Genomic DNA, 54,620 nt, shown 5'->3' on the forward strand with positions numbered 1-54,620 from the left:
AGCAGTCGCCGCAGCCGGGTCAAGACCGCCGGGGTCTGCCCCCCCACATACCAGGGGTGCACACCCAGGGCATAGGAAATACCGTCGTGCTCTGCCGCCAGCGCCATCACCCGGCCCCAGTTTTCCTCTCCCACGGCGGGAATGATATACTCGCTCACCCCCAGCTGGCGGCACTCGGCCAGCAGCGCCGCCCGATCGGGATCGAAGACCGGAAAATCGAGATGGCAATGGGTGTCGATCAGTTGCATGTCGCTCTCACCTGTTTGTCGTAATTAATGGGTCCATATCATGATGAAACGCACAAGCCACGGCTTTACCCTGATAGAACTGGTGCTGGTCATCATAGTGCTGGGGATCCTGGCCGTCACCGCCCTGCCCCGTTTCATCAATCTCAAGGATGACGCTCTCAAGAGTACGGTCGCCACCACCGCCACCAGCTTTGCCAGCGCGGTGCAGCTGGCCCATGCCGGCTGGGCGGTCAAGGCGCAGGATCAGGCGCTCTACAATCTCGGCAGCATGGGGCAGCGCAATCTCGACATCAACCGCTATGGCTGGCCCGCCGGCACCGACGAAGATCAGGGCCGCAAGGGGATAGATGAGCCCTATGTCGCAGGTCAGGGTGACTACATCTCGGTGAGCAACCAGTCAGACTGCCGCCTACTGTTTCAGGGACTGCTGGACAGCAGCTATACCGTCGCCTCGGTCGATCAGGATCCCGAGATCCAACTCAACGCCGATTACCTGTCCAGCGAACTGCCTGCCAACCAGGTAGATGCGGATGGGGAGCCGCACAGCAACTGCCGCTATACCCTGCGCGACTCCATCGGCCGCTTCCCGGCCTATCCGGCTGGCCTCTCCTTCGACTACAACAGCATCACTGGTGCCGTGACCCGCAATTTCCAGTGAGCGGTTCCGACTCCTCCTGCTGCTCCGTCTGCGGCGCGTCATCCTGCTCGCTGCGTACCGGCATGCAGCAGCGCCGGTTCTCCGGTGTGAGTCCCCACTCCTCGCACCAGCCATCGTAGCGAGCCAGCCAGCGTAACAAGATGCCTTTCATGGTCTGTTCCTCGTCTCTGTCGCACCCTTGCCGTTTCTGCCTATCTGCTCCGAATCCGCTAATGTCACGACTCGATACCGGAATGACAGGTATAAAAAAACGACTCCATTTGGAGTCGTTTTTATCAGAGCCATCTGGCTAATTCAATTCACGCCTGGGTGGGCAGGCTCAGTCGAGCAACGGCCTCTACGTACATGCCGCAAGGGGAACATGTCCACCGGCGATCAGGCCTTGGCCGGCAAACTCAAGCGGGCAACCGCTTCCACGTGCATGGAGTGCGGGAACATGTCGACCGGCTGCACCTCGTCCAGCACGAAGCCCTGCTTGACCAGCCAGGCGAGATCGCGGGCCAGGGTCTGCGGGTTGCAGGAGACATAGACCAGCCGGCGCGGCGCCATGGCCACCAGGGTCTGCAGCACGGCCTTGTCACAGCCCTTGCGCGGCGGATCCATCACCACCACATCGGCGGTCACGCCCTGAGCGTGCAGCTCGGGCATCAGCTGCTCGGCCTTGCCGACGTGGAATTCGGTGTGCTCGATGCCGTTGAGGGCGGCGTTGCGACGGGCATCGCTGATGGCGCTCTCCACCGACTCGATCCCCACCACCTTGGCAGCCTTGCCGGCCAGGAACAGGGAGATGGTGCCGATACCGCAATAGATGTCGAACACCGTCTCGTTGCCGGTCAGTTCGGCATACTCGAGGGCGCTGGAGTAGAGCACGTCGGTCTGGCTCGGGTTGTTCTGGAAGAAGGAGAGCGGCGAGATCTCGAACTCGAGCTCGTGGATCTTGTCGCGGATAACCCCTTCGCCCAGCAGCACCCGGTTGGTGGCGCCCAGGATGCGGTTGGTGCGTTCCTCGTTGATGTTCTGCACCAGGGTGGTAACCGGCAGATCGCTCAGGGCGGTCAGCAGCTCGGCTTCGAACGGCAGCTCCTCGCCCAGGGTCACCAGCACCACCATCAGCTCGCCGCTCTTGAAGCCCTTGCGGGTCATCAGGTTGCGCACGCAGCCGGTGTGGTTCACTTCGTCATAGGCGGCGATGTCGTGCTCGCGCATCCAGCTGCGCACCCGGGCGTTCAGCTCGACGTGCAGGGAGTCCTGCACCGCGCAATCATCGGCGGTGATCAGGTCATGGGAGTGTTTGCGATAAAAGCCGATCTCGGCGCCGGCGTCGCAACCGCGCACCGCATATTGGGCCTTGTTGCGATAGGCAAACGGGCTGTCCATGCCGAGGATTGTCCTGACGGTGGTATCACCCAGCCCGGCCTGTTCCAGCGCACTCTCCACCAGCGCCTGTTTGAGCTTGAGCTGGGCCGGATAGGCCAGCGGGCGCACCTGGCAGCCACCGCATTCGGTGTTGGGGCAGAAGTCGGCGACCCGATCGGCGGAGGGCTGGAGCAGCTCGGTCACCTTGCCGTGCAGATAGTTGGGCTTGACCTCGGTCAGCTCCACCAGCGCCTGCTCACCGGGCAGCAAACCTTCGACAAACAGGGGGCGGTCGAACAGGCGTCCTTTGCCATCTCCTTTGTCGGTCAGTTCCAGGATCTCGATCTGGTGTTGATGTCCCACTAACGGCATGAGCGGCTCCAAAAGTACATATAAAGAGGGGTGATGGAACCGGCCCGGCCAGCCCCATCAAGAAAAGGTGGCAGAGTTTAGCGGAGATCCGGCCAAATTGCAGGCATAAAACAGCAACAAGACCGAGGACATTGCCCCGCCTGACGTTATCTGGCGAAAAGCCGGAGTCCCCCGGCGCGATTCAGGGGTTGTCCTTAATAAGAGAGCATGGTGACCACGGACTGGCTATCACCCCGACGGCCCAGCCATCAAACCGGCCCCCCAACCCTGACAGCCCCACATAAAAAAGCCGCCGGCATGGCCGGCGGCAATATAGCTGACTAACAGATGGCGGATTACAGGCTGTAGGCCTTCTCGCCGTGGGTGGTGACATCCAGCCCCTCCCGCTCCGCGTCTTCTTTCACTCGCAGGCCGATCAGCAGATCCACCAGCTTGTAGGCCACCACCGAGATGATGCCGGACCAAAGGATGGTCACACCCACCCCGATGGCCTGAATCTTGACCTGCGCCAGGATGGAGTATCCCTCCGCTACTTGGTTGGTGACGTAGTCCCACACCCCGGTACCGCCCAGATCCGGGCTGGCGAAGACGCCGGTCAGCAGCGCCCCCAGGATGCCGCACACCCCGTGCACACCGAACACGTCCAGGCTGTCATCGGCGCCCAGCAGCCGCTTGAGACCGTGAACCCCCCACAGCCCGGCAACACCGCTGATGAGGCCCATTACCAAGCCACCACCCACTCCGACGAAGCCGGCCGCCGGAGTGATCACCACCAGCCCGGAGACGGCGCCGGAAGCCGCGCCCAGCAGGGAGGGACGACCCTTCATCACCCACTCGGCCAGGGTCCAGGAGAGGGCCGCCGCCGCCGGAGCCACCCAGGTATTGATGAAGGCCAGAGCCGCCGTGCCGTTGGCTTCCAGCGCAGAGCCGGCGTTGAAACCGAACCAGCCGAACCAGAGCAGGGAGGCCCCGATCATGGTCATGGTGAGGCTGTGCGGGGTCATGGGATCACGGCCATAGCCCAGGCGTTTGCCCACCAGATAGGCCCCGACCAGACCGGCCACCGCCGCGTTGATGTGCACCACTGTGCCGCCCGCAAAATCCAGCGCACCGTGCTGGAACAGATAACCGGCGGTCGCGGTGGCGGCTGCCGCGGCATCGGCCGTGGTATAGGCATCCGGCCCCGCCCAGTACCACACCATGTGGGCCAGCGGAATATAGGCGAAGGTGAACCAGATCACCGAGAACAGCAGCACGGCGGCAAACTTGATGCGCTCGGCGAAGGCCCCCACGATCAGGCCGCAGGTGATGGCGGCGAAGGCGCCCTGGAACACCACATAGATGAACTCGCTGATGCCGACCCCCTTGCTGAAAGTGGCGGCGATGGAATCAGGGGTGACTCCCTTGAGCAGCGCCTTGCTGAAGGAGCCATAAACGCTGTTGCCCTCGGTAAAGGCCAGTGAATAGCCGTAGAGGATCCACAACACGCAGATGAGCGAGAACAGGGTGAACACCTGCATCAGCACGCTCAGCATGTTCTTGCTGCGCACCAGGCCGCCATAAAACAGGGCCAGGCCCGGAATGGACATCAGGATCACCAGGGCTGCCGACAGCAGCATCCAGGTATTGTCCCCCTTGTTGATGGTTACTACTGCCGGTGCCGCAGCCTGCACGACCTCGGCCGAGGCGGCCACCACCTCTTCAGCCCAACTGGGGGCGGCCAGCAAGGCGGCAAGCGCCAACAGGCCAGTCATCACGAGTCTCTTGAGCATACAGCCATCTCCTTCCCTGTCGTCCCGGCTCCCGGCCGGGTCCATTTCCTGATATGAACATCGAAACCGACGATTCACGTACATCCACATTCGCTACACACTGGTGACCGCCCCGCCCATCATTCCTCGGATGAGCGGCATCATGGCGACATAAGTGCTTCAAAGCACAAAGCAGGCCAACTTAATAAATTCTTTTAAATCAATTAATTATGCTTACCACAGCAAAGTGGCGCACCAGATTGGCGCACGGGACGCGCTAACTTGAGCAAGTGCGCACTTCCGCTGTGCACACACATATTGCCGCACCGAAATAGCGCAGAGGGACGCCATGCGGGACATAGACGAGCAGCCGGCTTGTCGATATCAGCCAGAAAACAGAATAGCGATGAGAAAGGAGAAAGCGGAAAAACAAAAGGCCATCATTGCTGATGGCCTTTTGTCTTGGAATTTGATGGTGCCCGGGGTCGGACTCGAACCGACACGGTTATTCACCGGCGGATTTTGAAACCATCGTAAGCCACATTGAATCAATGGCTTGCAGTGTTTTCGCGGGTTTGCTTGGGAATGGATGTGGCTTACTAGGCATCGCTGGTGAGCGCTGCCGCCATTTTGCCGCCATTTTTCAGCGCAGTGATCGGGTTGAGTTTGACCGCATCTTCGAGGTGGTCCGGAGCAAAGTGGGCATAGCGCATGGTCATCTTGATATCGGTGTGGCCAAGGATTCGCTGCAGTACCAGGATGTTGCCACCCGCCATCATAAAGTGGCTGGCGAAGGTGTGGCGCAGAACGTGGGTGCTCTGGCCTGCAGGCAATTCAATCTCGGCCCGTCTTATCGCTTTCTCGAACTCGGCATAACAGTCGCCGAACAAACGGCCGGTGCGCTTGGGCAGCAATGCCAACAACCAGCCAGCCACCGGTACAGTGCGGTTCTTCTTGCCTTTGGTGCGGGTGAAGGTCAGCCGCCCGATACCCACCTGTGAACGAGTCAGCTTTTCAATCTCAGACCAGCGAGCACCGGTAGAGAGGCACAGCATCACGATCAACCACAAGTCTTTCAGGCCCGCGCAGGCCGCCAGCAACTGCTCTATTTCATCCTGATTAAGAAACGCCAGTTCGGACTCTTGCACCTTGTACTGGCGCAGCACCTCCAGTGGGTTACCATGTGCCCACTCACCCAGGCGGCCGAGTTCATTGAACACCGCCTGCAGGTAAAGCAGTTCGCGGTTGATTGTGGTCGGGGATACTTGCTTGCGCTGACCGGGTACATAAAGCTCGCCTGCCAGTCGCCGCTCGCGGTAGGCCGCAAACTGCTGGGCCGTGAACTCGGTCGCCACAGGGTTACCCAGCGCCTCAGCCAGCCAGATCAACTTATCGCGTCGCCGGTCACCGTCGGTCAGGGTTTGGCCATGGCGACCATACCAGAGCGCCACTAGATCACTTAGCCGCCGTTCATCCACATTCCCCGCCTCTGGCTGTTGCCAGGGCTGGGCCAGCATGTGTTTTTCCCACGCCAAGGCTTCACCCTTGGTAGCGAAGCGCTTGCGCTTACGGGGACCATCACGGCCTTGGGGGTAGACCTCGGCAAGCCAGAGCTTTGGCTTGCCATCGTCAAGTTTACGGACGGTCATTAATGTGATGAGCCTGTTATTAGATGATTTTAGAGCAACAAGTTTCTGCTCTTGGATACTGGTCTGAAACTAAAGCTTACACTACCTGATAACATTCTTTCACAACGCTGCTGCCTCAAGTTTTGAACCATCATCAAAAATATAAATTTCAGGAGTCCATTCAAACTTCATCTTTTTATGGTCTACGCTGCGTAATTTAGTATCTGCATCCATAAATTGGTTGTAATCAATGCTGCCGCGATATATGGATTTACATTTGGCGGGGATAGGTTGATCATTGGATAACCTAACAGTCTTGATAATTTCACCAAACATATCCTTGAATATGACAATCCCTTTTACCCCTGATATTTCCTTATCGGTCTTGTTTCTAAAACCTATCGAAATATCAAAGCTATCAGAATAACGTTTTGCACCAACGTCCGAAGGGGTGAACTTGAAGGTGAGCAATACTGCATCCACAGCATTGTTCATCTTGGATAGGGCATCCTCTTGTGCTCGTTGGGCTTGCACTTGCTTGGCTGCTTTCTCCTGTTTCTCACGGGCCTTTGCTTCAATCATTGAGCGTTGCACCTCAATGGCTGCACCAATTGTCTGCCCCTCAGGAACGCCTTTTCCGCCAAAAGCCTCAGACATAACAGTGCTGACCATATAGCCTTGTAAAAGCTTGCGATCATCTTCACTTAGTTTTTTGACCGCACTGGTGAAGTCACTATCTGTCTTCCATTCTGATATATTGTCTGGGAACTGCATTGCTTTTGGATCTTTGTCACAGCCGAATAAAGCTGTAGATAACACCAACGCGATGATTATTACTCTTTTCATCTATTCACCATCAAATAAAGGCCATGAAGGACTGAGCACACATTCACCCACCCCTCTTGAAGATACGGCGGTGTTCTACTACCACACCAATGATTGTTATGGCGGTATGGTCTGTGCTGAGGATGGAGTGGTCGTCATTGAGCGGAACCAGTTCAAAACGGGGGCTGCCGTCATCGTATTCGCCACGAGAGCGAAATTTTTTGAAGGTGGCCTCTTCGCTGCCGTTCTTGGCAATGACGAAATCGCCAGCTTTGGGGGCTTCGTCAGGGTCAACAATCAGCAGATCCCCCTCTTTGAAGTCAGGCTCCATTGAGTTGCCCCGCACCCAAAGACCAAACGCGCAACTACCGACACTGACACCCACTGCTACATATTCCAGGCTGCCATCAAACGCCGTGGCCTGTTCGCACATTTCGCGCCAATGGCCAGCTTGCACATAGCTTAGGATCGGTACCCTGACCCCCTGAGGAATCAAGGCTGGCTCAACGTTTGATTCAAATGCGAGAGATGACTCACTCGCGTTGCCTTTACCTGTCAGCAGCCAATCAACAGACACGCCCAAGGCCGCCGCCAAATCGTTGAGGTAGCGGCCACTAGGAGAGCTCTCTCCACGTTCCCATTGACTTACAGCGACTCGTGAGACTCCAACTTTTGCCCCCAGGACATCCTGGCTATAGCCGAGTCTCTTCCTCGTCTGCTTGATACGTTCGCTTACGTTCATCATGTAAGCAATCTTACCACTCGCCTCCGAAAGCGTTCTTTTCTTTTTTAGAAAGCATTGCTTGCATTTAGCATCAACCAAGCTTACATTTCCTGTCGAAAGCAAAGTTTACATTCCTTGTGGAGGATTTTTGGGGTGAAAAAACAGGACGCAATAGACCACTTCGGAGGAGTAGTGCAGTTGGCTTACGCGCTGGGCTGCTCGCCACAGGCTATCTCTCAATGGGGCGAAGCCATCCCGCAAGGCCGCGCCTACCAGATCGAGGTGCTGACCGGCGGCAAGCTGAAGGCCGCTCTCATCCAACCTCGCACCGAACAATAAGGGGAGCAGCCATGCCACCTCGTCATATCAACCCTGCAGTTTCACCTGCCCCAGCGGCTGCCATCAGCGCGATCAATCTCGTGATCTCACCTGATACCCCACCGCTGATGCCCATCGCCAAGTTTGCCGAGTGGATTGGTATCTCAGTCGATACCGCGCGCTCATGGGTCAAGGATGGTGACCTCGATATAAAGAAAAAACGCAAAAAAAATGATCTGGTGATGGTCAAGGTGCATGTGTTTATCGCCAAGCAGATGGATGGCTGCGTCACGCTGACCAACTGATACCAGCTTATTCAATCAAAAGGAGTGGGTCATGTTTGTTGAATACCTCGACATACATACGCACTGGCACAGTGCCTGCCAGCAGTTTGCAAAAAACCACGATGGGAAGGTCGCCAATCTGGGTCGAACCATCGGAATGAAGAATCCGCAAAGCCTAAACAACAAGCTCAACCCCGAGCAGGAACACGAGCTCACGGTGGCGGAATTGATCGCGCTGTTCCATGCCACAGAGGGTGACGAAACCCTGTTTGATGGTGCCCTGCTCTGCTGTGGCCTAACCGCCGTGGCGATCCCCAAGGGGGAGCGAGCCCCCTCCCTACCCCATCAGGCACTGAGCTTGACGTCCCAAGTTGCCAGCATCGGCCAGCGAGCGCTGGAGCTGACCAGCCGAGGCCGGATCACCCGCTCGGAACGCAACACCCTGGTGAGCGTGGCCACGTCAGCGATGGGGTCCATCGCCATCTTAATCCACGACATCGAGGCCCGCTTTCAGGCCGTACCGACCGTCGCCTGCGCATCAGACATCCTGATGCAAACCATGACCATGTAAGGGGGGACTCCATGCAAAAGCACATCGACTCAGAACAACGCAACCTCGCTGGCCTGACACCAGCTGAACAAGTCGCCATGAACACAGCGGGCTGCCTGCTGCTGCGCGAGATTTTCGGCAAGACGCGTTCCAGTCTGGATACCGACTGGCTGGCAATCAGCGCTGCCAAAAAGGCCGCGATTTGCACCATTGCTCGTCAATCGCGTGGCCAGCTGATGACCGCCACCCTGTCTGCCCTGCCCCATGCGCAGCGCGAGGCGATCCGGTTAGCCGTTCTTGAACTGGATTATCAAGGTGAATTTCGCTGCGGCTGTGACAGCAAGGTATGGCACCCGGCACCGGTCACCCAGCCTATCGGAGATATCGAGAGAGAGAAGAAGGAACGGGCCGCCAAGCTGCGCATGAAACGTGCGGTGTTGGCCGCCAGCGAGATGGTCAAACAAGGCCCTCACGCCATCGGGCAATAAAAAAGCCCGCTTAACGGAGCAGCAACTCCAAGCGGGCCTTCAGTAATCAATCCATAGGAAGAATCGACATGACAACTTTAGCGATCCCCTGCGCTCTGCGCAACCTTCGAATCCAACAACGCAAGCTGACGGGCCGTTGTGGCTCCCGTCTTACCCAGCACCCTGACGGAATTGCGCTCGCTGAGCGGTCCACTGCGCTGGCGTGGGCCTCCCTGTTCAGTTGCATCCATCCCTGCACAGCTCAACAAGGAGCCTGACCATGTCCGAACAAATGACCACTATCAATCTGCTTAACCACCATGCCGCCAAGCGCCTGCGTCAGTTGCGGGAGCAATTGAACTTGAGCCGCCCCAAGTTTGCCGACCTGCTGGGCATTCCGCCCACCACGCTCAAGAACTACGAACTGGGGTACCGGGAGATCGGCGGCGGCCTGCTCCTGCTGATCGCCAACCATCCGACGCTGAACCAGTACAGCCAGTGGCTGCTGACCGGCACCCATGCCAACCAGCAGCAGGAGGCATAACCATGGCCGCCGTTATCACTCGTCACACCGAACCGAGCATCAAGGCCGCCAGCGCCTACCTGGTGCAGCAGGGTTACACCAACTGCGGTACCACCTGGCTGCGCGGCCAGAACGGGTACGCCCGCATGGAGCGTCTGACCTCTGGCTTTATCCGCATCATCGAGGGGGTTGCATGAGCATCGACGCCATTCATATCGCCAGGCGCGCCGAACAGGCCGTACTGCCGCTGCTGACCGAGCTGCTGGCCAGCACTGAGCAGACAAACCGCATCGCTCTGGGCGAGCTCTATTCAGGGGATGAGTACATCCAGGTGCAGCTGGTCGTGACCAGCCGCCCCGCTGATCTGCTCGATGACGACTCAGTGATGGGGGACGAGGAATGAGCCAAGACCTGATGTTCCTTCGCTTGTTTAACGAGTTCGCGGCCGCAAACCCACAGGCTGCGGATGAATGGCTGTTCGCTGAGGGGCGAAGCGGTTTTACGTGGGATCTCGAAGAAGAGCGGCTGGTATTCCAGCCGCAAGACGATGCCGCTCCTGAGCCGGTTGATGACCTGCTGCCGTTTATGGATAACCCGTTCTTTATTGGCGTTGATATGGCCTCTGGCCCTGATGAAACCGTGTTTAGTAAGCCTGTGGCCAAGGAGCCGACCAGTCCTAATCGCCTGAGCGTTATCCGCATTAGCTTCTTTGTGCTGTGCCAAGACTGCCTGCGCCTCTCCATCTACTCCAGGGATAAGCACTGCGAGCAAGAGTTCTGCCAATGCGGCGGCCAGTGGTGCGGCTGTGAAAACTGCAACGAACAAGCGCTCCTGCTGCTTCGCGGCGAGCGAGATCAAAACAAGCTTGGTCTGCAAGTGCCCATCTCAAGCTGGTCGCCTGTGAACGGCTGCACGGTGGTAGGGGGTGCAGCATGAGCGACCTGTTTGAACTTGAGCCGCCACTCGATGAGCTGGCAGAAACCGAGTCAGGGCCTGCTCACCTGCGGGCGCCTGAACCTGTTAGCCAGCTGGCTAAGCACTTTGCTTTTTCTGTGGATGCGGTAAAGCGCGCAGACGAATTCAGCCAGGAGGAAAAGCTGTTGATGGGAGGGATCCGTACTCTGTATTGGCTGGCACTGGGTCAAGGCGATACAGCGCTGGCCAGAGATATTGGCGATTGGTGGTTTGAGAACGCGCAAAAGTACGGATTGAGGGAGGTAATAGCATGAGCTACCGCCTGATCTCCGAGCTGCAAACCCGCGTCGATAGATGGCGCGAAACCATGCTCGATGACGCCGCCCGCCTGCGCTACTACCAGCGCAACCTGCTGGAGATGCGCCGCTTATCACCGCGCCCGCATAACAGCATCACCCTGACCCTGCGCCAGTGCGCCGCAGCCAGGAAGATGATGAATCATGCCAGCCGTACGCTGGCGTCCTGCAGAAGCAACATCAAAGAACTGTCGGGTAACCATCTCCAATGACCAACCAGAACAACAAAGGGCCAGCCGCCGAGGCTGGCCAACTTGGTTTTGCCATCTCTCGCCTGCCAACGCCAAAGCGCAACCAGCTACCGCTGTCTAAAAAGGCCCTGCGGTCGCGCATCGATGCGCTCGCCAACTCGATGCCGGGCACCAAGCTGGAGGCCGCCTTTGTCGGCACCCCTGGTGAATACGATCTGGTCTGGGCGGTGCAGCTGCTCGATGGCCTACCCCCGCAGTTTACCCAGGTGCTGTTCAAGCAGTACGTGCGCCGCCGCAAAGATGGCACAGCCCGCAACTGCCGCAGCGCCAACATCTGGTTACGGGAGCGCGTGAAATGGGTTCGCTCTCTGGTGATGGCGCTGCCGGTCGATGCCCAGCAGTTGCGCGATGATGATGGCCGCAAGCGGGTCGCTCACCAGTTCGCCAACCAGACCGCGGCTATCTGGAAAAACATCGAGCAGAGCGGCCACTCCGGTGAACTGGATCTGATGGAGACATGGGAAGCCATCAAGCAGCCTGCCGACCAGTGGGCATTCATCGGCAAGATGCCGGACTTCAAAACCATCGAGGCGCGGGATAACTGGATCTTGAGCGTGATGGTGCGTTTGCTCTCAGCCAAGTGGTGGGAGAAGCGGGTGAACCGCTGCTGGGATCGGCTGCAAGAGCACATCGCCATTCTGCTGGGCAAGGTGCGCAAGGGCGTCTCTGCCTACGTCTCGAACGCCACCATGAAAGTGGTGCGCGAACGCAAGCGGGCCATGATGCGCTGGCTGGCCGAGTCGGAGGTGATGAACGGCCAGCACGATCTGGTGATCTCGATGAAGGATTGCTGGGAGGCCAGCGTCTCCAACCCGGTCAACCGCCGCAACGAGATGATGACCCGCATGCGCGGCTTCGAAGACTATGCCGAGCAGCAGGGCCATGTGGGGGTGTTCTTCACCTGGACAGCCCCGAGCCGCTACCACGCATGGAAGACCGGCCGCAACGGCAAGACTATCGAGAACAAGCATTACCAGGGCGCGACCCCGCGCGAAACCTGCGCCTATCTGGCCAAACTGTGGAGCCTGACCCGCGCCTCACTCAAACGCAATGATTTACCTGTATACGGCTTTCGCGTCTGCGAGCCGCACCATGACGGTACCCCGCACTGGCACATGCTGCTGTTTATGCGCCAAAGCGATCGCAACAAGGTGATCAGCACCTTGCAGCACTACGCACTGACCGACGACAAGAGCGAGCTGGTGCGGGTACCCATGGCCGCCCCCACCTTTACCGATATCACGCCACGGTTCGACTGGAAGATGATCGACCCGGCCAAGGGTGATGCAACCGGCTATCTCGCCAAATACATCGCAAAAAATATCGACGGCGCCTATGTCGGTGACGACGAAGAAGCAAACACCCCTGCCGACCAAGGCGCGCTGCATGCCTGCGCGTGGGCCAGTTGGTGGGGGATCCGCACCTTCCAGCAGATCGGTGGCGCCCCGGTCGGGGTCTGGCGCGAGCTGCGCCGCATCAGCAACGCCAAGAAGCATGGCGATCTGGTGGGGCCACCCAAGCCGGTGTTGCAAGACCCGCGCTTTGAGGCCGCCCGCTATGCCGCCGATAACGCCATCTTTCGTTGCTACCTCGAAGCCATGGGCGGCGCACTGGCTACCCGTTCCGAGCACCCCATCAAGCTGGCCCACCTCATCGAGGAGCAGGCCAACAGCTACGGCGAAGACATCAAGCGCCTGATGGGATTGCACACCGCTCGCTTGGGTATCAAGACCCGCCTGCAAGGGTGGGAAGTGGTACCAGCAGGCACCTATGAGGCCACCAAGGCCGCCAGAGTTTCGGCTGGGGGTGTTGGGGTTAAGACGGGCGACAGCCCGGCACCTTGGAGCTCTGACAATAACTGTACGCAGCCGGATCCAACGGCCTACGCGGATCAGTTGATGGCAGAGCAATGGGGTTTATCACCCTTCTCTATCGGGCGTTTGCGGGCTGGAGCCAGCGTCACAGCTGACGGTTTCACCCTCTGGCTTGAGAACGGCCAGGTGCAATCGAGCCGAGCGGTACCAAGCGAGCCAGACTGGGTGCCAGAGGGCCAGTCGCCAGCCGAGCCGAACCAGCCGGATGAGTACGCGGTACCGGAAGGCGATCAGGACTGGCCGATGCTGGTTGAGCTGTGCGGCAAGGTCTACCAGGCGCAGGGCCATGCAGGGGCATACCGCTGGATCGAGATGCTGCCGCAACCCTATCAGTCAGAGATGTGGCGGGTACTGGAAGGACTGGACGTGCCGGAGTGGATGCAAGAACAGAACGACTACAGCGAGGAGTGGGTATGAACATGACAGTTCAAGTAAGGGACACGGCAGAAATAACCAACGAGCCCATCGGTTCTTGCTGGTTATGGCACAGGTGGTTGCGGGTGACTGTAGTAGCTGGAGCAGAGTATTTGACCTGCTCACATTGCAACGCTCGGAAGGCTCTGATGAGAAGGCCAGGGCGTGTTGAGGTTCAGCTTGCATGGGTGCTCGGTAATACCAACCAGCTGTTCATAGGTATGGATCTGGCGGTATCGGCAAAACCACCTCGCAAGCCATAACAGGAGATTGAAGATGCACAGCAAACAGACCGTCAGCCGGGAAGAGTATCGCAGCCTGGATAATCGGGTGACCTGCATCCTGCAGCAGCGCTGGCCAGCCAAAGAAATCAGCCAGTGGGTGGGGATGCTCAAAGGCAAACAGCAGTCCGTGGCCTGCGCCATTCTGCGCCGCCGGCACCCTCGCCCAACATCGCTGGCCCTGCCGGTCATCGCCCCCGAGGTGCCGAACCCGTTTCAGACCAGAGCCAACCGCCCCACAGTGCCGGTGATGACCGCAGATGGCCGATCTGTTGGCCGCCGCCATATCGTGGACGGGCTCACCCCCGTGGCCATCGACCAGAACGGCACCATACGGTGCGCCGTCACAGGCCGCACCCTCTTTATCGCACCGGGCAGCACCACCGATCGCACCAACCCGGGCGCCGCCGCACAGCTCAATCCAACATACCGGCCTGCACTGCACCAGGTAGTGGCTGACCACCGTCAAATCGAAGCAGGAGTGTAACCATGGACATGAAAGTATTTCAGGCATTTGAGACCGTGCAAGAACGGGCACGGTACCTACTGCAACAAGAGATCACCACCAAGGTCGACATCGTGGATCTGACACCAGTAGCACGGGCATGTATTGGAGATATTAACCTGCCGATCGTAGGTGCAAAGGGCGAGACTGATGAACAGGTGATCGCCAAAGCCAAAGCATGGTTGCAGGAAGCTGCTGGGGGCGAGGCATGAGAGACCCGCGAAAAAATCCGGTACCGGGTGACGTCATCACCCGATTAGGCACCACCAGGGAAGTAAAGGCCACCAAGCAGAACGACCGCGGCACCGTCACCCATGTGGTGTACGGCCATCCAACAGTTGACCTGTCAGAGACCGAGACCACAATCGCCAGCTGGCGGGCATGGGCCAAGCTGGATGCCATGGTAGTCAGGGAGGGCGCAGCATGCACCACGAACTGAAAATCATGACGGCCTACTTCCCTCGGGTATTGGATAGCTCAAAGCCGTTCGAAACCCGCTACAACGACCGAAACTTTCAAGAGGGTGACACCGTCACCCTCAACGAGTGGGACGGCGAACGTTACACCAGCCGCAGCACTAAACGCCGGATCACCTTTGTCACCGACTACGCACAGAAGCCAGGATTTGTGGTGTTCGGGATGAAGCCGGCTCATGAGACTGACGAAGACTCTCTCGAGCGACCATACACTGTCTACTTTATGGCTGGATGGCGAGAGACTAAGACAGGGGGGCAGGAATTTTCATGGATGACAAAGGCATACCCAGACAGCGTGAGTGCGCCAGAGGTTATGGATGACATGAGGGATAGTTTGATACCTAGCAGATCAGATTATCCAGTTGTCGTGACGGCCTTCAATGAAGTGAAACGCTATCCTGCCATGCAGGAGGATCCGACCTGATGAAGGATGCAAAGCAACGCAAGCAGGAACAGAGGGCCAGGCGGACAGCGCTGGGCATAAAGCGGGTGGAGGTGGCGCTCTCAGAACGGGAGCGCCAGCAGTTGGACCACCTTTGTATTGCCAGGGCGGGGAGCAGCGAGCCATATAGTGCAGACGAATTCATCAGCACTCTGATCAGGCGGGACTGGGAAAGATGGCTGGAACAGGAGGCCGAGCTGAAACAGCAGACCGGCCCGAACTGCGACTGTGAACTGCCGGAAGGGTGTGGCGGTGCCTTCAAGGGTCAGGCCGAGTGCTGGCACACCCAGGGCGACAGGACGCTCGCCTTGTAGTGGCAGAGATAGGGAATCGTGTCCGGTCACAACACTCCAAAGGGGCGATACTATCGCTCCCTTTTGTTGTCTTATACCGTCCAATGGTTTCCAAAATTGAAATAGCGTGCTATTGTTTCCAAAAATGAAACTGAGATCCAGCCGTGCACGTACTATCTCGCAAGCCATTTAATGACGCTGCCAAGCTCTATCCCAACGACAGTGAAGCCTTGGTGCATGTGTACACAACGTTGCGCACTGGTGATTTCTCAGCACCTGATGAACTGAGGAAGGTGTTTCCCAACCTTGATAACTTCAAGTATCGAGACAAGTGGTGGGTGATCGATATCGGTGGCAATAACCTGCGCCTGATCGCCTTCATTGAGTTCAGGGATAACCGCATGTATGTGAAACACATTGTCAGCCATGCCGAATACGACAAGCTGACCGAGAAGTACCGGAGAAACAAGGAGTAACCATCATGTTAAATCTTGCGCTGGTTCAGATTAGAGAGGCATTGGCCCAAGTGCCATACATCACCCAGATCAATAATCAGGACGATTATGAGCAAGCTCTTGAGCTGATGGACGAGCTGGTCGACGACTATGGCGCCAACAAGCAATTGGTTGAGTTGCTGGCGACCAGCATCGAGCACTGGGAAGACAAGGCCGACGAGTTCGCCGAGTTCAACAAGGCGGTGGCAGGCGTAGAGCCGGGCATAGCCGTGTTGAAAACGCTGATGAACCAACACCATCTGGGGGTAGCTGACCTGCCGGAGCTGGGATCAAAATCCAACGTGAGCAAACTGCTCAACGCAGCCGAGGGTAAAAAGCTGACCCGCCAACACATTGAGGCGCTGAGCAAGCGCTTTGCTCTCTCCCCTGCGCTTTTCTTTTGATGAGTCCAAGGCAATAAAATGGGGTGCTATTGCACCCCCAGTCCTTTCAGTACCATCTGCCGCCCCTCCGGCGTCAGTGAGCCCATGATGCTGAGCACTAGTTGGTTTGTCGTCTTTGCAGACGGGCTCAGTGTATGAGCAAACGACAGGCAGGCCACCCAGGAATGGCCGCACTCGGCGTCCGTGCACTGGCAATAGAGATCAGAGACATCATCGCTCAGTCGATTGGTCTTGGTTATGCGGCCACGCTGGCCACACACTTTGCAATAAACCCGCATCACGTCCCCCATTCTCATATAAATCAACGCACTATTTTGCCACATCAAACACTGTTTGTTTATACAGCAGTGCCGACAGTTTCCCGAAAATCGACCCAAAGGGATCGAGGGAGTCCAGCCCCATTGATGGAGTCCCGCAGCAGTTCACACAGCGGCAACACCTCATTGCGGGCATAGGTGGCGTCGTACTTCTCGGGATCCCCCAGGCCTCCACCGCCATTGGTCGGGATGATGCCGGCCAGCGCCGCCGGAAAGCGGTGGCTAGTCAGTACATCCTGGGCGGTGATCCCCTTGATGGCGGCGAACTCGTCCTTGGTCGCAATGTCCCCCACCGGGATCAGCTTGATGCCATCGGGCTTGCCTTCCGGGATATTGACGAACATGGAACGGAAGTTACCTACCCCCTTACTGTTGGCAATCATCTCCTTCATCTCTTTTTCAGTGTCATCGTCCATGTTCGGGTCGGTGGCATAGAAGATGAACCCCATGTGGGCGCCATTGAGGAAGTATTTGCGGCGGAACAGGGTGGCGTCTTGGTTGAGCAGGGCAGACTGCAAGCCCCCCAGGTAATCAGGCATGCCATAGACCTGCTGCTCCGGGTCGTACTGGGCAAGCCAGATCACATCCTCCGGCCGGTAAATCAGGTTCGGCTTGCCCAGTTGCAGGTAGACAAAGCAGCCATCCTCGCGCCGGCGCAGATAGACGCTCGAGAGCGGGTGCAGCCCGACCACCTGGCCGAAGGCGTTGCGCAGCTTGAGCAGGCCAGCATCCCCGAACTGCAGGTAGTTGTGAGCAAAGGCGGTGACGGTGCTGCGCTGATTGGTAAAGCGGCCCGCCACCATATTGCGCCGCGCCATCAGAATGGCCCCGTGGTGGGCATTGGCCCGCGCGACCTTTGCCAGCCCCTTACGGTCGATGGGCGGCTGGTAATATTCCCCGTAGGGGTTGTAGAACACCCCGGTGTAATCGGTCATCCATGCCGTGGGGTCGATGGCCTCCGGCATGCTGAACGCTACCGTTCCGGGCTTGGTTGGAGTGGCCACCTCGGCCGGTTGCTGCTGTTGTTTGGTCATGCGAGGGAACTCTCCTGGGTGTCTTTGAATTGGCACATGAAGAGGAAATTGAACTCCTCCTGCGAGTACTCGTCTTTGAGCTCATCAATGTCCATGAGGTTGCAACCGAGTCGAACGGCATCCTCAATGGTGATGACATAGCGCCACTGCCGATCGGGACAAAGCTGGCCGCCATCGCGCAACGATGATCCGCCAGGGAAAGTGATCGCATCTCGGCCTGGGTATAGGTTCTTCCAGTGATCCCCGCTCCAGAAGTTGCGCGCCATACCGCGGCGCTCAGAGAGCGCTGAACAGTAGGTCTTGCGCCAACGCTTGTGCATAGCCATAGCGCCGGCCAAGTGCAGCGCCTTTCCAAAATCTGGCATCCAGAAATACTGATCGACGTAGACATGGCCAGCTTTTCCAGCAAAGGTCAGGTCATCAAGAGAAAGAAAATGGATCTGGGCACCGTTCGACAGGACGATGGGACTACCGGCCAGGGTGACCCCGAAAAACCTCTTTGCTATCAAGCAAACATAGGTGCGGTAGACATCAGCCATCTCTGGGGTTTCTGCCAAGAAAATCTGATTGTCGCCAGTCAATACCGCATCTTCAAAAGCCTCCCCGGCGAAGTAATAGGACATGCCGATCTGATGAGCTTGCAAGATGTTGCGGGTGCGCGCGAGTGACGGGTCTAGCTTGGCCTCACGGCAGCGCAGCTGGTAGCCAAACAGGGTGCAGATCCATTCGTGAAAGTGTTCCTCGGTCAACTGACTGATATCGTTCTTCATGCTGCCTTCTTAACTTCGCTGGTTGTCCAGGTGGATTTACGTTTGCGGTTGCTATCGAGCGGCTCATTGGCCACGGCGTGTGCGATGGCAAAAAACACGTCCGCGTGTCCGGTCACATTGTCTCGGGCAGCCCTGAACGTCATCTGGCCGCCGCCGGTGGTGCTGCGCTTGATGGCAAGGAACGCCAGCGGGATATCCCTATCAGAGCTGTCCCACTCGATGCGGTTGGCATCCACTACGTCGATCATCTTGAGTACCAGCCGCGACTTGCTCTCGATGCTGTAGTTGATGGAGTGGCACACCCCTTTGAACACCGGCTTGAGCAGGTCATACACCCCGATGCCGATGCCGGACACATCGACCCCCAGATACGTGACCCGAAACTTCTTGGCGATCCGCGTGATCTCCTGCGCCTGGTACTGGAAGTTAAGCCCGCGCCAGTAGTGCTTTTCCAGCACCCGGAACCGCTCGCCGGCAACGGAGGGCGGGGCAACCACCACCAGGGTGGCGTTGTCGCGGGTGCGGCTCGGGTCGTAGCCCATCCACACCTCTCGCCGCCCGAACGGGTCAGGCCGCCCGGGCTTGTAGTCCTCCCACCGGGTCGGGTCCACCCCGGCCCGCTCCATATCCTGGAACTTGAACACCGACAGTGCATCGTCGATAAAGCGGCACAGGTAGAGGCGATCGAACACCTCCTCCGGGTATTCGTCTTTGAGCTCCTCGATGTCGATGAGGTTGCAGCCCAGGCGTATGGCATCCTCGATGGTGATGACATAGCGCCACTGCCGGTCTTGGCAGACCCGGCCGCCATCGCGCATCTCATCTTCACCAGGGAAGTCGATGGCCACCCGGCTCGGGCGCTGACCCTTCCAGCGATCCCCGGTCCAGAACCGGTATGCCTCATGCACCTTGCTGGACGGGGTCGAAAAGTAGGTCTTGCGCCAGCGCGATTGGGTTGCCATGGCGCTGGCCACGTCCGACAGCTTCTCGAAGTTGGGGATCCAGAAATACTCGTCGATGTAGACGTTGCCTGAGCGGGACTGGGCGCTGTTGGAGTTGGTAGAGCAGAAGTGCAGCTCGGCCCCGTTCGACAAGACGATGGGGTTACCGGTCAGGGTGACGCCGAGGAAGGTCTGGGCAATCTTGCAGATATAGGAGCGGAACACCTCCGCCTGGGCCCGGGTGGCTGACAGGAAGATCTGGTTGCCGCCGGTCAGAATGGCATCTTCCAGCGCCTCGCCGGCGAAGTAGTAAGTCATGCCGATCTGGCGGGATTTGAGGATATTGCGAGTGCGCGGCAAGGCCGGATCGTTCTTGGCCTCCCGGCAGCGCAGCTGGTAGCCAAACAGGGTACCCAGCCACTCGGCAAAGTCTGCCTCAGTCAGGTGGCCGACCTCGTTCTTGGCCTTCTTACCGCCCTTGCCCTTGCTGCCGCCACTATCCTGGCCACCTCGGCCTCGGCGCGGCCGTTCGGCGGCTGGTTCATCGCCACTCTCGCGGTGAGTGGTGAGCGCCTGCTGCCGCTCGGCCCACTTGAGGGCCTTCTCTTTCAGGCTGACATGGTGGCCGACCAGCCGGTCGATCTCGTCCATCTCGGCGCTGGTTTTCTTCTCACGCCCCAACAGGGAGTGCAGGCGCCGGGCAATGGCATCCTCTACCGCTTCATCAGTGAGCAGCTCCCGCCAGCCGAGCTTTTCGGCCCAGTAGTAGACAATGCGGCAGGAGTTCAGCCCCAGTTCGTCCTTGATCTCCTGGGGGGTCCATCGCTTAAGGTAGAGTCCCCGCGCGGCATTGCGGATCTCTTCGGGATACGCCACGGCACCTCCATCAATATGAATGATGGCGCCATCATAGCCAGCCCACTATCCCCACTTATCCCACTGATGTTCTGAGCAATTCGGATATCCCGCTGGATCCGAATCCCCCCGAACACAACCGGATGAATACCCCTTCCCGACCCGATAGCCTGAGCCCGAATCAATTGGGAGCAGGCATGAACGAATCAACCTTGAGAACTGGCTTTGTCTGTATCGCCACCGAAGGCAAAGCGGTGGACGGCCGAGACATCACCCGCGACTGGCTGGTCGACATGGCCGAGACCTACGACCCGACCTATTACACCGCCGTCATCTGGCCGGAGCATGATCGCTGGTCCAGCTATGGCACCGTGCAGGCGCTCAAGACCGAAGAGGTCGACGGCAAGCTCAAACTGTTCGCCGTCCTCTGCCCAAATCGGGATCTCGTTTACTGGAACCAAAGCGGCCAGTACCAGTTCTGCTCCATCGAACCGTTCGAGCAATTCGCCGATCTGGGCCGTACCTACTTGATCGGCCTGGGCGTCACCGACCAGCCCGCCAGCACCGGCACCACCCACCTCAAGTTCAGCAAGAGCAACAAGGGCCAAGCCATCGGCACCAGCGAACCGCTGGATCTCTCCATGCTCAAGCTGCCCAAACAAGAAAAGCCGGATGGCTTTATGACCAAGCTTTTCAGCTTGATGGCCAGCCATGGTGAACCTGAATCCAAACCTACCCCCAGCCATCCCGAGGATGAGGACATGACCAAAGAACAGTTCGAACTGCTGAACGGGACTCTGACCAGTCTTGGTGCCCAGTTCGCAAGCTTCAGCGCCAAGCTGGACGCCAAGCCTGATCCGGCTCCTGAAGTGAAAACCGAAGACGACAAGACCAACGGCACTGACGACCAGTTCAACAAGCTGAACGAGACCATCACCGGTCTGGCAGCCACCGTCGGCGAGCTGAAAGGCCAGATCGACAAGTTCTCCGCTGAAGTGGATGGCCAGCGCCCGAGTCCACTGGGCGGTGACGACACCACCTATCAAATTTGCTAAGGAGCATTCAGTGAGCCAAACCCTGACCGTTCAGGCCGAACAGCGCCTGAACAAGTACTGCGATGCTCTGGCCAAGGCCTACGGCATAGACATTACCAAGCTGCCCAAACAATTCAGTGTCACTGGTCCAGTAGAAACGACCTTGCGCTCTGCTCTGCTCGCCTCCGTCGAGTTCCTGGGCATGATTACCTGTCTGGACGTAGACCAGATTACTGGGCAAGTGGTGCAAGTGGGCGTGGGCCAGCTCTACACCGGCCGCAAGAAAGGCGGTCGCTTCAAGGGTGAAGTGGGTGTAGATGGAAATAACTACGTTCTGAAAGAAACCGACTCCTGCGCCTCCCTGTCATGGGCCACGCTCTGCACCTGGGCGAACGCAGGCAGCGAGGGCGAGTTCATCCGTTTGGTTGGCGAGTTCGTCAACACGGCATTCGCCCTCGATATGATGCGAGTCGGCTGGAACGGCGTAGAAGCCGCCGAAACCACCGATCCGACCGAGAACCCGCTGGGTGAAGACGTCAACAAGGGTTGGCATCAGATTGCCCGTGAGTGGAAAGGCGGTAGCCAGATCATCAAGGCTGCTCCCGGCAAGAAAATCCACTTCGACCCGGACGGCAAGGGCGATTACAAAACCCTGGACGAGATGGCCTCCGACCTCATCAACACCACCATCGATCCCCTGTTCCGCCAAGACCCACGTTTGGTGGTGCTGGTCGGTACCGACTTAGTCTCTGCTTCCCAAGCCAAGCTCTACAGCGAAGCCACCAAGCCGAGCGAGCAGATCGCTGCTCAGCAGTTGGAAAAAACCATCGCCGGTCGCAAGTCCTACATCCCCCCCTTCTTCCCGGGCAAGCGGATGGTCGTCACCACCCTGGACAACCTGCACTGCTACACCCAGCGCGGTACGCGCAAGCGCAAGGCCGATGATAACCAGGACAGCAAGAGCTTCGATAACCAGTACTGGCGCATGGAAGGCTACGCCCTGGGCGAACACAAGGCCTATGGCGGTTTTGAAGAGGCTGACATCGAGATCGGCGCCGCACCGGCAGCGCCAGAGGCCTAAGTCATGAGCTCACCCGGCCAACGTCACAAACAGCGCGTCCAAGCCATGCAAGGGGCAGCGCAAGCCGCCAGCTCCGGCATGGCCACCGGCGCGGTGGCGGACAGCCTGCACCTGCAGATGATTGCCCTAGAGCAGGACATCGTTCGGCTGCGCAAGCTGGCGCGCATCGGTGACCGGGTGAACATGAAACGCGATGAGCTGATGCCCAAGTACCGCCCCTATGTGGAGCGCTATCTGGCCGCCGTCAGTGAGTCCGGCCAGCCCTACCAGAACGAGCTGTTTCAGCGCCTCATCATCTGGGCCTTTGATGTGGGCGACTTCGACGCAGGCATTGCCTGGGCGGAGCTCGCCATTGCCCAGGGCCAGCGCACCCCGAACAACATCAAGCGCGACTGGGCCCACTTTGTGGCCGACACCGTGCTGGAGTGGGCCGAGAAGCAAGCGGCCGAAGGGCATGCCGTCGAGCCCTGGTTCTCCCGGGTGTTCGACAAGGTGCGCAATGACTGGCGCCTCAACGAGCGGTTGACCGCCAAGTGGTTCAAGGCGGCGGGTTGCCTGCTGCTGCGCGACCACGACGGCCAGCCCCGCCCCAGCGCCGTGGGTGACAGCGCCACCCTGGAGCAAGCCGATCACTGGCTGGCCCAGGCCGACAAGCTGCACGGCAAGGTGGGCGTCGGCACCTTGCGCCAAAAGATTGCCATGCGCCTGCGGGCGCTCAATCCGGAGCAATAAGACTCTCCGCGCCACCGCACCCCGGCGGGGAGGATAGGCCAGCCGCAAGGCCAAAGCCGAATCCTGTGATCCGTGGCTACAGGGGTGCACCTTTTATCGCCGCGCCATCGGCGACCCGAGCAACCGGGGCAGTGGTGTTCACATTGGCAAGCATCAACAGAGGGCCAGACATGTTTGCAGGCAAGGACATCGACTACAGCGCCGCCACTATCCGCAATGACGGGTTCTGGCCGGATGTGGCCGTCGCTGACTTCGAGCGCCGCCGCGCCCTGCCTGCCGACCTGGATACCCAGACCACCGGCGCCGCCCTGCTGGCCGCCGTCTCTGAAATCAACCTGCAGCTCGAAAGCCACCAGGCCGCGCTGCAGGGCAAGGGCTACACCACCGCCGCCGAGGTACCCGGGCCAAGTCTGGAAGGCGGCAGCAATGCGCTGACCGAGCAGTACCTGGCCGCGGTGTTTGCCCGTGCCAAGGCGGCGCTGCTGCCCGAATTCGCCAGCGTCACCGAGCGGGCCACCGCCAACAACCAGGTAGAGCGATCGCCAGACCAGCGCGCCCACCTGCTGGCCGAGAGTCAGCAGTTGGTGCGCAGTATCAAGGGCAAGCACAGGGCGGGGGTCTCGCTGATATGAATAGTGACATGAACGAACAGCAGGCCCAGGGCTATTTCCTGCAGGCGCTCCACGCCGAGCTGCTGCGGGTGTTGCCGGCCAAGTGCCACAAGACGCTGGATAGCTGGATGGAGAACGGCACCATCCGGCTGGAGCCCAAGAACATGGGCCCCACCGGGGTGGATGTGGCCTGGCTCACCTATCAGGCGGTGTTCACCATCGAGCAGCTGCCGTTTCGTGAGCTTGATCCGGCCATAGTGTTGGCCGCTGTCGCCGCCTGGGTGCAGGAGCATGACGAATTCCGCGAGCGGTTCGAGCTGAGCGATCCCGAGTACGCCGTCACCCCGAACGATGAAAGGACGGCTGACCTTGAGATCCAGCTCCCCTTCACCGAGCCGCTGCGCCTGGTTGAACACGAGCAGGGCCCCATCAACTGGGATGGCAAACGCTGGAACGTGGCCCCCTATGACATCTGGGTGGCCGACCATATCAACCTCAATGTCGGCGACACCGGCCATCACCAGATCGGTGACCCGTCATGATCACCATCACCCTGGACACCCACCGCAGCAAAGACCAGCTCAACCTGCTGGCCCTGCCACCCAAGCAGCGCAAGCGCCTGGTGTGGCGAGCAGCCAACGAGATGAAAAAGCTGGCCGCCCGTAACGTGCGCCAGCAACAAGACCCCAACGGCCAGCCGTGGGCACCGCGCAAGCGGGGCAAACGCAAGATGTTGCGTGGCCTGCCCAAGCTGTTGCAGATCCGCGAGCCTCGTCAGGACGTGGCAGAGCTGGGGTTCACCAAGGGCACCATGAGCGCCCACGCCGGGGTCATCGCCAACACCCACCAGAAGGGGCACACCTACAAGGTAACGGCAGCCAGCCGGCGCCGTATTGCCCCCAGCGACGGCGGCAAGAACAAGCAGGCCAGCAAGGCACAAGCCCGCAAGTTGCGGGAACTGGGGTTCAAGCGCCCGGGCAAGCGCAAGCGGGCATACCGCTCGGCCTCACTGGGCTGGATAACGGGCAACCTCAACTACGCCCAGGCGGGGTTGCTGATCAAGAAACTCAAGGATGAACCGGTGAAAGAGAGCTGGGAGATCCAGCTACCCGCCCGCCCATTCCTGGGCGCCAACACCCAGCAGCGCGCGCAGGCCTTTGCCCGCGCGCTGCAGAGCATCAACTACGGCTGGGACGTCAACAAGCAAGGCATGAAGGGGAAATAACGGCATGTGGCCTTATGTACAGATCAACAACTTGAACCAGATGCAGGGGCCTGTGACGGAAGTCGAGCGCCACCTGCTGTTCATCGGCAGTGCGCCGACCAACACCAGCAAGCTGCTCTCGCTCAACACCCAGTCTGACTTTGACACGCTGCTGGGCGAGGCTGACAGCGAGCTGAAAACCAACCTGCAGACCGCCATGGCCAACGCCGGCCAGAACTGGACGGCCGCCGCCTTCGTGCTGCCGACCGACATGGACTGGAAGGATGCCGTTCGCACTGCCCAGAAAACCCAGTCATTCGAGGCCGTCGTGGTGCTGGGGCAGGAGTGGGACAAGGCGAAAATCAACGCCGCCCACGCCCTCAACCAGGAGCTGATCGCCAAGTGGGGACGCTGGCAAGCCATGCTGCTGGCGGTACCGGGTATCGTCTCCACCGCCGAGGGTGGTCAGGACTGGAGCGAATACGAGGCAGAACTGGCTGCCCTGCAGGATGGCATCGCGGCGGAATCGGTCTCCCTGATCCCGCAGCTGTGGCCCAACCTCATCGGGGCTTACGCCGGCCGCCTGTGCAACCGGGCAGTGAGCATCGCAGACAGCCCTTGCCGGGTGAAAACTGGCGCCGTGGTCGGCCTTGGGGCTACCCCCAAGGACAAGGACGGCACCGAACTGCCGCTGGCCACCCTGCAGACCCTGGAGCAGAGCCGCTATTCGGTGCCGATGTGGTACCCGGACTTTGACGGCACCTATTGGGCCGATGGCCGCACCCTGGACGTCGAGGGCGGCGACTACCAGGTGATCGAAAACCTGCGTGTTGCTTACAAGGTCGCCCGCCGGATACGCCTGCGCGCCATCGCCCGCATAGGCGATCGCTCGTTCAACTCCACCCCGGGCAGCACCGAGGCCGCCGTCATGTTCTTCGGCAAGGACCTGCGCCAGATGGCCAGCGCCATCACCATCAACGGCCAGCCGTTCCCGGGTGACATCGCCTCCCCCAAGGATGGCGACATCCGCATCCAGTGGACCGCCAAGAACCTGGTCTCCATCTATGTGGTGGTGCGCACCGTGGACTGCCCCAAAGGGATCACCGTCAACATCATGCTCGATTTGAGCCTCAACAACGGGGAGGGCTAACCCATGACCCGCCGTATTTCAGGCCAGTCCTTCGATACCACCCTGATGGGCACCATGGTGCACATCGAGAAGGCCAGCCTCTCCATCACCGACAACAGCGCCGTGGCGCAAACCCGTGGCATCCCTGATGGCTATATCGATGGGGATGTGGCCGCAGAGCTGGAGTTCGAGCTCGATGCCAAGAACTTCAAGATGCTGTGTGAGAGCGCCAAGCGTCAGGGCAGCTGGCGCGGCATGAAGCCAGACGATGTGCTGTTCTACGCCGACACCGGCGACGAGACCATGAAGGTGGAAGCCTTTGGCGTGAAGCTGGTGATCTCTGACCTGCTCGATATCGATCCCAAGGGCGGCAGCAAGGGGGTGCACAAAATCAAGGGGTTCGTCACCTCCCCGGACTTCGTGCACATCAACGGCATGCCGTACCTGTCGGATGACGACACCCGTCACCTCAAGGGCTAACCGATGGATCTGATCGACCGCGCCACCCAACACGCCGAGCGGATGCTGGCGGCCCAGCTGGATAGCCAGCTTGGCCGCAGCCACTACCAGGGCGAGAGCTTGCACCTTTGTGAAGCGTGCGATGACCCGATCCCGGAGGAACGCCGCCAGCGAGTACCCGGGGTGCGCAAATGCGTGCCCTGCCAGAGCCGCGCAGAGCGTCGCGGCCAATAAGCATCGAGAACGGGATATGAACCCTATGCCAAACAAAGACCCCACCCTCTGGGCCGCCCTGCTGGCCTGGCTGATGGACAACTGGCCCGCTGTCTATGGGGCACTGCTGGCGCTGGCCATCGCCTTCCTGCGCATCACCTATGCCGGTGGGCGGGGTCGCCGCCGGCTGATCGAATCCCTGTTGTGCGGCCTCATCACCCTGGCGGCCGCCACCGGGACCCACTTGCTCGGGATCCCCCAGGAGGCTACCCCGTTACTGGGTGGCATGGTGGGACTGCTTGGGATCGACATCATTCGCGACCGTGCGGCCCTGATGCTGCGCAAGAAGGGGGACAACAATGCCGCGCAGTAACTGCCATCCGCAAGTGGCCGCATTTCTCGACCTGCTCGCCTTTTCCGAGGGCACCAAGGGCCGGGGCGATGACGGATACGACAAGCTGGTCAATCCGGCGGGGTTCTTCACCGACTACCGCACCCACCCGAACGTGCTGGTGCAGGTTAACAAGACCCTGAGCAGCACCGCTGCCGGTCGCTATCAGCATCTGTCAAAGCACTGGCCCCACTACCGTGACCAGCTTGGGCTGCCGGACTTTGGCCCTGAGTCACAAGATGCCTGGGCAATCCAGTTGATCCGCGAGCGCAAAGCGCTGGCCGATGTGATCGATGGTCGCATCCCCCAGGCGATCGCCAAGTGCGCCAACATCTGGGCCAGCCTGCCGGGCGCCGGCTACGGCCAGCGCGAACACAAGCTGGCTGACCTGCTGGCCAAGTTCACCGAGTTCGGAGGAGTGCTGGTATGAACATCCTCAAGGAGCTGTTCTCCAACCTGTTGTTTGTCCTGGTACTGGTCATGGGCGCCGCCCTGTTCCTGGGCAGTCGCATGCTGGATAGCCGTGGCAAAGCGCTGGCCTCGGCCAACGAGACCATCGGCACCCTGCAGACAGCCAACGGCCAGCAAGCGACCGAGCTCAAGAAACAGCAGCTGATAGCGACGGGCTTGCGCCTGTTGCTTAACGACCAGAACGCGGCATTGACCGAGCTCGACAACCAGAACAGGAAAACCGCCGATGAACTGCAACAAGCCTTGGCCACGCCGCCGGCGGGCCGCCCGGATTGCGCTCGCGAGCCTTTGCCTGGCGGCGCTCTGCGCCTGCTCCAGCCAGCCCACCACAGTGGTGCAAACCCAAGTGGTGAAGCGCCTACCACCGCCGGGGCTGGTGCCCCACTGCCCGGAGCCTGAATTCACGGGGAGCACCTACGGCGACGCCGTGCGGTTTATCCCCACCCTGCAGACGGCGCTGCGCCGCTGCCAAACCCAACTCAACACCCTGAACCATTGGATTGAACAAGAGGAAACCACCCCATGAGCAAAAAAATCACCCTGACCATCGCCGGTACCGACATCAGCTTTGAACCGACCATGACCGCCTACAACGGCTTCATCAACGACATGATGCCCAACGACAAGGTCGCGCCGGCTCACAACTACCTGAAAAGGATCGTCTGTACCGAGAGCAAAGAGGCACTCGATGAGCTGCTCCAGCGTCCCAGCGCCGCGCTGCAGCTGGCGGGCGCGATCAACAAAGAGTTCGCCCCTGATCTGGAAATCACCGTAAAAAACTGACCGCGCGTGCCGAGGCCATCGAGCGCAACCAACTGGAGCAGGTGCTGGCGCTGCGACGCTACTACCTGCCCCATGAGGATGACGACATCGAGAGCCTGGCCCGCGCTACCTGGTTAGACAAGTACCACCGAGATTCCAACGCCATCGCCGTGGCCGAGGGCATCGCCAAAGCACTGAACGGATAAGAGACCCCTATGGCCTGGATGGAAAAATTGATGATGCAGGTGGCGTTGGTTGACCAGGTCACCAAGCCCCTTGCCGGCATCAATGCCCAGATGGACAAGGTCAGCAAGGCTGGCCGCCAGGGCTGGGGCAGCATGGCCATGGGGGCCACCACCGTCGCCGGCGGCGTCATGGCGATCCAGGGGGCACTTGGCCCCGCCATCGAAATGGATCGGGCGCTGGCGGAAGTGGCCTCCCTCGATGTGCAAAAGGATGTGCTCGGGGCTCTGGGCCGCGAGGCACTCAAACTCTCCATCCAGTATGGTGAGTCGGCCACCGAGATCGTGCGCTCCTCCTACGATATCCAATCCGCGATCGCCGGGCTGGAAGGCAACGAACTGCCGGCCTTTACCCGCGCATCCACCACCCTGGCCAAGGCCACCAAGGCCGACACCGCCACCATCACCAACTACATGGGCACCATGTACGGCATCTTCGAGCAGCAGGCCAAGCAGATGGGCAAGGCCAACTGGGTCGAGGATGTGGCCGGCAAGACGGCGCTGGCGGTGCAACTGTTCAAGACCACCGGCCAGGGCATGGCCGACGCCTTTGGGGCGATCGGGGCCAACGCCACCGCCGCGGGCGTCTCGATGGATGAGCAGTTCGCTGTGATCGGCCAACTGCAGGCCACCATGAGTGGCGGCGAGGCCGGTACCAAGTTCAAGTCGTTCCTGGCTGGTGTCGGTGGCGCTCAGAAGGCGCTCGGCATGCAGTTCACCGACTCGGCAGGCAACATGCTGCCGGTGCTGACCATCCTGGACAAGCTCAAGATGCGTTACGGCGAGACCATGAGCGTGGCCGAGGGGGACGAGCTCAAGAAGGCGTTCGGCTCGGATGAGGCGGTCGCCATGATCAAGCTGCTGATGACCAACACCAAGGGGCTGGCCACCAACATCAACGCGCTGGCCAACACCCACGGCATGGGCAAAGCCGAGCAGATGGCCGCCTCCATGACCGACCAGTGGGAACGGGTGACACAGGGATGGTTCGCCATTCGTGCCGCCGCCTTCGGGGTGGTACTGCCTGCCATCAATGCGGTGGTCGGCGTCTTTGCCGATGGCGCCAATGATGTGCTGCGCTGGACGCACCTCTTCCCGAACCTGACCAAGGTGATCAGTTATGCTGCCCTGGCTTTTATCGGTCTGGGTATGGTCACCGGCGCTTGGTTGCTGCTCGTCGGAATGGCTCAGTTGGCCGTCGTGGGTCTGGGTATCGTATTCGGGGCTCTAGCGTGGCCCATTCTGGCAGTAGCCGCTGCCATTGCAGCTCTGGTGATGTGGTGGGAGCCCATCAAAGCTTTTTTCAGTGGCCTCATCTCTGCCATGGCCCCAGCTATATCAACCGTATTCGCACCTTGGGCCGCTATTTTGCCGGTGATCTGGGATGGCGTATCTAGTCTGATCGGCATCATCGCCCAGTGGCTTGGAACAACCAATCAAGCCTCTGGCGCCTTCACTAACATGATTGCACTCGGGGAGGCTGCAGGAACCATTCTTGGAACAGTCTTCAAACTGTTGCTGTCGCCTATCTGGGCCGTGGGTAAAGCCATCCAATGGGTACTGGAAAAACTCAACGTATTACCAGGGGTTGACCTAGATATCAGCTCTTCAGTGCCGGATCTCACCATGCCGACCATGCAACCGCTGACGATACCGGTCATGCCCGGGGTGATGAGTGTGCCAGCTCAAGAGCGACAACAGGAGACAGTCAACGCGCCCCTCGCCCGCTACCGCCAGCAAGACCAGAGCAAGGTGCCATCCGGTGGCATTGGCCAGCAGCTGATCCAGGCCAACGCGGCCGCGACCTCTGCCAACCAGAAGCCGGCCAAGTCCCTGCACGTCGGCGAGGTGCACATCACCAACCAGAACCCGATGACCCCGGAGCAGATGGCCGAGAACGTCTGGCTGGAGACCAAATGATGAATGAACCCCTGACCCACGAACCCAAGTACATCGACATCCTGGTCGTCAACGGCGCCTGGCAACTCGATGCCGGTGGCCAACCCCGCTACACCCAGGACCGCCACAGCATCGGTCAGGACATCAAGCACCGCATCATGGAGTCGGGGCTGGCCCGCAAGCTCATCGGCGAGCGCAGCCCGACCCTACGCAGCGACGTGATGACCGAGATTGAACTGCTGGTAGAAGACGACGAGCGGCTGGTGCCCGGTACCATCCTCATCAGTGAAGAGGCCCCCGACCGGGTGCTGGTCACCGCTCGCACCTATGAATTCGGCGAACTGGAGATAACCCTGTGAACCTGCGCCCGACCGTGGACTTTATGGCCCTGCTGGCCGAGACCGGCGTCCCGACCACCGAGCAGGCCATGGAGGCCGAGCTCAAAAAGGAGGTGGTGGCCGCCGGCTCCCTCATCACCAACGACAGCGATGTGAGCCCCTTCTGGCGGCTGGTGCGCGGGGTGGTCATCACCCCGGCGCTCTGGCTTATCCGCACCCTGCTGGCGGGCCATGTGCTGCCCAACACCTTCGCGGCCACCGCCACCGATGCCTATCTCGACCTCAAGGCCTGGGACGTGGATCTGACCCGCAAGGCTGCCCAGAAAACCCGGGGCCTGGTCAACTTCGTCAAGGCCAATCCGAGCGAGGCCGCCACCATCCCGGCCGATATCTGGATCGCCACCGAGCGCATCAACGGCACCATCTACCGCCTCAAACCCCTGCAGGCGGTAGTGAGCCCCGCCGGCGAAGCCGTGGCCCGGGTTGTCTGCGAGGCGGAGTTCGCCGGCGCAGCCTGGAATCTGGCCCCAGGCTATTACAACCTGCTCAGTGAACCGGTGACCGGCATCCTGTCCGCCCGCAACGATGACAAGGAGTGGATCACCACCCAGGGCAGCGATGTCGAGGGCAATGACGCGCTCGGCCTGCGCATCCAGAACCAGTTCTCGGCGGTGGGTCGCTACCACATCGACGCGATTTACCGCTCCATGCTGGCCAGCGTCGCCGGCATTCGGGCCGATCACATCTTCTTTGAGCACGAGGCCCCCCGGGGTCCTGGCACCGCCAATGCCTACATCCTGCTGGAGGTGGGTGCTACCCCGGCCAGCCTCATCGACCAGCTCAACGACTACGTGGGCCGCCAAGGCAACCATGGCCACGGCGATGACCTGTTCGTGATGGCCATGCCAGAGACCCAGCACAGCCTGACGCTGGCGATCTGGCCCCAGCCCAACCTCACCGACGAGCAGAAAGCCGCGCTCAAAACGGGCGCCGAGAATCTGGTCAAGGCAGCGTTTCGCCAGTCGGCGGACTTTCCGAGCGTTACCCGTACCTGGCCGCGCTCGCGCTTCTCACTCTCCCAGCTCGGCCGCGAGCTGCACAGCCAGTTCCCGCAGCTGCAGAGCCTCAAGTTTGCGCAGGATGACATCGTGTCGGGGCTGGCGATCCCGCGTCTGAGCGCGCTGGAGGTGACCCTGCATGAGTAACCCGACCCCGCTTGAACACAACCTGCAGGCGCCGGTGCTACCCGATGCCAGCGCCCCCTGGTGGGAAGACGGCTACACCATCAGCCCGGCCCACGCCGAGCCCGGGTTTCTAGCCAAGGGGATTAACGCCTTCTGGCAACGGGTCAAGGGCTGGCTGTTGCTGCCGCTGGCCCAGCAAGACCCGCTGACCTGCTCGGAGTCCCTGCTGGCTCTGCTCGCCTGGGAGCGGGACATCACCCGCTTCAACGGCGAGCCACTGCCGCTCTTTCGCAAGCGGGTCAAGTTCGCCTTTGTGAACGCCCGGGACGCCGGTGAGGTGGCCGGCTTTAAGCGCATCTTCGAGCGCCTGGGCATCGGCTGGTGCGACATCCACGAACGGCAAGCCGGCGCGCCCTGGGACGTCATCACCATCGAGGTGACCGACGGCGCCATCGCAGCCAACCAGCAACTGATGGAAACCTTGATCCAACACTATGGCCGCACCTGCCGCCGCTATCGCTTTCAGGTGGTTTACCCGGTCACCGGCACCCTGCGGTTCGGTCGTATCGACATGAGCCAGCAGGTGTTCGGCGCGACACTTAAGAGGAACGCATGAGCCAAATCATTACCAACGCTTTCTCCCGCTACTGGCAGGAGTGCCTCGCCACCCAGGCACCGGTGGTGCTCGATGAGTTCGTGCTGGCCAACGTGCCGGATCTCGATCCCGATGCCGCCATCAACCCGGACAGCGGCTTGCCGCCGGTGGGCCAGATTGTGTACCGCCACGGGGTGGACCAGCGCGGGCGCATCAACAACGATGCGGTGGCTTACACCATCGTCATGGACACCACGGTCGGCGATTTCAGCTTCAACGCCATGTATCTCATCAACAAGGCCACCGGCGTGGTGGGGATGATTGTGCACAAGGGGCTGGAAACCAAGCTCAAGACCAATGAGGCCACCGGCCAGACCGGCAACAGCCTGGTGAAATCCATGCTGATGGAGTACGACCGGGCCTCGGAGGCCACCGCCACCCACGTGGACGCCAGCACCTGGCAGATTGACTATGCCGCCCGCCTACGCGGGATGGATGACGACCTGCGCCTGCAGGCGCTGCAGTTCTTCGGGCCTGCCACCTTCTACGGCAACGGCTTTAATCTGGTCAACGAGTCTGGGGTCTACAAGGTGCAGCCCGGGGTGGCCTACGTGGGCGGCCTGCGGGCGGAGCTGAACGAGGTCAAGAAGGTGACCCCGGGCGCCAAGCCGGTGGGGCTCTGGCTCGATATCTACCGAGCGGGCTCCCTGCTCGATGCCTGGGTGAATCACTTCACCCTGACCCTGAGCGTGCCGGACATGGTGGACTACCTGGACAGCAACGGGCACATGCACCATGTGGCCAAGGTGGCCATCGTCAATACGGACGGCAGCGTCACCGACGTGCGCCGCAAGCGCACCATCGAGCTGACCGGGGACGTGACCGGCAAAGGCATCCTGGAAGACGCCCAGGGCGTCACCATCGCGGTGGAGATCAAAGACGGCAGCCACCGCCACCAGTGGGGCGATCTCGACAAAGTGCCGGCTACCGCCAGCCGCTGGCCCAGCTATAGCGAGGTGACGGACAAACCGGATCTGGCTGCCGCCAACCACAGCCACCCGGGCACGCTGACCAACCCGATCCAGTTGGCCAAAGAGGATCTGAACACCCTTATCACCCCCGGCGTGTATCGTCAGGATTCGGACGCCAATGTAACGGCCGCGCTCAACTATCCAGAGCTGAAATCCGGCTCCCTTACCGTGACCGCTGGCGCCGGGGTGCAGCACCGTTACCACGTCTACAACACCAGCCGGATTTACACCCGCGCCCAGTACAACACCGGGGCTTTCACCCCCTGGGCCAGAGACTACAACACCCAGAACAAACCGAGTGCGGACGATGTGGGCCTTGGCAAGCTCGCCAACATTGCCCCTAGTTATGACCCATCGGCCAACACCTATGCCCTGCGCGACGGCTCCGGCGATCTCCTAGTCCGCACCTTGCGCACCAACCTGGTCGATGAGCAGCGCATGGTCGGCGCCGTGGCCTTTCGGGTCAACGACGGCAACGACAGCTATCTGCGCTACTGCGCCAGCCAGGCTGCGTTTCGTCAATGGCTTAACCAGCCAACCACCGGTTGGGAAGTGGGCTTGCGCTTAGCGGTCACGGATCCCAACAACCCGATGACCGAATACCACATTCCCGGAAAATACGCGGTCATGTCCTACCTCGGGGCCGATAGTGCTTATCGGATCGCCAACTCCAACGGTGTGGGTGGCGCCGTCTTCACCCGTTTTGCCATTGATTCAGTTGGAAACGGCTTTTTCTCGGGAGCGGTGAATGACAGCTCTGGCCGCTGTTATAGCCCGGGCAACCCACCCCACTACACCCACAACCATAACGCGGCGCAGGGCAATGCTGACGTGGTGGCGGGGTCATATCACGCCATTGGTGCATATGTATTTGCAGCCCTGATCCCGGCCGGCGGCAAAACCAGCCACGGCCAGCGCGCGGCCGGCGCTTACCTGCGCCCGTGCTCGGCGGCTGAGTGGGGCTATGCCGGATACAGCCTGCCGGGCACCTGGCAATGTATGGGCGACATCATGGGAGCCAACGACGATGAACGCTATGACGACCGGGCCACCTTGTGGATCCGGGTCGCCTGATAGAGGAGAACATGATGGAACGTATTGAAGTAATCAGCGCCGTGCACCCTCGCCATTATGCGGCGGATCCCGACAGCATCACCCTGGATGTGCGCTTTACCAACCTGCCTGAGCCGGTCCAGTTCACCGCCCGCAAGGATGACCCAATGGAGCATGGCCGCGAACTCTACAGCCGGGCAGTGTTCGGCGAGTTTGGCGATATCGAGGTGCTCCCCCTACCACCGCCGACCGAGGCCGAGCAGCAGGCCCGCCTCAATGCGCTGCTCAAGCAGGCCGCTAATGCCATGGCCCCGCTGCTCGACGCCGAGGCGCTGGGCATCATCAGCGAGGCCGAACGCGAACAGCTCACCGCCTGGCAGCGCTACCGGGTCGCCCTCTACCGCCTACCCCAAAGCGACGGATGGCCAGCGGAGGTCACCTGGCCGGAGGCGCCGCGATGAGCTGGACACAGGGGCCGCTGCGCTGGCCCGCCAATGCCGGCAGCATACACACCCGCGCCCAGGGCGTGCTGGCCCAGCTCCCGGCCACCCAAACCAGCGCCACGGGCCGCCTGCAAGCGCTCGCGGCCCGCGCCCAGTACCGCCGCCACCCACTAAGCGAGGCGGCCACCGCACTGGCAGAGCTGCGCAGCGAGCTCGACCGCCTGCTGGTCACCGGCCGTTGTCTGACCGTCACCCCCTACCAGCACGGGGTCGGCCAACAGCAGGGCCAGCAGTTTAGCCTGGCCGCCCCCAATGCGGTGGCCACCCTGGCCTCCAAGCTACAGGACGGGGCTGATCCCCTCCTGCCCAGCGGGCAACTACATGCCCTCGCCTGGCTGGTCACCGGTAACAGCGCCGAGGATCTGGCTAAGCAGCTGGCCGTCCTCTGCGCCCTGCTGCCACTGCCCGAGTGGTGCGCCACCCTGCGCCGCCTCACCGCCAACAACGACACAATGAGCCAGCCCACGGCGGCCAAGGTACCGCGCTGGCGCGCCGATGAGCCGCTGAGCTGGGCACCGCTGCGCCCTGCCCGCATGGCGCTGGGGGCAGAGCTGGCCCAGCTGGAGAGCCTGGCCCGGGACAGCCAGACCCCGATTGCCAAGCTGCAGGGGCTGGCGACACGCCGCACCGCTCGCCTGGCACAACTCGCCGAGACCCTGGCCCAGCTGGGCACGCTGTCCGGCACGCTCTGGCACTGGCAAGGGCGGGGGGATGCGGCCAGCTTGGCCACCCAGCTCGGGCAGAGCTCCCCACCCGACCACAGCCAGAGCATGACGGTCGCGGCCCTGCTGCTCTCCCCTTCCCCGCTTACCTTCTGGCAGGAGTTAACCCCATGAGCCAAGCCATGCTGACCCTCGATGGCGAGCCCATCATCATGAAATCGATGCGGGTCTCCGCATCGATGCAGTTTCAGGACAAGGACCAGAGCGGCCAGACCAGCTCGACCAGCAGCGCCGAACAGGGCGACAAGGCCAAAGAGCTCGACGTCTCCGGCCTCATCCCGTTCAAGGATGAGCGCATGCTGAGCCGGCTGTTTGAGCTGGCCGATGCCAAGGGCAATGGCGGCAAGCGCCACGTCTACCGGGTCGGCTCGCTGCTCGCCAAGTCGGTGAAGGTGCGCCAGGCCAAGTTTGCCGGGCGCATCAGCGCCAGCGAACAGGAGGGGCTGCTGGCCTGGCAGGTGCAGTTCACCTTGAAGGAGTTCAACTCGGTACCGGAGAAGCGCGAACAACGCTTGCCGAAGAAAGCCCCCACCGTGGGCCAGAGTACCGCCAACACCAGCGCCGCCAAGCCAGGCGCCAAAGGGACTGGCGACGACGAGCAAGACCTCAGCAGCTTCGAGCGCTATGTACTCAAACCAATGGATGACATGCTGGCATGAAACTCTCCACTTCACTGACCCTCGCCGGCCAGCCGGTGCACCTGGTCGACCATGACCTGGTGCTGGACATCAACGCCGGCGGCCGCGCCGCCCTGACCATTGAAGGAACGGCCAGCAAGGGGCAGACCTTCACCCTGGACACCGGCTACAACGGTGACCTGCGCCGCTGGTTCACCGGTTACGTGTACGACGTGCAGCCTGCCGCCAATGGCGCCAGCAAGCTGCTGTGCCGCGAGCTGGCCGGTGCCCTGGGCTCCCGGCTACCGGTCAGCCAACAACACGCCACCCTGCGCGGCCTGCTGGCCTGGCTGACCGACCAGACCGGGCTGACCTTCCTGCTGCCCCAGGGCAGCGATTACACCGACCGGCCGATCCCCAACTTCACCAGCGCCGGCACCGGTTATCAGCTGCTCGACAACGCTGGCCGCGCCTTTGAGGTGCCCGACTTTGTCTGGTACCAACAACCCAATGGCGCCATCTTTGTGGGCAGCCACGCCCACAGCCGCTGGCATGACAAGGAGGTCACGATCGATCCCGCCTGGTCAGGCCGCCAGGCAGGCGACACCCTGACCCTGTCGCCGGTGCCGTCCATCCGGCCCGGTACCATCATCAACGGCAAGCGGGTGATGCGGGTGCGACTCAAGGGTGACGAGATGACCCTGACCACGGCCACCCAGGGCAAGGTCACCAAGTCGCCAGAGCGGCGCAAGATAGAGGGGGAGTTCCCGGAGCTGGCCGACAAGATGCACCTGCCCAAGTTCGGGCGAGTCGAGGCCATCAGCGACCAGGCCAGCGCCGGCCAGCTCAATGACCCGTTCCGTCCCCGCTATGCGGTGGACGTGCAACTGCTGGGCGAAGATGGCCAGCCGGACAAGGCGGCGCCCCTTTATCGGGCCGTGCCGCTGCCGGTGCAGTTCGGCGGGCAAGAGCAAGGCCTGCTGCAGTTCCCCCTTGAGGGGACGCTGGTTGAACTGGGGTTCGCCTTTGGGCGGGCCGACCGGCCCTTTATCCGCACCGTGCTCGGCAGCGGCTGGCCCCTGCCGGACATCGCCCCGGGCGAGCAACTGCAGCAACAACGGGCCGAGGTGGCCAGCCGCACCGATACAGTGGGCAACCTGAGCCGCCACACCGACCGGCGCCTGCATGACCAAGCCCTGCAGATGCACCACCAGAGTGACGACTACCTGGGGGAACATGGCCAGCATCGGCAGCAGGTAGCCCAGCACAGCATCGAGGAGGTGGGCGGGTTCAAACTCATCGAGGCGCTGGGCGCCATCGAGCTGCTGGCCGGGGATGGCATCACCCTGGGAAGCCTGGGCAACATGAGCCAGACCACGGCGGGGGATCTGGTCGAGGTGGTGGGACAACTGCGCCGGGCAGTTGCCGGCGAACTGCAACACCTGGAGGCGCCCCGTTCGTGGATGGGGACCGAGGGCGTGAACATCTTCCGACTGCTGCTGCAGCTGATGAACGTGGTAGAGCAGCTGGCCGCAGCCACTGCCAGCCACACCCACGGCAACGGGCCAGCCCCCGGTAACAGCGGGACCATGACCGAACATGGCCAACAAGCCAAGCAGCTGGCCAGCCAGCTATCCCCCATCATCGAGTAAGCCACCAAGCAAAGAAGGCCCCACACCGTGGGGCCTTCTTCTATCTGCCTGACAGCGCCTGAGCATGGCCAGGGAATGGCGCCGCATGAAGAGGCAGCCATCGGGCAGCGCTGCATCATACGTGAAGCCTGCGCACGCTCACAGCCTCCCAGCACACCGTGGCGACGCCCACCGCCGCGTCTGCGTCACGGAAACCGCGCTCTTCCGCTCCCGCCTGCGCGCCGCATCAATAAAATTTTTTGCAAAAGTGGATTACCGCAAAACCATAGGCCCAGACCGCGCCAGATAAAGGATCTCGGGCGAGGTGAGGATCTGAAAGGATCGAAAGAAATTACAGGGTTTTACAGTTTGAAAGGGGTCTGACTAGCGGCGTCGAAAACGTAAGCCGTTGAATATATTGGGAGGAGCGTACTTTCCGTGGGAATTTGAACTATCGGGAAGGATCCAGTTTGCCGCGAGGGAATAGCTAGAAGGCGTTTTGTTTCAGCTAGTTAGGTGTGATGAGGGCCGATCTGATAACTGAAATTTTGAAAAGGCACCGCGGCCTTGGTGCGCTGGCGGGCCTACCCCACGGAAAATAGGTTTTCTGTGAAGTGTGTCCGGTCACACCGTGAGCCAACAGCCAGTATTAAGCAGAGACCGAACCGATCACCGAAATCTCTGCCGCCATTTTGCCGCCACTTGATCACAGAAAAACAAAAGGCCATCCGTTGGGATGGCCTTAAGTCATTGAATTCTAATGGTGCCCGGGGTCGGACTCGAACCGACACGATTATTCATCGGCGGATTTTGAATCCGCTGCGTCTACCGATTTCGCCACCCGGGCAACTGCGAGGGATTATACGAATGGCGCTTGGGCATGCAAGGTGTTTTTCTTGCTCTCACAGTTGTTTGCTCATTTATTCAACGCCTTGCCGATGCTGGGTCAGTTACATAGAATGCCCGCATCATATTAATGGAATAAAAACGATGGCCAAGCGTAAATCCGTCCAACCGACACCGACCTCTCCCGCGACTGCGCGCTACCCTTCCGCCGGCCTGCTGCGCCGGCTCGGCGCCCTGCTCTATGACTATCTGGTGGTCATCTCCTTGCTGATCATCGCCGGCTTCATCGGGATGGGGGTGGCACACTTGCTGCTGGCAACCGGCATGGCGACCGTGCCCGAAGGCAAGGACGCCGCCTGGCTGCTGACCAGCCCCATCTACAGCGCCTGGCTCGCCTTCATCATCTGCGGTTTCTACACCTGGTTCTGGACCCGCGCCGGCCAGACCATCGGCATGCGGGCCTGGCGTCTGCGCATCCAGAATGCCGACGGCAGCAACATTCGCATCACCCAGGCCCTGATCCGGCTGGCCACGGCGGCCTTCGGCCTCGGCAACCTGCTCTGCCTGTTCAACCACAAGTCACCCCGCGCGTTTCAGGACATCTGGTCCGAATGCGAAGTGGTGGTACTCGGCAAACAGGAGAACCTGGAACAGCTCAATCGCTGATTCTGTAGCAGCAACAAAAAAGGGCACCCCGAGGGTGCCCTTTTTGCTGGCCGACGCGCTTATTGCTTGCGACTCAGGATATAGAAGGAGATACCGCCAAACAGCAGGCTCGGTGCGATGGCCGCCAGGATCGGCGGTACCGCATACACCAGGCTGATGGGGCCGAACACCCGATCGCTGACGTAGACGGCAAAGCCGGTCATGATCCCCATCAACATCCGCGCCCCCATGCTGACCGAGCGCAGCGGGCCGAAGATGAAGGAGGAGGCCAGCAGGATCATGGCCACCACCGAGAGCGGTGACAGCAGCTTGCGCCACATCTCCAGCTTGTAGCGACCGGCATCCTGCTTGTTGGCATCCAGATAGCCGATGTAATCCAGCAGTCCCGCCACCGGCAGGTTTTCGGGATCGATGCTCACCACCCCCAACTGTTTGGGTGTGAGCTCTGAGCTCCACTCCATCTGGGGCTGAGTCTCGCTCATGATCTGCCTGGGGTCATCGAAGCGGGTCACCTGTACCTGCTTGAGCAGCCAGTGATGCTGCTCGAACACCCCTTCCTGCGCCTGCAGGATATCGATCAGCTTGCGCTCCGGGGTGAAACGGTAAAGGGTGATGCCGGTCAGGGCGCCATCGTTGCGCACCCCGTTGATATTGACGAAGTTGTTGCCATCGCGGGCCCACACCCCGTAAGCCGACACGGTCAGCCGCCCCTCAGACAGGGCGCCCGCCTTGATGTCGTCCGCCATCCGCTTGGCGATGGGGGCCACGTACTCTCCCATCAGCCCCACCAGGATCATCAGCGGGATGGCGGTCTTGAGCGCCGCCATCACTATGCTGATCTTGGAGCGGCCCGCCGCCTGCATCACCACCAGCTCGGAGCTGGTCGCCAGCTGGCCCAGACCGATGAGACCACCCAGCAGGGCCGCCAGCGGGAAGAAGAGCACCGCCTCTTTCGGCATGGAGAGCAGCACATAGTAGAGGGCGCTGAGCATGTCGTAGTTGCCTTCCCCTACCGACTTCAGCTGCTCCACGTACTTGATGAGCGCCGCCAACCCGACCAGGGTCAGTTCGCACAGCAGGACCGACATGAAAATAACCCGGCCGATATATCTATCGAGAATGCCAAACATCAGCAGAGACCCCCCTGTTGCAGCAGCATGCTGATTTTTTCCTCAAATACAGACGCATGGAACGGGGGCGACATCAAAATGACCCGGTCGCCATGTCTATCGAGAATGCCAAACATCAGTAAAGACTCCCAGATGGCAACATCATGCCGATTTTCTCTTGAAATAGAGGGTCTTGACCCCGTTCCACCAGCTGGTGCCCTGCAGGTTGAGCGGCAACCCGATCAGCAGCAGATAGACCAGCGGCACCAGGAACATGCCGGGCCAGTGCGGCAGCCGACCGCTGTCGATGGCAGAACGGGCGGCACTGAGCAGCAGGAAGTAGGAGAGGTAGAGCAGGATGGCCGGCAACAGCTTGGCATAGCGGCCCTGACGGGGGTTGACCCGCGCCAGCGGTACCACCAGGAAGGTCAGCACCAGAATGGAGAGTGGCAGCGACAGACGCCACTGCAGCTCGGCCATCAGCTGGTTGTCCTGGGTACCCAGCAGCTCCATGGTCGGCTTGGCCGCCGCCTTGCGGTTGGAGCGCTCCATCTCCTGCTGGCGGATCACCAGGCTGTACTCGTCGAACTCGGAGATCTGGAACTGGCGGGTATTGAAGTGCCCCTCGTAGCGGGAGCCATCCTTCAGGGTCAGCCACTGCAGACCATTGCTGTCGACCGTGACCACCCCTTCGGTCGCCACCACCACCGACGGCGGCTTGCCATCCTGGGAGCGCTGCAACACAAAGATTTTCTGCAGTTTGGAGCCCTTGTCGTTGAGGTCCTGGATGTAAGCCACCAGGCGCCCCTTGTCGAGCTCCATGAAACGGCCGGCCTGCAGGAAGGAGATCCCCGGATCGGCCTTGAACTCGTCGATCACCTGGTACTCGCGCTCCTTGGCCTGCGGGGCCACCCAGCCGGTGTTGAAGGCGGCGACGGCCGCCGTCAGCAAGGCCAGCACCATGGCGCTGCGCATCACGAAACGGTGGCTGAAGCCCACCGCATGCATCACCGTCATCTCGCTTTCGGCGTAGAGGCGCCCGTGAGCGAACAAGATGGCCAAAAACAGGCTGATAGGCAGCATCAACAAAGCCATGTTGGGCAGGTTGAGCAGCAGCAGGGTGGAGACCAGGCGCGTCGGCACCTCACCATCGGCGGCATCGCCGATGATCTGGATGAATTGCTGGCTGACGAAGATGAGCAGCAGCACGAATAATACCGCCAGCTGGGTTTTCAGGGTTTCCCTGAACAAATATCGGAAAACGATCACAGTCATTCCCAAGTAAACTTGTGTTTTTAGTCGAATGCCTGAAAAATAGGGCCGTATATTGGATTTTTACCAGTTTGAACTGCGGAGCCAGTGCCTGTTCGCTCCGCCTCTGATACCCCAACAAGCACCGCATTATTCAATAAAAGGTGCCTTTTGTCTTTAGGATGTAGGAGATTCCATGGAGTTCAGTGTAAAGAGTGGCAGTCCTGAGAAGCAACGCAGTGCCTGCGTCGTGGTCGGCGTATTCGAGCCGCGTCGCCTCTCTCCGGTTGCCGAACAACTGGACAAGATCAGCGATGGCTACATCAGTTCGCTGCTGCGCCGTGGCGACCTGGAAGGGAAACCAGGCCAGATGCTGTTGCTGCATCAAGTACCGGGCGTGCTCAGCGAGCGCGTGCTGCTGGTCGGTTGCGGCAAGGAGCGGGAACTCGACGAACGCCAGTACAAGCAGATCATCAACAAGACCATCACCACCCTCAACGAAACCGGCTCCATGGAAGCGGTCTGCTTCCTGACCGAGCTGCACGTCAAGGGACGGGATACCTATTGGAAGGTGCGCCAGGCGGTAGAAACCACCAAGGCTGGCCTCTACAGTTTCGATCAGTTCAAGACCAACAAGGCCGAGCCGCGCCGTCCGCTGCGCAAGCTGGTATTCAACGTGCCGACGCGTCGGGAACTGACCATTGGTGAAAAAGCCATCGCCCACGGTCTGGCCGTGGCGAAAGGGGTGCGCGTTTGTCGCGACGTGGCCAACATGCCGCCCAATGTCTGCAATCCGGCCTATCTCGCCTCCCAGGCCCGTCGTCTGGCCGATGCCTTCGACAACATCACCACCAAGGTGATCGGCGAGCAAGAGATGGCCGAGCTCGGCATGAACTCCTATCTGGCGGTGGCTCGCGGCTCCGACAACGAAGCCATGATGGCCATCATCGAGTACAAGGGTCATCCGGATGCCAAGCCCATCGTGCTGGTCGGCAAGGGACTGACATTCGACTCCGGCGGCATCTCCATCAAGCCGGCCGAGGGCATGGACGAGATGAAGTACGACATGGGTGGCGCCGCCTCCGTGCTCGGTACCATGCACGCCCTGGCCCAGCTGCAGCTGCCCATCAACGTCATCGGCGTGCTGGCGGGCTGCGAGAACATGCCGGGTGGCAACGCCTATCGCCCGGGCGACATCCTCACCTCCATGTCCGGCCAGACCATCGAAGTGCTGAACACCGATGCGGAAGGCCGCCTGGTGCTGTGCGATGCGCTGACCTACGTGGATCGCTTTGATCCGGAAACCGTGATCGACGTGGCCACCCTGACCGGTGCCTGCATCATCGCGCTGGGTCACCACACCACGGGCCTCTTGGCCAACCACAACCCGCTGGCCCACGAGCTGCTCAACGCCTCCGAACAGGCGGGTGATCGCGCCTGGCGTCTGCCGCTGTTCGACGAGTATCAGGAACAGCTGGAGAGTCCGTTTGCCGACATGGCCAACATAGGCGGCCGCCCGGCCGGTACCATCACCGCCGCCGCCTTCCTGTCACGCTTCACCAAGAAGTACAACTGGGCCCACCTGGATATCGCCGGGACCGCCTGGAAGAGTGGCAAGGAGAAAGGCTCCACCGGGCGTCCGGTGCCCCTGCTGACCCAGTTCCTGCTGAACCGGTCAGGGGTGGTCATCGAAGAGAAGGAGTAACCCTTTTATCCCGTTCGATGCGAGCATCAAACGGGATGGCGTTACCCTGAATCACAAGGAAGAGGCCCGCCTCTTCCTTGTTTCATTGAGGGTGGGCAGGAATATCCCCTGCCCGTCCTTACCGGCGGTCAATAGTCCGTCACCGCAAACGGGATCAACCTGATGAGCCAAGTGACCTTTTACCTGATGAGCGAGCAGGATGACGCGCAGGCTTCGGCCGTCGAACGCCTCGCCTGCCAGCTCGTAGCCGATAGCTGGGGGGCGGGCCATCTATACCTGCTGTGCGACGACGAAGCGCAGGCCCTGCGCCTCGACGAGCTGCTGTGGCAGCTGCCGCCGGAGCGCTTCGTGCCGCACCAGTTGCAGGGCGAGAGCGGTCAGGCACCGGTGGAGATCGGTCATCAGCCGCCGAAGCGGCGCTATGCCCGCCTCATCAATCTGGCCAAACAGACACCTTTGTTTGCAGGACACTTCGCTCAAGTGGTAGATTTTGTCCCCACTGACGAAACGCAAAAGCAGCAAGCCCGCGAGCGCTACAAGCACTATCGCCAGGCAGGCCACGCCCTCGAGATGAGGGATCAGCCCGTCCTTGCCGCACCGGATCCGGCGCAGCCCTGACTGTGCCACCCTCGATCCACGACGAATCAACACCAGAATCCATCCATCCAGAATACGGCGAGACCATGGAAAAGACTTTTAATCACAACGCCATCGAACAGGCGCTCTATCAGCACTGGGAAGCCCAGGGTTACTTCAAGCCCCACGGCGACACCAGCAAAGACTCCTTCTGCATCATGATCCCGCCGCCGAACGTCACCGGCAGCCTGCACATGGGTCACGCCTTCCAGCAAACCCTGATGGACACCCTGATCCGCTACAACCGCATGCAGGGCAAGAACACCCTGTGGCAGGCGGGTACCGACCACGCCGGTATCGCCACCCAGATGGTGGTTGAGCGCAAGATCGCCGCAGAAGAGGGCAAGACCCGCCACGATTACGGCCGGGAAGCCTTCATCGACAAGATCTGGCAGTGGAAGGAAGAGTCCGGCGGCACCATCACCCGCCAGATGCGCCGTCTGGGTGACTCCGTAGATTGGGAGCGTGAGCGCTTCACCATGGATGAAGGCCTCTCCGCCGCCGTGCAGGAAGTGTTCGTCCGTCTCTACGAAGATGGCCTGATGTACCGCGGCAAGCGTCTGGTGAACTGGGATCCCAAGCTCAACACCGCCATCTCCGATCTGGAAGTGGAAAATCGCGAGATCAAGGGTCACATGTGGCACCTGCGCTACCCGCTGGCCAACGGCGCCAAGACTGCCGAAGGCCAGGATCACCTGATCGTCGCCACCACCCGTCCGGAAACCATGCTGGGTGATACCGCCGTCGCGGTAAACCCGGAAGACCCGCGCTACAAGGCGCTGATCGGTCAGCACATTCTGCTGCCGCTGGTGAACCGACTGATCCCCATCGTCGCCGACGAACACGCCGACATGGAGAAGGGCACCGGCTGCGTGAAGATCACCCCGGCCCACGACTTCAACGACAACGAAGTGGGCAAGCGCCACAACCTGCCGATGATCAACATCTTCACCCTGGACGCCCACGTGCGTGCCGAGGCCGAAGTGGTCGACAGCAACGGTAACCCCAGCACCGCCTATGACGCCGCCCTGCCGACCGAGTTCGCCGGGATGGAGCGCTTCGCCGCCCGCAAGGCCATCGTCGCCAAGCTGGACGAGCTGGGCCTCTTGGCCGAGATCAAGGATCACGTGCTGCAGCAGCCTTACGGCGATCGCGGTGGCGTGCCCATCGAGCCGATGCTGACCGACCAGTGGTACGTGCGCGTGGCGCCGATGGCCAAGACCGCCATCGAGGCGGTGGAAGATGGCCGCATCCAGTTCGTGCCGAAACAGTACGAAAACATGTACTTCTCCTGGATGCGCGACATTCAGGACTGGTGCGTCTCCCGTCAGCTGTGGTGGGGTCACCGCATCCCGGCCTGGTATGACGATGCCGGCAACGTCTACGTGGGCCGCAACGAAGATGAAGTGCGCGCCAAGCACAGCATCCCGTCCGTGACCGTGCTGCGTCAGGACGAAGACGTGCTCGACACCTGGTTCAGCTCCGCCCTGTGGACCTTCTCCACCCTGGGCTGGCCGAACAATACCGAGGCGCTCAAGACCTTCCACCCGACCGACGTGCTGATGAGCGGCTTCGACATCATCTTCTTCTGGATTGCCCGGATGATCATGATGACCATGCACTTCATCAAGGACGAAAACGGCCAGCCGCAAGTCCCGTTCAAGACCGTCTACATCACCGGCCTGATCCGTGACGAAGAAGGCCAGAAGATGTCCAAGTCCAAGGGCAACGTGCTGGACCCGCTCGACATGATCGACGGCATCTCGCTGGAAGATCTGCTGGAGAAGCGCACCGGCAACATGATGCAGCCGCAGATGGCCGAGAAGATCGGCAAGCGTACCGCCAAGCAGTTCCCGGAAGGGATCGAAGCCCACGGTACCGACGCCCTGCGCTTCACCCTGGCAGCGCTGGCCTCTACCGGTCGTGACATCAACTGGGACATGAAGCGCCTGGATGGCTACAACAACTTCTGCAACAAGCTGTGGAACGCCTCCCGCTATGTGCTGATGAACACCGAAGATCAGGATTGTGGCTTCAACGGTGGCGAGATGCAGTTCAGCCTGGCGGATCGCTGGATCCAGTCCCAGTTGCAAGTGGCCATTCGTGACTTCCGCACCGCCCTCGATACCTACCGCTTCGACATCGCGGCCGGCGTGTTGTACGAATTTATCTGGAACCAGTTCTGTGACTGGTATCTGGAGCTGACCAAGCCGGTACTGACCAAGGGTTCCGAGGCCGAGCAACGCGCTGCCCGCCACACCCTCGTCAGCGTCCTCGAGACCCTGCTGCGCCTGGCCCACCCGATCATCCCGTTCATCACCGAGACCATCTGGAAATCGGTCGCCCCGCTGGCCGGCGTGCACGCCGACACCATCATGATTCAGGCCTTCCCGGAATTCGACGCCGCCAAGGTGGACGAAGCCGCGATGGCGGATCAGGAGTGGGTGAAGGAGTTCATCGTCAGCATCCGCAACATCCGCGCCGAGATGAACGTGGCACCGAGCGTGCCGCTCAACGTGCTGCTCCAGTGCGATGCCAAGGATGCCCAGCGCGCAGCCGACAACGAGGCCTTCCTCAAGTCGCTGGCCCGTCTGGAATCCATCCGCGTACTGGCGGCCGGTGAAACCGCCCCGCTGTCGGTCAAAAAATTGATCGGTGCCACCGAGCTGATGATCCCGATGGCCGGTCTCATCGACAAGGATGCCGAGCTGGCTCGTCTGGCCAAAGAGGTTGCCCGTCTGGTCGGCGAGTGCGGCCGCATCGAAGGCAAGCTCGGCAACGAAGCCTTCGTCGCCAAGGCGCCGGAAGCGGTCATCATCAAGGAGCGCGAGAAGCTGGAAGATTACCGTCTCCAGCTGACCAAGCTGGAAGCCCAGCAGGCCGAGATCGCCGCGCTGTAAGCCGGATTTCACTTGGTAGAAGCCCCCTCCTGCAGGGGGCTTTTTATTGCCCGCCCGCCGCCACCCCGCGCTTTTTGCGCTTCTTCATGCAAAATTAGCGAGCCAAATCACCCGCTTTCACAAGCGCATCGCCCCCAAATTCATTACACTGCCAGCGATCTTTTCTACTCGGAGTGCTGTTGCTGTATGGAAATATTGATCCTGTTTGGATTGATTTTGCTTAATGGCGTCTTCGCCATGTCGGAAATCGCCATCGTCACCGCGCGCAAGGCCCGCCTCAGCAAGATGGTCAGCGAAGGGAGCCGCTCTGCCGCCATCGCCCTCAAACTGAGTGAAGATCCGACCCATTTTCTCTCCGCGGTGCAGATCGGCATCACCAGTATCGGTCTGCTCAACGGTATCTACGGCGAATCTCTGCTGGCCCAGCCACTGGCACTCTGGCTGCAGGAGTGGGGCATGGCTCCCAAGAGCAGCAGCCTGCTCGCCACTGTATTGGTCATCGTGGTGGTCACCTATCTCTCCATCGTCATCGGCGAGCTGGTGCCCAAGCGGCTCGGCCAGCTCAGCGCCGAACGCATCGCCTGCCTGGTGGCCCGCCCCATGATGTGGCTGGCTGCCCTTACCCGCCCCTTCGTCTGGCTGCTGTCGGCTTCCACCAAGGCCAGTCTGCGCATCCTGCGCGTCAGCCAGGACGGTGGCGCCAACGTGACCCAGGAGGAGATCCACGCCATGCTGGTGGAAGGCTCCGAGGCCGGGATCATCGAGGATCACGAACACACTATGTTACGGAATGTGTTCCGCCTCGACGAGCGCAGCCTCTCGTCACTGATGGTGCCGCGCAGCGACATTCGCTATCTCGACCTCGCCCTGCCGCTGGAGGTGAACCTGCAGCGACTGGTGGAGTATCGCCACAGTTTCTTCCCGGTCTGTGACGGCAGCCTGTCGGAACTGGTGGGCATCATCAACGTCAGCAAGGTGCTGCACGCCTACATCAAGGGAGAGCCCATCGATCTGGCGGCGCTGACCCAGGATGGCAGCCTGCTGCCGGAGACCCTCAACGGCCTCGAGCTGCTCAACCACTTCCGTACCCACTCCGAGCACATGGTGCTGGTGGTGGACGAATATGGCGAGCTGCAGGGGCTGGTTACCCAGCAGGATCTGCTGGAGACCCTGGCCGGCGACTTCCAGCAGGAGGACGGCGACGACAACTGGGCATTCCAGCGTACCGACGGCAGCTGGCTGCTCGACGGCCTCATTCCGCTGCCTGAGCTGAAGGACTGTCTGGGACTGGTTCGGCTACCGGAAGAAGAAAAACATCACTATCACACCCTCGGAGGGCTTATCATGCTGCTCCTTGGCCGCGTTCCCCAGACCGGAGATCTGGTCACGCTGGAACAGTGGCAACTGGAAATTGTTGACATGGATGGTCTGCGCATCGACAAGGTGCTGGCCATGCCCTTGCTTGATCAACCCAGCTAACCTGCGGAGTTTGCAACTATGGAGCAGTTTTACCAACTGGCTCACGCCTTTATGCATCAGGATCTGGTGACGCTATCCGATCCCAAGATGGCCTTCATGGTCTGCGGCGTGTTATTGACGTTTCTGGTGCTGGAGAATGGCTTCATCCCCACCGCCTTTCTGCCCGGCGACAGCCTGTTGATCCTGACCGGCGTGCTCATCTATCAGGACGTGCTCTCTCTTGGGGTGATCCCGCTGCTGATCCTGGCCACCTTCGTCGGCACCTGGCTCGGTTACATGCAGGGGCGTTTCCTGGGCCACACCCAGCTCTACCACCGGCTGCTGTCCCATGTGGAAGAGAAGCACCAGCAGAAGGTGTACTATCTGCTCGACAAATACGGCATCGTGACCCTGATCACCGCCCGCTACATCGCCTTCGTGCGCACCGCCTACCCCTATATCGTCGGCGCGACCGAGCTGCCGCAGGGGCGCTTTCTTATCGTCAATCTGGTCAGCTCCATCATGTGGATCTGCCCGCTGGTCGGCTTTGGCTACTTCCTGAGCCACACCAAGCTGGCGTCCGAGTATCAGTCCCAGTTCCTCAGCATCATTCTATGCCTGCCGATCGTGCTGCTGGTCGGCGGTCTCATCGCGCTGATCTGGCGCTGGCTGAGCAAACGCAAAGCCAGTGCGCCACGGGATTGAGACAAATACACAGGGCCATCGCAAGATGGCCCTTTTTTTAGCTAAATAATGGCGATTTACCCGCTGGCACTCTTGTCAAGCGAGGGTAAAAATGAGTGAATCTAGCGCCTTTTTTTTCGACGTGAATGGAGTCGGTAGTATGCGGTGTCGGGTTAGCGCTATGGCGCTGGTTTATGCATTGGTTGGACTGCTGGGATTGCCAGCAGCATTGGCTGCCCCCAACCCGGCCAAACTGCAGCTGCAATCGAGCAGCGCGCTGGTGATGGATGTCGGTACGGGCAAGACCCTGTACCAGAAGAATGCCACCCGGGTCCGCCCCATCGCTTCGATCACCAAGCTGATGACGGCACTGGTGGTGCTGGATGCCCGCCAGGATCTCGGCCAGACCCTGACCATCGATCAGAACGACAGAGACGCCATCAAACACACCTATTCGCGGGTGCGCATGGGTACCCAGGTATCACGCCGCGATGCCCTGCACCTGGCACTGATGTCGTCGGAGAACCGGATGGCCTCGGCGCTGGCCCGTCACTATCCGGGGGGGCGCCCTGCCTTCGTGCGGGCCATGAACAACAAGGCCAAGCAGCTGGGCATGCGCAACAGCCGCTTCTATGACTCCACCGGCCTGTCGACTCGCAACGTCTCCACCGCCCAGGATCTGGCCAAGCTCATCGCCGCCGCCTATCGCCAGCCGTTGATCCGCGAGTTCACCCAGGACACCAGCAAGGACATGCGTTTTCGCACCCCTGCCTACAGCCTGATGTTCAACAACACCAACCCGCTGGTGAAGAACCCGGACTGGGACGTGCGCCTCTCCAAGACCGGCTTTACCGACGAGGCGGGCCGCTGCCTGCTGATGCGCGCCAAGCCGGACAACCGCGAGCTGGCCATCGTGCTGCTCAACTCGGTGGGCAAACGCACCCCGGTCGGCGATGCCAACCGCATTCGCAAGTGGCTGAAAAGCTGATCCCGTACCACGGGGATGAAAAAGGATGCTGCGGCATCCTTTTTTATTGCCCGCAAATCGCCTCTGCGCCCATCTGGGCCCAGCAATCACACAAGAGGATGGACGATTGCCTCAGGCCAAAAGACGGCTATACGAGGCGATGGCGTGAGCATAAAGGGGGAAGGAGATGGGCAATGGTACGCGACAGGGGAGCGCGTCATGCAGGCATAGGAGCCTTCGTCACGCTGCTGTTGGGCTGAGGCCGAGACGGATGACGGCTGTCGAGCCAAAAGGAGGAGACCAAGAGCTGAGCCGTGTCAGCTCTTCCGGCGGCATGGCCATATAAAAAAACAGCCCCGACCGAGGTCGAGGCTGTCTTCTGTATGGTGCGCCCGAGAGGATTCGAACCTCTGACCACCTGGTTCGTAGCCAGGTACTCTATCCAGCTGAGCTACGGGCGCTCATCAACTTTTGGCACTGCTTTCAATATGGTGCGCCCGAGAGGATTCGAACCTCTGACCACCTGGTTCGTAGCCAGGTACTCTATCCAGCTGAGCTACGGGCGCTCACAAACTTTTGGTACTGCTTTCAAAATGGTGCGCCCGAGAGGATTCGAACCTCTGACCACCTGGTTCGTAGCCAGGTACTCTATCCAGCTGAGCTACGGGCGCTCATAAACTTTTGATTTTGCTTTAAATGGTGCGCCCGAGAGGATTCGAACCTCTGACCACCTGGTTCGTAGCCAGGTACTCTATCCAGCTGAGCTACGGGCGCCCTGATTTAAAGCGATAAAAAAAGCTTACTCAACAGTAAGCCTTTTTCAGGTGTACCGGCTTGCTGATTGCCAGTACATGACTCATCGTGAGTCTAATATGGTGCGCCCGAGAGGATTCGAACCTCTGACCACCTGGTTCGTAGCCAGGTACTCTATCCAGCTGAGCTACGGGCGCAAATGGCGGAGAAGGGGGGATTCGAACCCCCGATGCGGGTATAAGCCGCATACTCCCTTAGCAGGGGAGCGCCTTCAGCCTCTCGGCCACCTCTCCGTTTGCGGGGCTGATAATACTTCACAGGGATTTTTAGTCAAACACTTTTTTGGAGAAAAAAGCGCGTTCGCTCAGCATTTGGTCAAAGCGTGGAATATTCAAGCAATATCGACACTTATCCCGCTCTTTTGCTCCCCGCGACACGATTTTCTGCACCCCAGAAAAACAAAAGGCGACACATGAGGTGTCGCCTTGTCACAGCCATTAACGCCGCTTAGAAGCCGGATTGGCCCGGAACTTTCTCGGCCTGGATGCGCTGGTAGATCTCTTCGCGGTGTACGGAGACCTCTTTCGGTGCGTTCACACCGATACGAACCTGATTGCCTTTTACGCCCAGTACGGTGACAGTCACTTCGTCACCAATCATCAGGGTTTCCCCTACACGACGAGTCAAAATAAGCATTCGCTTGCTCCTGTATCCTGTTTTGTATTTATATCGATATGCGACATTATCTTACAAAGATACCGATATGGTAAATGGTTGAAACTAAATCAATCAGGGATTGTTTCCCAAGGGCTGCTCATGAGGCTCCTGATCCAGCCCAAAAGCGGAGTGCAAGGCACGCACTGCCAGCTCCAGGTACTTCTCGTCAATCACCACGGATATCTTGATTTCAGAGGTGGAAATCAACTGCATGTTGATCCCCTCCTCGCCCAATACCTTGAACATGGTGCGGGCGACGCCAGGATGGTTCCACATCCCGACTCCGACGATGGAAACCTTGGCGATCTCACCGTTGCCCTGCACGCAGGCGGCCCCCAGCTCGCTGGCGGTCTCCTCCAGCAGGGCGCGCGCCCGGCGATAGTCATCGCGATTCACCGTGAAGGTGAAGTCGGCGGTCCCATCGCCCAGCGTGTTCTGCACTATCATGTCGACATCAATGTTGGCATCGCTGATCGGATTCAGGATCTGCGCGGCCACGGTGGGCCGATCCGGCACACCCAGAATGGTCAGGCTCGCCTCGTTGCGATTGAACGCTATCCCGGATACCAGGGGAGCTTCCATCCTCTCACCTCCATATGTGATTAAGGTTCCCTCTCCATCGACAAAGCTCGACAGCACCCGCAGCGGTACGCGGTACTTGCCCGCGAACTCCACCGAACGGATCTGCAGCACCTTGGCGCCGAGACTGGCCATCTCCAGCATCTCCTCGAAGGTGATGGTATCGAGACGGCGCGCCTTGGGCTCGATGCGCGGATCCGTGGTATAGACCCCATCCACATCGGTAAAGATCTGGCATTCATCGGCCTTGATGGCCGCCGCCACGGCAACCGCCGTGGTGTCAGAGCCACCGCGGCCCAGCGTCGTGATGGCATTGTGCTCGTCACGGCCCTGGAAGCCGGCGATCACCACCACCTTGCCCGCGCCCAGTTCAGCCTGAACCTGCTCGGTGTCGATGTGGGTGATGCGCGCCTTGCCATAGGCGGAATCGGTATGAATGCGAACCTGATCGCCGGTCATTGAGACCGCAGGACAACCGCGTTTGTTCAACGCGATCGCCAGCAGCGCTATGGTGACCTGTTCACCGGTGGAGACCAGCACATCCATCTCGCGCCGGTTGGCATCAGGATCCAGCTGCTGGGCCATGCCCAGCAACCGGTTGGTTTCGCCCGACATGGCGGAGACAACCACCACCACGTCATGTCCCTGGGCGCGGGTCTGCTCGACCCGCTCAGCTACCGCCTCGATCCGCTCCAGCGTGCCGACCGAGGTGCCGCCGTACTTCTGTACATAGAGTGCCACAGATCACCTCGCCCTATTACAGGCGCTCTTCCAGCCAGGAGTGTACGGATTGCAGCGCTGCCGGCACCGCCTCGGGCTGGGTACCACCCGCCTGGGCCATGTCGGGACGACCGCCGCCCTTGCCACCCACCTGCTGGGCGACCAGATTGACCAGCTCACCGGCCTTAACCTTGCCGGTCAGGTCGTTGGTGACGCCCGCGATCAGGTTGACCTTGCCCTCGCCACTGGTGGCCAGCAACACGACACCGGACTTCATCTGGTTCTTCAGCTCGTCCAGCATGCCGCGCAGGGATTTCGGATCGGCCCCTTCCAGCGCTGCAACCAACACCTTCTGACCCTTGATCTCAATGACCTGACCCAGCAGGTCGTTACCGGCCTGAGCGGCCAGCTTGGCCTTGAGCTGCTCCAGCTCGCGTTCCATCATCTTGGCCTTGTCCAGTACCTGACGTACCTTGTCGGCGATGCAGAACTGGTCGCCTTTCACCAGTGCGGCAGCTTCTTCGATCTGCTCGCCGACCTGATGCATGAAGTCGATGGCGGCCTTGCCGGTCACCGCTTCGATACGGCGCACACCGGCGGCGATGCCGCTCTCGGCGATGATCTTGAAGAAGCCGATGTCACCGGTGCGCTTGGCGTGAGTACCGCCGCACAGCTCGGTGGAGTAGTCGCCCATGCGCACCACCCGCACGTCGTCTTCGTATTTCTCACCAAACAGCGCCATGGCGCCGGCTAACTTGGCGGCTTCCAGATCCATCAGCTGGGTAGTGATTTCGTGGTTGGCGCGGATCTGGTTGTTGACCAGCTCCTCGACCCGGCGAATGGTCGCCATGGTCATCCCCTCGAAGTGGGAGAAGTCAAAGCGCATGCGCTCGGCGCCCACCAGAGAACCTTTCTGGGTCACGTGCTCACCCAGCGCCTGACGCAGGGCAGCGTGCAGCAGGTGGGTCACGGAGTGGTTCAGGGCGATGGCCTGGCGACGCTCGCCATCGACCACGGCTTCGACCTCGGCCCCTTTCTCCAGGGTGCCCAGCTCCATGTAGCCCTTGTGGATGATCGCCTTGCCCGCTTTGACGGTATCGGTCACGGCAAAGATGCCGTCGTCCACTTTCAGGGTACCGCTGTCGCCGATCTGGCCGCCGGACTCGGCGTAGAAGGGGGTCTGCTCCAGCACGATGACAGCTTCGTCACCCGCGATGAGACCGCTCACCTCGTCCACACCCTTGTAGATGCCGACCACACGGGTGCGCTCGGTCAGGGTCTTGTAACCGGTGAAGGGGGTCTCGAAGTCGAGCTTGAGCATCTCGTTGTAGTTCACGCCGAAGCTGGAAGCCTCTTTCGCGCGAGCACGCTGCTTCTCCATCTCGGCCTTGAAGCCCTCTT

General features: G+C 60.5%; 65 protein-coding genes and 7 tRNA genes (2 of these 72 cut by a window edge). 49 read left to right on the forward strand and 23 right to left on the reverse strand.

Annotation, left to right across the window (positions count from 1 at the left end; all coding sequences use genetic code 11):
* A protein-coding gene (locus C2U40_RS18530) for a TatD family hydrolase (RefSeq protein ID WP_103827449.1) crosses the window boundary here: on the reverse strand, positions 1-248 show its 5' end (the start). The gene continues 541 nt to the left of window position 1, outside the view; 248 of the gene's 789 nt are visible here — the first part of the coding sequence; the start codon lies at positions 246-248; its stop codon lies off the left edge, out of view.
* Between the two features lie 40 nt (positions 249-288).
* On the opposite strand from C2U40_RS18530, the gene tppF reads away from it, so the two are divergent.
* The gene (tppF, locus tag C2U40_RS18535; RefSeq protein WP_103827448.1) at positions 289-906 is read left to right on the forward strand and encodes a type IVa pilus pseudopilin TppF; all 618 of its coding nucleotides are present in this window, start codon (positions 289-291) and stop codon (positions 904-906) included.
* On the opposite strand, the gene C2U40_RS18540 is transcribed toward tppF, so the two are convergent.
* The 6 genes from C2U40_RS18540 to C2U40_RS18565 all read right to left on the reverse strand — a co-directional run bounded on the left by C2U40_RS18540 (position 875) and on the right by C2U40_RS18565 (position 7,580).
* On the reverse strand, positions 875-1,057 hold the full coding sequence (locus C2U40_RS18540; protein WP_103827447.1) for a DUF5363 family protein: 183 nt from the start codon (positions 1,055-1,057) through the stop codon (positions 875-877). The two genes, tppF and C2U40_RS18540, sit on opposite strands and share 32 nt — an antisense overlap.
* A 224-nt stretch (positions 1,058-1,281) precedes the next feature.
* On the reverse strand, positions 1,282-2,634 hold the full coding sequence (gene rlmD / locus C2U40_RS18545) for a 23S rRNA (uracil(1939)-C(5))-methyltransferase RlmD (protein WP_043160366.1): 1,353 nt from the start codon (positions 2,632-2,634) through the stop codon (positions 1,282-1,284).
* Between the two features lie 335 nt (positions 2,635-2,969).
* Entirely contained in the window at positions 2,970-4,406 is a 1,437-nt protein-coding gene (amt, locus tag C2U40_RS18550; RefSeq protein ID WP_016351995.1) for an ammonium transporter, read from the reverse strand.
* Positions 4,407-4,984: 578 nt separating this feature from the next.
* Positions 4,985-6,034 carry a site-specific integrase gene (locus tag C2U40_RS18555; protein ID WP_103827446.1) on the reverse strand — a complete coding sequence of 350 codons (1,050 nt, stop codon included), beginning with the start codon at positions 6,032-6,034 and terminating at the stop codon, positions 4,985-4,987.
* 99 nt (positions 6,035-6,133) lie between these two features.
* A complete protein-coding gene (locus C2U40_RS18560; RefSeq protein WP_146054360.1) occupies positions 6,134-6,859 on the reverse strand; it encodes a hypothetical protein in 726 nt (241 codons plus the stop codon).
* 43 nt (positions 6,860-6,902) lie between these two features.
* On the reverse strand, positions 6,903-7,580 hold the full coding sequence (locus C2U40_RS18565) for a LexA family protein (protein ID WP_103827472.1): 678 nt from the start codon (positions 7,578-7,580) through the stop codon (positions 6,903-6,905).
* Between the two features lie 135 nt (positions 7,581-7,715).
* Between C2U40_RS18565 and C2U40_RS18570 the strand changes: the two genes are divergently transcribed.
* The 17 genes from C2U40_RS18570 to C2U40_RS18650 all read left to right on the forward strand — a co-directional run bounded on the left by C2U40_RS18570 (position 7,716) and on the right by C2U40_RS18650 (position 16,409).
* Complete coding sequence (locus tag C2U40_RS18570) at positions 7,716-7,901, forward strand: Cro/CI family transcriptional regulator (protein ID WP_103827444.1); 186 nt, start codon at positions 7,716-7,718, stop codon at positions 7,899-7,901.
* A gap of 11 nt (positions 7,902-7,912) precedes the next feature.
* Positions 7,913-8,185: a hypothetical protein gene (locus C2U40_RS26230; protein WP_146054361.1), complete on the forward strand. Its 273-nt coding sequence runs from the start codon at positions 7,913-7,915 to the stop codon at positions 8,183-8,185.
* A gap of 31 nt (positions 8,186-8,216) precedes the next feature.
* Positions 8,217-8,735: a phage regulatory CII family protein gene (locus C2U40_RS18575; RefSeq protein WP_103827443.1), complete on the forward strand. Its 519-nt coding sequence runs from the start codon at positions 8,217-8,219 to the stop codon at positions 8,733-8,735.
* Positions 8,736-8,746: 11 nt separating this feature from the next.
* Complete coding sequence (locus C2U40_RS18580; protein ID WP_103827442.1) at positions 8,747-9,202, forward strand: hypothetical protein; 456 nt, start codon at positions 8,747-8,749, stop codon at positions 9,200-9,202.
* A gap of 259 nt (positions 9,203-9,461) precedes the next feature.
* Positions 9,462-9,725, forward strand: a complete 264-nt coding sequence (locus tag C2U40_RS18590) for a helix-turn-helix domain-containing protein (RefSeq protein WP_103827440.1) — start codon at positions 9,462-9,464, stop codon at positions 9,723-9,725.
* A gap of 2 nt (positions 9,726-9,727) precedes the next feature.
* The gene (locus tag C2U40_RS26580; protein ID WP_181014759.1) at positions 9,728-9,901 is read left to right on the forward strand and encodes a hypothetical protein; all 174 of its coding nucleotides are present in this window, start codon (positions 9,728-9,730) and stop codon (positions 9,899-9,901) included.
* Entirely contained in the window at positions 9,898-10,107 is a 210-nt protein-coding gene (locus C2U40_RS18595) for a hypothetical protein (protein WP_042643199.1), read from the forward strand. The genes C2U40_RS26580 and C2U40_RS18595 overlap by 4 nt, the downstream gene beginning before the upstream one ends.
* On the forward strand, positions 10,104-10,640 hold the full coding sequence (locus C2U40_RS18600) for a hypothetical protein (protein WP_146054362.1): 537 nt from the start codon (positions 10,104-10,106) through the stop codon (positions 10,638-10,640). The genes C2U40_RS18595 and C2U40_RS18600 overlap by 4 nt, the downstream gene beginning before the upstream one ends.
* On the forward strand, positions 10,637-10,933 hold the full coding sequence (locus tag C2U40_RS18605; protein ID WP_103827438.1) for a hypothetical protein: 297 nt from the start codon (positions 10,637-10,639) through the stop codon (positions 10,931-10,933). Before C2U40_RS18600 ends, C2U40_RS18605 begins: the two co-directional genes overlap by 4 nt.
* Positions 10,930-11,187, forward strand: a complete 258-nt coding sequence (locus tag C2U40_RS18610) for a hypothetical protein (RefSeq protein WP_103827437.1) — start codon at positions 10,930-10,932, stop codon at positions 11,185-11,187. The genes C2U40_RS18605 and C2U40_RS18610 overlap by 4 nt, the downstream gene beginning before the upstream one ends.
* Positions 11,184-13,517 (forward strand): replication endonuclease, encoded by a 2,334-nt coding sequence (locus tag C2U40_RS18615; protein ID WP_181014758.1) that lies wholly within the window; start codon positions 11,184-11,186, stop codon positions 13,515-13,517. Before C2U40_RS18610 ends, C2U40_RS18615 begins: the two co-directional genes overlap by 4 nt.
* Before the next feature lie 273 nt (positions 13,518-13,790).
* Positions 13,791-14,282: a hypothetical protein gene (locus C2U40_RS18620; protein ID WP_103827436.1), complete on the forward strand. Its 492-nt coding sequence runs from the start codon at positions 13,791-13,793 to the stop codon at positions 14,280-14,282.
* Positions 14,283-14,284: 2 nt separating this feature from the next.
* Positions 14,285-14,512 (forward strand): hypothetical protein, encoded by a 228-nt coding sequence (locus tag C2U40_RS18625; RefSeq protein ID WP_103827435.1) that lies wholly within the window; start codon positions 14,285-14,287, stop codon positions 14,510-14,512.
* Between the two features lie 211 nt (positions 14,513-14,723).
* Positions 14,724-15,200, forward strand: coding sequence for a DUF3850 domain-containing protein (locus C2U40_RS18635; RefSeq protein WP_103827433.1), 477 nt, complete (start codon positions 14,724-14,726; stop codon positions 15,198-15,200).
* The gene (locus C2U40_RS18640) at positions 15,200-15,532 is read left to right on the forward strand and encodes a hypothetical protein (protein WP_103827432.1); all 333 of its coding nucleotides are present in this window, start codon (positions 15,200-15,202) and stop codon (positions 15,530-15,532) included. Before C2U40_RS18635 ends, C2U40_RS18640 begins: the two co-directional genes overlap by 1 nt.
* A 143-nt stretch (positions 15,533-15,675) precedes the next feature.
* Positions 15,676-15,987 (forward strand): type II toxin-antitoxin system HigB family toxin, encoded by a 312-nt coding sequence (locus C2U40_RS18645; protein WP_103827431.1) that lies wholly within the window; start codon positions 15,676-15,678, stop codon positions 15,985-15,987.
* Between the two features lie 5 nt (positions 15,988-15,992).
* Positions 15,993-16,409, forward strand: a complete 417-nt coding sequence (locus tag C2U40_RS18650) for a helix-turn-helix domain-containing protein (RefSeq protein WP_103827430.1) — start codon at positions 15,993-15,995, stop codon at positions 16,407-16,409.
* A gap of 26 nt (positions 16,410-16,435) precedes the next feature.
* Here the strand turns inward: C2U40_RS18650 and C2U40_RS18655 are convergent, their stop codons facing one another.
* From C2U40_RS18655 to C2U40_RS18670, 4 genes are read right to left on the reverse strand one after another with little or no spacing between them, the layout of a single operon-like run.
* Positions 16,436-16,687, reverse strand: coding sequence for an ogr/Delta-like zinc finger family protein (locus C2U40_RS18655; RefSeq protein WP_103827470.1), 252 nt, complete (start codon positions 16,685-16,687; stop codon positions 16,436-16,438).
* Positions 16,688-16,746: 59 nt separating this feature from the next.
* Positions 16,747-17,760 carry a phage portal protein gene (locus C2U40_RS18660; RefSeq protein ID WP_103827429.1) on the reverse strand — a complete coding sequence of 338 codons (1,014 nt, stop codon included), beginning with the start codon at positions 17,758-17,760 and terminating at the stop codon, positions 16,747-16,749.
* On the reverse strand, positions 17,757-18,530 hold the full coding sequence (locus tag C2U40_RS18665; RefSeq protein WP_103827428.1) for a terminase large subunit domain-containing protein: 774 nt from the start codon (positions 18,528-18,530) through the stop codon (positions 17,757-17,759). The genes C2U40_RS18660 and C2U40_RS18665 overlap by 4 nt, the downstream gene beginning before the upstream one ends.
* Positions 18,527-20,347 carry a terminase large subunit domain-containing protein gene (locus tag C2U40_RS18670; RefSeq protein ID WP_103827427.1) on the reverse strand — a complete coding sequence of 607 codons (1,821 nt, stop codon included), beginning with the start codon at positions 20,345-20,347 and terminating at the stop codon, positions 18,527-18,529. The genes C2U40_RS18665 and C2U40_RS18670 overlap by 4 nt, the downstream gene beginning before the upstream one ends.
* 176 nt (positions 20,348-20,523) lie before the next feature.
* On the opposite strand from C2U40_RS18670, the gene C2U40_RS18675 reads away from it, so the two are divergent.
* From C2U40_RS18675 to C2U40_RS18780, 24 genes are all read left to right on the forward strand, one after another.
* A complete protein-coding gene (locus C2U40_RS18675; protein WP_103827426.1) occupies positions 20,524-21,381 on the forward strand; it encodes a GPO family capsid scaffolding protein in 858 nt (285 codons plus the stop codon).
* Between the two features lie 10 nt (positions 21,382-21,391).
* Positions 21,392-22,441 (forward strand): phage major capsid protein, P2 family, encoded by a 1,050-nt coding sequence (locus C2U40_RS18680; RefSeq protein ID WP_103827425.1) that lies wholly within the window; start codon positions 21,392-21,394, stop codon positions 22,439-22,441.
* Positions 22,442-22,444: 3 nt separating this feature from the next.
* Positions 22,445-23,173: a phage terminase small subunit gene (locus C2U40_RS18685; RefSeq protein WP_103827424.1), complete on the forward strand. Its 729-nt coding sequence runs from the start codon at positions 22,445-22,447 to the stop codon at positions 23,171-23,173.
* A 170-nt stretch (positions 23,174-23,343) separates the two neighbouring features.
* Positions 23,344-23,805: a head completion/stabilization protein gene (locus C2U40_RS18690; RefSeq protein ID WP_103827423.1), complete on the forward strand. Its 462-nt coding sequence runs from the start codon at positions 23,344-23,346 to the stop codon at positions 23,803-23,805.
* 8 nt (positions 23,806-23,813) lie between these two features.
* Entirely contained in the window at positions 23,814-24,326 is a 513-nt protein-coding gene (locus C2U40_RS18695; RefSeq protein WP_059112516.1) for a phage tail protein, read from the forward strand.
* Positions 24,323-25,009 carry a phage virion morphogenesis protein gene (locus C2U40_RS18700; RefSeq protein WP_103827422.1) on the forward strand — a complete coding sequence of 229 codons (687 nt, stop codon included), beginning with the start codon at positions 24,323-24,325 and terminating at the stop codon, positions 25,007-25,009. The genes C2U40_RS18695 and C2U40_RS18700 overlap by 4 nt, the downstream gene beginning before the upstream one ends.
* A gap of 4 nt (positions 25,010-25,013) precedes the next feature.
* Positions 25,014-26,138, forward strand: coding sequence for a DUF2586 domain-containing protein (locus C2U40_RS18705; protein WP_103827421.1), 1,125 nt, complete (start codon positions 25,014-25,016; stop codon positions 26,136-26,138).
* 3 nt (positions 26,139-26,141) lie between these two features.
* Positions 26,142-26,597 (forward strand): phage protein, encoded by a 456-nt coding sequence (locus tag C2U40_RS18710; protein WP_042654650.1) that lies wholly within the window; start codon positions 26,142-26,144, stop codon positions 26,595-26,597.
* A 3-nt stretch (positions 26,598-26,600) separates the two neighbouring features.
* Positions 26,601-26,810 carry a TraR/DksA family transcriptional regulator gene (locus C2U40_RS18715; protein WP_042654649.1) on the forward strand — a complete coding sequence of 70 codons (210 nt, stop codon included), beginning with the start codon at positions 26,601-26,603 and terminating at the stop codon, positions 26,808-26,810.
* Positions 26,811-26,835: 25 nt separating this feature from the next.
* Positions 26,836-27,162 carry a phage holin, lambda family gene (locus C2U40_RS18720; protein WP_103827420.1) on the forward strand — a complete coding sequence of 109 codons (327 nt, stop codon included), beginning with the start codon at positions 26,836-26,838 and terminating at the stop codon, positions 27,160-27,162.
* Entirely contained in the window at positions 27,149-27,610 is a 462-nt protein-coding gene (locus C2U40_RS18725) for a glycoside hydrolase family 24 protein (RefSeq protein ID WP_103827419.1), read from the forward strand. Before C2U40_RS18720 ends, C2U40_RS18725 begins: the two co-directional genes overlap by 14 nt.
* Entirely contained in the window at positions 27,607-28,050 is a 444-nt protein-coding gene (locus C2U40_RS18730) for a hypothetical protein (protein WP_103827418.1), read from the forward strand. The genes C2U40_RS18725 and C2U40_RS18730 overlap by 4 nt, the downstream gene beginning before the upstream one ends.
* Positions 27,944-28,177 carry an Rz1-like lysis system protein LysC gene (gene lysC, locus C2U40_RS26765; RefSeq protein WP_233768852.1) on the forward strand — a complete coding sequence of 78 codons (234 nt, stop codon included), beginning with the start codon at positions 27,944-27,946 and terminating at the stop codon, positions 28,175-28,177. Before C2U40_RS18730 ends, lysC begins: the two co-directional genes overlap by 107 nt.
* Positions 28,174-28,434 (forward strand): putative phage tail assembly chaperone, encoded by a 261-nt coding sequence (locus tag C2U40_RS18735; protein ID WP_042871608.1) that lies wholly within the window; start codon positions 28,174-28,176, stop codon positions 28,432-28,434. The genes lysC and C2U40_RS18735 overlap by 4 nt, the downstream gene beginning before the upstream one ends.
* Positions 28,435-28,475: 41 nt before the next feature.
* Complete coding sequence (locus C2U40_RS26585) at positions 28,476-28,619, forward strand: DUF6890 family protein (protein WP_167335821.1); 144 nt, start codon at positions 28,476-28,478, stop codon at positions 28,617-28,619.
* Positions 28,620-28,628: 9 nt separating this feature from the next.
* Positions 28,629-30,575, forward strand: coding sequence for a phage tail tape measure protein (locus C2U40_RS18740; RefSeq protein WP_103827417.1), 1,947 nt, complete (start codon positions 28,629-28,631; stop codon positions 30,573-30,575).
* A complete protein-coding gene (locus C2U40_RS18745) occupies positions 30,575-30,913 on the forward strand; it encodes a DUF2590 family protein (RefSeq protein WP_103827416.1) in 339 nt (112 codons plus the stop codon). The genes C2U40_RS18740 and C2U40_RS18745 overlap by 1 nt, the downstream gene beginning before the upstream one ends.
* Positions 30,910-32,097: a baseplate J/gp47 family protein gene (locus tag C2U40_RS18750; RefSeq protein ID WP_103827415.1), complete on the forward strand. Its 1,188-nt coding sequence runs from the start codon at positions 30,910-30,912 to the stop codon at positions 32,095-32,097. The genes C2U40_RS18745 and C2U40_RS18750 overlap by 4 nt, the downstream gene beginning before the upstream one ends.
* On the forward strand, positions 32,090-32,692 hold the full coding sequence (locus C2U40_RS18755; RefSeq protein ID WP_103827414.1) for a phage tail protein: 603 nt from the start codon (positions 32,090-32,092) through the stop codon (positions 32,690-32,692). The genes C2U40_RS18750 and C2U40_RS18755 overlap by 8 nt, the downstream gene beginning before the upstream one ends.
* Positions 32,689-34,776: a phage tail-collar fiber domain-containing protein gene (locus C2U40_RS18760; protein WP_103827413.1), complete on the forward strand. Its 2,088-nt coding sequence runs from the start codon at positions 32,689-32,691 to the stop codon at positions 34,774-34,776. The genes C2U40_RS18755 and C2U40_RS18760 overlap by 4 nt, the downstream gene beginning before the upstream one ends.
* 11 nt (positions 34,777-34,787) lie before the next feature.
* Positions 34,788-35,216 (forward strand): tail fiber assembly protein, encoded by a 429-nt coding sequence (locus C2U40_RS18765; RefSeq protein WP_233768790.1) that lies wholly within the window; start codon positions 34,788-34,790, stop codon positions 35,214-35,216.
* A complete protein-coding gene (locus tag C2U40_RS18770; RefSeq protein WP_103827411.1) occupies positions 35,213-36,094 on the forward strand; it encodes a hypothetical protein in 882 nt (293 codons plus the stop codon). Before C2U40_RS18765 ends, C2U40_RS18770 begins: the two co-directional genes overlap by 4 nt.
* Positions 36,091-36,639, forward strand: coding sequence for a baseplate complex protein (locus tag C2U40_RS18775; RefSeq protein ID WP_103827410.1), 549 nt, complete (start codon positions 36,091-36,093; stop codon positions 36,637-36,639). Before C2U40_RS18770 ends, C2U40_RS18775 begins: the two co-directional genes overlap by 4 nt.
* Positions 36,636-38,249 (forward strand): hypothetical protein, encoded by a 1,614-nt coding sequence (locus C2U40_RS18780; protein ID WP_103827409.1) that lies wholly within the window; start codon positions 36,636-36,638, stop codon positions 38,247-38,249. Before C2U40_RS18775 ends, C2U40_RS18780 begins: the two co-directional genes overlap by 4 nt.
* A 740-nt stretch (positions 38,250-38,989) precedes the next feature.
* Here the strand turns inward: C2U40_RS18780 and C2U40_RS18785 are convergent.
* Positions 38,990-39,075, reverse strand: a tRNA-Leu gene (locus C2U40_RS18785).
* Positions 39,076-39,218: 143 nt separating this feature from the next.
* On the opposite strand from C2U40_RS18785, the gene C2U40_RS18790 reads away from it, so the two are divergent.
* Positions 39,219-39,740, forward strand: a complete 522-nt coding sequence (locus tag C2U40_RS18790) for an RDD family protein (RefSeq protein ID WP_029304803.1) — start codon at positions 39,219-39,221, stop codon at positions 39,738-39,740.
* Between the two features lie 59 nt (positions 39,741-39,799).
* Here C2U40_RS18790 and lptG read toward each other — a convergent pair whose 3' ends face one another.
* Both lptG and lptF read right to left on the reverse strand, forming a co-directional pair.
* A complete protein-coding gene (gene lptG, locus C2U40_RS18795) occupies positions 39,800-40,870 on the reverse strand; it encodes an LPS export ABC transporter permease LptG (protein WP_011707420.1) in 1,071 nt (356 codons plus the stop codon).
* 141 nt (positions 40,871-41,011) lie between these two features.
* Complete coding sequence (gene lptF, locus C2U40_RS18800; RefSeq protein ID WP_005305138.1) at positions 41,012-42,124, reverse strand: LPS export ABC transporter permease LptF; 1,113 nt, start codon at positions 42,122-42,124, stop codon at positions 41,012-41,014.
* 172 nt (positions 42,125-42,296) lie between these two features.
* On the opposite strand from lptF, the gene pepA reads away from it, so the two are divergent.
* The 6 genes from pepA to pbpG all read left to right on the forward strand — a co-directional run bounded on the left by pepA (position 42,297) and on the right by pbpG (position 50,471).
* Positions 42,297-43,805 (forward strand): leucyl aminopeptidase, encoded by a 1,509-nt coding sequence (gene pepA / locus C2U40_RS18805; protein WP_011707422.1) that lies wholly within the window; start codon positions 42,297-42,299, stop codon positions 43,803-43,805.
* 162 nt (positions 43,806-43,967) lie between these two features.
* The gene (locus C2U40_RS18810) at positions 43,968-44,423 is read left to right on the forward strand and encodes a DNA polymerase III subunit chi (protein ID WP_103827407.1); all 456 of its coding nucleotides are present in this window, start codon (positions 43,968-43,970) and stop codon (positions 44,421-44,423) included.
* Positions 44,424-44,488: 65 nt separating this feature from the next.
* Complete coding sequence (locus tag C2U40_RS18815) at positions 44,489-47,341, forward strand: valine--tRNA ligase (RefSeq protein ID WP_158656455.1); 2,853 nt, start codon at positions 44,489-44,491, stop codon at positions 47,339-47,341.
* A 186-nt stretch (positions 47,342-47,527) separates the two neighbouring features.
* A complete protein-coding gene (locus C2U40_RS18820; protein ID WP_029302168.1) occupies positions 47,528-48,820 on the forward strand; it encodes a hemolysin family protein in 1,293 nt (430 codons plus the stop codon).
* An 18-nt stretch (positions 48,821-48,838) separates the two neighbouring features.
* Positions 48,839-49,504: a DedA family protein gene (locus C2U40_RS18825; RefSeq protein ID WP_016352045.1), complete on the forward strand. Its 666-nt coding sequence runs from the start codon at positions 48,839-48,841 to the stop codon at positions 49,502-49,504.
* Between the two features lie 139 nt (positions 49,505-49,643).
* Positions 49,644-50,471: a D-alanyl-D-alanine endopeptidase gene (gene pbpG, locus C2U40_RS18830; RefSeq protein ID WP_011707427.1), complete on the forward strand. Its 828-nt coding sequence runs from the start codon at positions 49,644-49,646 to the stop codon at positions 50,469-50,471.
* A gap of 363 nt (positions 50,472-50,834) precedes the next feature.
* Here the strand turns inward: pbpG and C2U40_RS18835 are convergent.
* From C2U40_RS18835 to alaS, 9 genes are all read right to left on the reverse strand, one after another.
* Positions 50,835-50,911 (reverse strand) — tRNA-Arg (locus C2U40_RS18835).
* Between the two features lie 28 nt (positions 50,912-50,939).
* Positions 50,940-51,016 (reverse strand) — tRNA-Arg (locus tag C2U40_RS18840).
* 28 nt (positions 51,017-51,044) lie between these two features.
* Positions 51,045-51,121: transfer RNA gene (locus C2U40_RS18845), tRNA-Arg, on the reverse strand.
* Between the two features lie 26 nt (positions 51,122-51,147).
* Positions 51,148-51,224, reverse strand: a tRNA-Arg gene (locus C2U40_RS18850).
* 99 nt (positions 51,225-51,323) lie between these two features.
* Positions 51,324-51,400, reverse strand: a tRNA-Arg gene (locus C2U40_RS18855).
* 3 nt (positions 51,401-51,403) lie between these two features.
* Positions 51,404-51,496, reverse strand: a tRNA-Ser gene (locus tag C2U40_RS18860).
* A 214-nt stretch (positions 51,497-51,710) separates the two neighbouring features.
* Positions 51,711-51,899, reverse strand: coding sequence for a carbon storage regulator CsrA (gene csrA, locus C2U40_RS18865; RefSeq protein WP_005305164.1), 189 nt, complete (start codon positions 51,897-51,899; stop codon positions 51,711-51,713).
* Positions 51,900-51,992: 93 nt separating this feature from the next.
* Entirely contained in the window at positions 51,993-53,240 is a 1,248-nt protein-coding gene (locus tag C2U40_RS18870) for an aspartate kinase (RefSeq protein ID WP_011707428.1), read from the reverse strand.
* A gap of 16 nt (positions 53,241-53,256) precedes the next feature.
* Positions 53,257-54,620, reverse strand: the 3' portion of a protein-coding gene (alaS, locus tag C2U40_RS18875; protein ID WP_103827405.1) for an alanine--tRNA ligase. Its footprint extends 1,261 nt past the window's final position; only the last 1,364 of its 2,625 coding nucleotides appear in the window; its start codon lies beyond the right edge, outside the window; its stop codon occupies positions 53,257-53,259.

Origin of the sequence: Aeromonas sp. ASNIH4, assembly GCF_002934425.1 — a bacterium.
Classification (GTDB): Bacteria; Pseudomonadota; Gammaproteobacteria; order Enterobacterales; family Aeromonadaceae; genus Aeromonas; species Aeromonas hydrophila.

Excerpts from the sequence above, each read along its gene's own strand:
- pbpG (WP_011707427.1), top strand. The coding sequence starts at position 49,644 with ATGCGGTGTCGGGTTAGCGCTATGGCGCTGGTTTATGCATTGGTTGGA.
- C2U40_RS18635 (WP_103827433.1), top strand. The coding sequence starts at position 14,724 with ATGCACCACGAACTGAAAATCATGACGGCCTACTTCCCTCGGGTATTG.
- C2U40_RS18770 (WP_103827411.1), top strand. The coding sequence starts at position 35,213 with ATGAGCTGGACACAGGGGCCGCTGCGCTGGCCCGCCAATGCCGGCAGC.
- csrA (WP_005305164.1), bottom strand. The coding sequence starts at position 51,899 with ATGCTTATTTTGACTCGTCGTGTAGGGGAAACCCTGATGATTGGTGAC.
- C2U40_RS18700 (WP_103827422.1), top strand. The coding sequence starts at position 24,323 with ATGATCACCATCACCCTGGACACCCACCGCAGCAAAGACCAGCTCAAC.
- lptG (WP_011707420.1), bottom strand. The coding sequence starts at position 40,870 with ATGTTTGGCATTCTCGATAGATATATCGGCCGGGTTATTTTCATGTCG.
- C2U40_RS18650 (WP_103827430.1), top strand. The coding sequence starts at position 15,993 with ATGTTAAATCTTGCGCTGGTTCAGATTAGAGAGGCATTGGCCCAAGTG.
- C2U40_RS18655 (WP_103827470.1), bottom strand. The coding sequence starts at position 16,687 with ATGCGGGTTTATTGCAAAGTGTGTGGCCAGCGTGGCCGCATAACCAAG.
- C2U40_RS18745 (WP_103827416.1), top strand. The coding sequence starts at position 30,575 with ATGAATGAACCCCTGACCCACGAACCCAAGTACATCGACATCCTGGTC.
- C2U40_RS18735 (WP_042871608.1), top strand. The coding sequence starts at position 28,174 with ATGAGCAAAAAAATCACCCTGACCATCGCCGGTACCGACATCAGCTTT.
- C2U40_RS18755 (WP_103827414.1), top strand. The coding sequence starts at position 32,090 with ATGAGTAACCCGACCCCGCTTGAACACAACCTGCAGGCGCCGGTGCTA.
- C2U40_RS18820 (WP_029302168.1), top strand. The coding sequence starts at position 47,528 with ATGGAAATATTGATCCTGTTTGGATTGATTTTGCTTAATGGCGTCTTC.
- C2U40_RS18760 (WP_103827413.1), top strand. The coding sequence starts at position 32,689 with ATGAGCCAAATCATTACCAACGCTTTCTCCCGCTACTGGCAGGAGTGC.
- C2U40_RS18725 (WP_103827419.1), top strand. The coding sequence starts at position 27,149 with ATGCCGCGCAGTAACTGCCATCCGCAAGTGGCCGCATTTCTCGACCTG.
- C2U40_RS18705 (WP_103827421.1), top strand. The coding sequence starts at position 25,014 with ATGTGGCCTTATGTACAGATCAACAACTTGAACCAGATGCAGGGGCCT.
- C2U40_RS18615 (WP_181014758.1), top strand. The coding sequence starts at position 11,184 with ATGACCAACCAGAACAACAAAGGGCCAGCCGCCGAGGCTGGCCAACTT.
- C2U40_RS18765 (WP_233768790.1), top strand. The coding sequence starts at position 34,788 with ATGATGGAACGTATTGAAGTAATCAGCGCCGTGCACCCTCGCCATTAT.
- C2U40_RS18685 (WP_103827424.1), top strand. The coding sequence starts at position 22,445 with ATGAGCTCACCCGGCCAACGTCACAAACAGCGCGTCCAAGCCATGCAA.
- C2U40_RS18660 (WP_103827429.1), bottom strand. The coding sequence starts at position 17,760 with ATGACCAAACAACAGCAGCAACCGGCCGAGGTGGCCACTCCAACCAAG.
- C2U40_RS18740 (WP_103827417.1), top strand. The coding sequence starts at position 28,629 with ATGGCCTGGATGGAAAAATTGATGATGCAGGTGGCGTTGGTTGACCAG.
- C2U40_RS18625 (WP_103827435.1), top strand. The coding sequence starts at position 14,285 with ATGGACATGAAAGTATTTCAGGCATTTGAGACCGTGCAAGAACGGGCA.
- C2U40_RS18610 (WP_103827437.1), top strand. The coding sequence starts at position 10,930 with ATGAGCTACCGCCTGATCTCCGAGCTGCAAACCCGCGTCGATAGATGG.
- C2U40_RS18780 (WP_103827409.1), top strand. The coding sequence starts at position 36,636 with ATGAAACTCTCCACTTCACTGACCCTCGCCGGCCAGCCGGTGCACCTG.
- lptF (WP_005305138.1), bottom strand. The coding sequence starts at position 42,124 with ATGACTGTGATCGTTTTCCGATATTTGTTCAGGGAAACCCTGAAAACC.
- C2U40_RS18665 (WP_103827428.1), bottom strand. The coding sequence starts at position 18,530 with ATGAAGAACGATATCAGTCAGTTGACCGAGGAACACTTTCACGAATGG.
- amt (WP_016351995.1), bottom strand. The coding sequence starts at position 4,406 with ATGCTCAAGAGACTCGTGATGACTGGCCTGTTGGCGCTTGCCGCCTTG.
- rlmD (WP_043160366.1), bottom strand. The coding sequence starts at position 2,634 with ATGCCGTTAGTGGGACATCAACACCAGATCGAGATCCTGGAACTGACC.
- C2U40_RS18600 (WP_146054362.1), top strand. The coding sequence starts at position 10,104 with ATGAGCCAAGACCTGATGTTCCTTCGCTTGTTTAACGAGTTCGCGGCC.
- pepA (WP_011707422.1), top strand. The coding sequence starts at position 42,297 with ATGGAGTTCAGTGTAAAGAGTGGCAGTCCTGAGAAGCAACGCAGTGCC.
- C2U40_RS18810 (WP_103827407.1), top strand. The coding sequence starts at position 43,968 with ATGAGCCAAGTGACCTTTTACCTGATGAGCGAGCAGGATGACGCGCAG.
- C2U40_RS18690 (WP_103827423.1), top strand. The coding sequence starts at position 23,344 with ATGTTTGCAGGCAAGGACATCGACTACAGCGCCGCCACTATCCGCAAT.
- C2U40_RS18605 (WP_103827438.1), top strand. The coding sequence starts at position 10,637 with ATGAGCGACCTGTTTGAACTTGAGCCGCCACTCGATGAGCTGGCAGAA.
- C2U40_RS18555 (WP_103827446.1), bottom strand. The coding sequence starts at position 6,034 with ATGACCGTCCGTAAACTTGACGATGGCAAGCCAAAGCTCTGGCTTGCC.
- C2U40_RS18790 (WP_029304803.1), top strand. The coding sequence starts at position 39,219 with ATGGCCAAGCGTAAATCCGTCCAACCGACACCGACCTCTCCCGCGACT.
- C2U40_RS18565 (WP_103827472.1), bottom strand. The coding sequence starts at position 7,580 with ATGAACGTAAGCGAACGTATCAAGCAGACGAGGAAGAGACTCGGCTAT.
- C2U40_RS26580 (WP_181014759.1), top strand. The coding sequence starts at position 9,728 with ATGGCCGCCGTTATCACTCGTCACACCGAACCGAGCATCAAGGCCGCC.
- C2U40_RS18575 (WP_103827443.1), top strand. The coding sequence starts at position 8,217 with ATGTTTGTTGAATACCTCGACATACATACGCACTGGCACAGTGCCTGC.
- C2U40_RS18720 (WP_103827420.1), top strand. The coding sequence starts at position 26,836 with ATGCCAAACAAAGACCCCACCCTCTGGGCCGCCCTGCTGGCCTGGCTG.
- C2U40_RS18620 (WP_103827436.1), top strand. The coding sequence starts at position 13,791 with ATGCACAGCAAACAGACCGTCAGCCGGGAAGAGTATCGCAGCCTGGAT.
- tppF (WP_103827448.1), top strand. The coding sequence starts at position 289 with ATGATGAAACGCACAAGCCACGGCTTTACCCTGATAGAACTGGTGCTG.
- C2U40_RS18695 (WP_059112516.1), top strand. The coding sequence starts at position 23,814 with ATGAACGAACAGCAGGCCCAGGGCTATTTCCTGCAGGCGCTCCACGCC.
- C2U40_RS18825 (WP_016352045.1), top strand. The coding sequence starts at position 48,839 with ATGGAGCAGTTTTACCAACTGGCTCACGCCTTTATGCATCAGGATCTG.
- C2U40_RS18715 (WP_042654649.1), top strand. The coding sequence starts at position 26,601 with ATGGATCTGATCGACCGCGCCACCCAACACGCCGAGCGGATGCTGGCG.
- C2U40_RS18775 (WP_103827410.1), top strand. The coding sequence starts at position 36,091 with ATGAGCCAAGCCATGCTGACCCTCGATGGCGAGCCCATCATCATGAAA.
- C2U40_RS18590 (WP_103827440.1), top strand. The coding sequence starts at position 9,462 with ATGTCCGAACAAATGACCACTATCAATCTGCTTAACCACCATGCCGCC.
- C2U40_RS18730 (WP_103827418.1), top strand. The coding sequence starts at position 27,607 with ATGAACATCCTCAAGGAGCTGTTCTCCAACCTGTTGTTTGTCCTGGTA.
- C2U40_RS18675 (WP_103827426.1), top strand. The coding sequence starts at position 20,524 with ATGAACGAATCAACCTTGAGAACTGGCTTTGTCTGTATCGCCACCGAA.
- C2U40_RS18580 (WP_103827442.1), top strand. The coding sequence starts at position 8,747 with ATGCAAAAGCACATCGACTCAGAACAACGCAACCTCGCTGGCCTGACA.
- C2U40_RS26230 (WP_146054361.1), top strand. The coding sequence starts at position 7,913 with ATGCCACCTCGTCATATCAACCCTGCAGTTTCACCTGCCCCAGCGGCT.
- C2U40_RS18710 (WP_042654650.1), top strand. The coding sequence starts at position 26,142 with ATGACCCGCCGTATTTCAGGCCAGTCCTTCGATACCACCCTGATGGGC.
- C2U40_RS18595 (WP_042643199.1), top strand. The coding sequence starts at position 9,898 with ATGAGCATCGACGCCATTCATATCGCCAGGCGCGCCGAACAGGCCGTA.
- C2U40_RS18560 (WP_146054360.1), bottom strand. The coding sequence starts at position 6,859 with ATGAAAAGAGTAATAATCATCGCGTTGGTGTTATCTACAGCTTTATTC.
- C2U40_RS18540 (WP_103827447.1), bottom strand. The coding sequence starts at position 1,057 with ATGAAAGGCATCTTGTTACGCTGGCTGGCTCGCTACGATGGCTGGTGC.
- C2U40_RS18640 (WP_103827432.1), top strand. The coding sequence starts at position 15,200 with ATGAAGGATGCAAAGCAACGCAAGCAGGAACAGAGGGCCAGGCGGACA.
- C2U40_RS18815 (WP_158656455.1), top strand. The coding sequence starts at position 44,489 with ATGGAAAAGACTTTTAATCACAACGCCATCGAACAGGCGCTCTATCAG.